This window comes from Ferrovibrio sp. GW821-FHT12E11, from assembly GCF_058806975.1.
This window is the reverse complement of sequence record NZ_JBXAQG010000001.1, coordinates 387,124-443,269: the sequence shown is the minus strand read 5'-3', so window position 1 is coordinate 443,269 and position 56,146 is coordinate 387,124. Positions and strand designations below refer to the sequence as shown.

Genomic DNA, 56,146 nt, shown 5'->3' with positions numbered 1-56,146 from the left:
CTTCCGCGGTATCGGCCGGCCGCACCACCGCCAGGGCGCGGCCGCGATATTTCTTCAGCCAATCGACAACATAAGCCGCCTGATCGGCATCTGCGGTCAGCACATGGGCCGGACCGACGATACCTTTCAGTTGAGCCAGAAATGCCGCGTCGCTCATGTCTTGCGAGCCTGCCATTCGGCCACGGTCATGCGCGGAATCTCGAAGCGGTCACGGGTGCGGGTGTACCAGCCGGCGCCGTGCATGCGGCCGACCAGATCGAGAGCATCGGGATCGACATGCAGCTTGTCGTCGATGGCGCCATCGGCGATATGCAGATGCACGATCTCGCCCGTCACCAGGCTGCGGTTATAGGGGAGCGCCTGCGTGGCAAAGAGCCGGCATTCGAAGCTGACCGGTGACTCTGCGATGCCCGGCACGGCGATCTGTTTGGAGTCGCGCTGCGTGAAGCCGGCAGCCTCGAATTCGCTGACGCCTTCGGGAAAATCGATGGCACTGGCCACCATGGCTTCCGCGATGGCATGGCTGACCAGGTTCACCACGAATTCGCCGCGTTCAATGATGTTGCGCGCCGTATCCTTGTGCGGCTTGCCGTCGTCGCGCTTGCTGCCCTCGATACCGATCACCAGCAGCGGCGGTGCATTGCTGAAGACATTAAAGAAACTGAACGGTGCGGCATTGGTGCCGCCGTCGGCATTCAGCGTGGATACCAGCGCGATCGGGCGCGGCATCACCGTACTGACCAGCAGCTTGTAGATGCGGTCGGGCGAGAGATCGGCGGCGGCGATGTCCATGCCGGCTTACCAGCCCAGACGCACGCGGCCGAGCGCCATGGTGGTGGCGGCCTGAGTGGGCTCGATCACCGGAATGCCGAGCGCATCCTGCAGCGGGTCGCGGAACACCGCCATGCCGGCGCAGCCCATCACGATGGTATTGGCCTGGCGTTCATCGCGCAGGCGCTTGCCGGTATCGATCATGCGTTTCAGCGTGCGTTCGCGATCCGAAAGTTCGGCCACGGTCAGGCCGATGGCCATCTCGCCGGCCAGACGATCGGTGATGCCCATGGCGCCCCAAAGCCGCAGATGGCGCGAGATCGAACCATCGAGAATGGCGATGACGCCGAATTTATGGCCCATGGTCATGGCGGTGAGCGCGCCGCTTTCGGCGATGCCCAGCACTGGCTTGCTGACCGTTTCGCGCACCACATGCATGCCGGGATCGCTGAAACAGGCGATGACGAAGGCGCTGGCTTCGGCTTCCAGCGACTTGGCCAGGCGCGCCAGCGGCAGCGCCACGGACTCCACATCATGCTGGGTCTGGATGCCGGCGGGGCCTTCCTTCAGCGTCAGGCTGCGGATGGCCGGACCGCCGCTGATGCGGAGTGGTTCCAGCGCGGCATCGATGCCGGCGGTGACCGCTTCGTTCGAGTTGGGATTGATCACAATGATGGTGGGCGTCATCGCAGGTCCTCGCAGAAGTCATCGTCAGTCTATGCCAGCCCGGGGCTCCTGTGGGTGGCATGGTCCTTGCGTATTTGTCGCGCGCCCTTAACGCAATGTTATGGGCAGGGCTGATTTTAGGGCATCATGCGATGGCCATAAGAAAATCAGGTCACGGGAGGTCGGTATGTCGTTGAATCTTCGTCAGATCGAGGTGTTTCGCGCGGTGATGAGCACCGGATCGATCAGTGGGGCCTCCAAAGTACTGCATGTGTCGCAGCCCGCTGTCAGCCGTCTGCTGTCCTATACCGAGACCCGGGTCGGTTTTCCGCTGTTCGAACGCATCAAGGGACGGCTCTATGCAACCCCTGAGGCGAAACGCCTGTTCCGCGAGGTTGATCATGTCTACCTCGGCGTGCAGCGGGTGAACGAAGTCGCGCATTCGCTGGCCGAGCGGCGCCAGGGCGTGCTGCATGTCGTCTCCAGCCCAAGTATCGGCCATGTGCTGATTCCACAGGCAATCGCCACGCTCTGCGCGCAATACACCGATGCGAAAGTGACCTTCAATTTCCTCAATTACGCGCCGCTGCAGGATCGCCTGCTGAACCACCAGGCTGATATCGGCGTGATCAGCACGCCGATCGAGCATCCCAATCTGGAGACCAAGCCGCTGGGCCAGAGCCCGGTCTGCTGCGTCTGCCCGGAAGATCATCCGCTGACGCAGAAGGCCATGCTGACTCTGGCCGACCTGCAGGATTATCCGCTGGTCGCCTATGACCGCGAGACGCCGTATGGCCGCATGGTGGCGCAGATGTATCATCGCGCCGGTTTGCCGCTGAAAACCACCATCGAGGTCGGGTCGCCGCAAAGCGCCTGCGCGCTGGTGCAGGCGGGGGCGGGCATCGCGCTGATCGACGAATTCTCGCTGCACAACTGGCCAAACGGCCATCTGGTGATGCGCCCGGTGGTCGACGCGCCGGTGATGATGGCGAACCTGGCCTTCCTGCGCTTCGAGCCGATGTCGCAGCTTGCGCAATCCTTTGTCAAAATCCTGCGCAAGCTGATGGCCGTGAACGGATTTTCGCTGCAGGACGAACTGCCGGAACGAGCCGTCCGGCACTGACGCGGGGTGCGCTTCTGGGCCCATAACATCGTGTTAAGGGCGGATGACAAACCGGCATGAGACATTCTGGTGCTGCATTGCGAGAATTTCGCTTCCGGAGCGCTGAATCGTCTATCCAGCTTTTGAGTGGGGCGCATGAGTGATTTCGATCTGGTGGTGCGCAATGGCCGCGTCGCCACCGCGAGCGATGTATTCGAAGCTGATATTGGCGTGCGCGACGGCGTGATTGCCGCCGTGGGAAAAGGGCTCGGGCCCGGCAAGCGCGAGATCGACGCCGCCGGTCGCTGGGTGTTGCCCGGTGGCATCGACAGTCACTGCCATGTGGAGCAGCTGTCGGGCATGGGCGTCATGTGCGCCGACGATTTCTATTCCGCCACGGTCTCGGCCGCCTTTGGCGGCACCACCACCATCATTCCCTTCGCCGCCCAGCACCGCGAGATGAAAATCCCCGAGGTGGTGGCCGATTACGGCCGGCTGGCGCGCGAGAAGGCGGTGATCGATTACGGCTTCCATCTGATCCTGGCCAATCCCGACGATACGGCGCTGCAGACCGACCTGCCGCAGGCGATCCGCGACGGCATCACCTCGCTCAAGGTCTATATGACCTATGACAAGCTGCGGCTGGACGATCACCAGCTGCTGGATGTGCTGTCGGTGGCGGCGCGCGAGCAGGCACTGGTGATGGTGCATGCCGAGAATCACGACATGATCCGCTGGCTGGCCCATCGCCTGCTGGAGCAGGGCCACACGGCGCCGAAATTCCATGCCGTCGCCCATGACCCGATTGCCGAGAGCGAGGCGACCAACCGCGCCATCGCGCTGTCGCGCCTGTTGGGCGTACCGCTGCTGATCGTGCATGTCTCCGCCCAGGAGGCGATCAATACCATCCGGCGCGCCAAGACGCGCGGCGCGGCCGTCTATGCCGAAACCTGCCCGCAATATCTGTTCCTGACCGCCGAGGACCTGGATCGTCAGGGCCTGGATGGCGCCATGTTCTGCTGCTCGCCGCCGCCGCGCGACAAGGAATCGCAGGAAGCGGTCTGGGCCGGCATGAAGGACGGGACGCTGCTGACCTATTCTTCGGATCACGCGCCCTATCGTTTTGACAAGAGCGGCAAGCTACCCAAGGGCGATGCCACCACCTTCAAGGAAATGGCCAATGGTGTGCCCGGCATCGAGCTGCGCCTGCCGCTGCTGTTCTCGGAAGGCGTCATGGCCGGCCGCATCACCATTCAGGAATTCGTGGCGCTGACTGCCACCAACCATGCCGCCATGTATGGCCTCACGGGCCGCAAGGGCGTGATCGCTGTCGGCGCCGATGCGGATATCGGCATCTGGAACCCGGAACGCGAAATCACCGTGACGGCATCAATGCTGCACGACAATGTCGGCTACACGCCCTATGAGGGCCGTCAGTTGAAGGGCTGGCCCGAGATCGTGATCAGCCGCGGCCGCGTGGTGGTCGAGAACAACACACTGAATGCCGAGCGCGGCTCCGGCCAGTTCCTGAAGCGCAAGCCCTCCGACATGTTGGCCAACCCGACCGGCATCTCGGCGGCTGTCGCGCGCCAGATGCTGCGCAGCCTGGTGGGCATGCCATGAGCGGCCTGAAACGCCCTTACGGCATTGCCGTCGCCCAGCTCGGGCCGATCAATCTGGCCGACAGTCGGGCGGCCGTGGTCAAGCGCCTGATCGCGCTGCTGCGCGAAGCCCATGGCCGCGGCGCGAAATTCGTGGTCTTCCCCGAACTGGCGCTCACGACGTTCTTCCCGCGCTACTGGATGAGCGAAGACGAAGCGGTCGAGCGTTTCTTCGAACGCAGCATGCCTGGCCCGGAAACCAAACCGCTGTTCGATCTGGCCGCTGAATTCAAGATCGGTTTCTACCTCGGCTATGCCGAGATCACGCCGGACGGCCGCCGCTTCAACACCGCGATCCTGACCGACGAGAACGCCAAGATCGTCGGGCGCTACCGCAAGATCCATCTGCCCGGGCATTCGCATCATATCGAGACCGCGCCGTTCCAGCATCTGGAGAAGAAGTTCTTCGAGGTCGGCAACGAGGGCTTCAAGGTCTGGGAAACGCTGGGCGCCCGCATCGGCATGTGCATCTGCAACGACCGCCGCTGGGCCGAGACTTATCGCGTGATGGGCCTGCAGAGCGCCGAGATCGTGGCGCTGGGTTACAACACCCCGAGCTGGAACATCCACTGGTCCGAGCCGCCGCATCTGCGCATGTTCCATCACCTGCTCTCCTTGCAGGGCAATGCCTACCAGAACGGCATCTGGGTGGCGGCAGCGGCCAAATGCGGCAAGGAAGACGGTTTCCACATGATCGGCGGTTCGGCCATCGTGTCGCCCACCGGCGAGATCACGGCGCTCGCGCAGAGCGAGGAAGACGAGCTGATCTTCACCAATGCGGATCTCAGCATCGGCGAGACCTTCCGCGAGCATGTGTTCAACTTCGCCAAACACCGCCGGCCCGAGCATTACAGCCTGATCATCGAGCGCACCGGCGCCGGCGCGCCGCTCGGCACGGCACCGGACTGAAACTTGCAAGGACCAGTTCACGCTTTCCATCCATCATCCAACAAGGGGGTTGTCATGACGTATCGCATATTGAACCGGGGGCTCGTCGCCGCCGTTGCCGTGGCCTTTGCCACCCTGAGCCTCCCGGCTCTGGCCCAGACGCTGAAGACCGGCATCGATGCCACCTTCGCCCCGCATGCCATGGCCAAGCTGGGCGGCGGCCTGCAGGGCTTCAACATCGATCTCGGCGAAGAGCTGGCCAAGAAGCTGGGCAAGAAGATCGATATCGAGGGTACGGAATTCTCCGCTCTGATCCCCGGCCTGAATGCCAAGAAGTATGACTTCGTGATCGCGCCGGTGACGGTGACGCCCGAGCGTTCTAAGAACATGCTATTCAGCGACGGCTACCTCAACACCGATTATGGCTTCGTGCAGAAGAAGAGCACGCCCGACATCAAGACGGTGGAAGACCTCAAGGGCAAGACCATCACCGTCAACAAGGGTTCGGCCTACGAAAACTGGGCGCGCGACAATGCCGAGAAGCTTGGCTTCAAGTATGACGTCTTCGGTACCAATGCCGATGCCGTGCAGGCGGTGCTGGCCGGTCGCGCCGATGCCAACATGTCGGGCAACACCTCCAGCGCCTGGTCGGCCAAGCAGAATCCCGACCTAAAGGCCACGCTGGTGATCTCCACCGGCCTGGTCTGGGCGATGGCCTTCCGCCTGGATGACAAGGCGCTGCGCAACGAGCTCTCCATGGCCATCAAGTGCATGAAGCAGGATGGCAGCCTGGCCAAGATCGTCGAGAAGTGGCTGGGCGAGAAGCCGAAGCCGGGTTCGGCTGCCGCCACCATCACGGCCGGCTTCGGTGTGCCGGGCATGGAAGGCTACGATCCGACGGAAACCCCGCTGAAGTGCTCGTAAGCATTTGCTGGCAAGGTAAATGAGTCCGTCACCGATCCTGGAGCTCGTAGGCCTGCACAAGGCTTACGGCTCCCTCGATGTCCTGCGTGGGATCGATCTGCGGATCTGGCCCGGTGAGATGGTTTGCGTCATCGGGCCGTCCGGTTCGGGCAAGAGCAGCATGCTGCGCTGCTGCAACCGGCTGGAAGAGTCGACGGGCGGGCAGGTGGTGGTCGATGGCATCGACATCACCCGCGCCGATGTCGATATCAACCAGGTGCGCCAGCATATCGGCATGGTGTTCCAGAGCTTCAATCTCTATCCGCATCTGACAGCGCTGGGCAATGTCGCGCTGGCGCTGCGCAAGGTACAGGGCAAGTCGAAGGCCGAGGCCGAGACGCTGGCCATGGCAGCCCTGGAGCGTGTCGGCCTGGCCGACAAGGCCAGGGTGCATCCGGCGCAGCTTTCGGGCGGCCAGCAGCAGCGCGTCGGCATTGCACGCGCCATCGTTCTGCAGCCCAAGCTGATCCTGTTCGACGAGCCGACCAGCGCGCTCGACCCGGAAACCGTGGGCGAGGTTCTGAAAGTGATGCGCCAGCTGCGCGAAGCCGGCATGACCATGTTGGTGGTCACTCACGAAATGGGTTTTGCCCGCGCGGCGGCCGATCGCGTCATCTTCATGGATGGCGGCGTGATCGTGGAGCAGGGGGCGCCGGCCGAGGTTTTCGGCGCGCCGCAGCACGAGCGTACCAAGGCTTTCCTGTCGCGCTATAACGGCGCCGCCGAATGAGCCTTCGGCCATGACCGATCTCGAACGGTTCATCCATACCTTCTTCAATCTGGAGGTGGCGGCGAAATACTGGCCCGACCTGCTGAAAGGTCTGGGTGTCACCGCCGGTGTCGGCGTGCTGGTTGCCATCAGCGGCCTGGCCTTCGGCGTGGTACTGGCGGTGCTGCGCGCTCTGCAGATCCGGCCGCTGTCGCTGCTGATCATCGCCTTTGCCGATATCATGCGGGCCCTGCCGCCGCTGGTGCTGATGATCATCTTCTTCTTTGCCTTTCCGCTGATCGGCATGCCGATGAACGCCTTTGCCACGGTCTGGCTGGCGCTGTCGCTGGTGCTGGCCGCCTATGCCGAGGAAAGCGTCTGGGGCGGCATCCTGGCGTTGCCGCGCGGCCAGTCGGAAGCGGCGCGCTCCACCGGTCTCACCTGGTGGCACACCATGACGGCGGTGATCCTGCCGCAGGCCTTCCGCATCGCCGTGCCGCCGCTGACCAACCGCGTGATCGCGATCAGCAAGAATGTGGCGCTCGGCTCGGTGGTGGCGCTGAACGAGGTACTGAACGAGGCGCAGTCGGCCAGCAGCAATTCGGGCAATCCCACGCCGCTGACCATGGCGGCGGCGGCCTATCTGCTGCTGTTCATTCCGATCCTCTATGCGGCGCGGCGGCTGGAAACCCGCTGGCAGTGGAAAGTCTGAGGCACGCACCATGGACGCACTGCTGCGCAACTTCTTCAATATCGACGTCTTCATCCAGGTCTTTCCCTATCTGCTGCAGGGCCTGTTCACCACGCTGTGGCTGTCGGCGCTGGTGATTCCGCTCGGCCTGATCGGCGGTCTGGCGGTGGCGCTGATCGGCACCCAGAGCGAAAGCCGGCTGGTGCGGTTCCTGGTGGCCGCCTATGTCGATGTGTTCCGCGCGCTGCCGCCGCTGGTGCTGCTGATCTTCATCTATTTCGGCACGCCCTTCCTCGGCCTCGACATCCCCAAGCTGCTGGCGGTGGCGCTCGGCTTCCTGCTCAACAATTCGAGCTATTACGGCGAGGTCTTCCGCGCCGGCCTGCTCAGCGTGCCGCAGGGCCAGATGGAAGCGGCGCGCTCCACCGGCCTGAGCCGGATGCAGGCGCTGGCCTATGTGATCGTGCCGCAGGCGACCCGCAACGTGCTGCCCGATCTGGTCGGCAACAGCATCGAGGTGGTGAAGCTGACCACCATCGCCAGCGTGGTGGCGCTGCCCGAATTGCTGCGGGTGGCGCGCGATGCCCAGGCCCTGCTGTTCAATCCGTCGCCGGTGGTGCTGGCGGCGCTGATCTACCTGGCGATCCTGTGGCCGCTGGTGCGCTGGCTCAGCCGGCTGGAGCACAAGAATATGGTGGCGCGCTGAAGCCTGCGGCTCTTGCCGGTGCGCCGGTTCCCGGCTAAGCAGGCAGCCAACGTCTTGCCTACCATTCCGGGAGAAACCGCATGACCAAGCTTCGGATCACGGCCGGTGATTTCGTCTTCGGCGCCAAGTTCGAGGAAGAAGCCGCGCCCAAGACCTGCGCGAAATTCCGCAGCCTGCTGCCCTATAACGAGAAGATCATCCATGTCCGCTGGAGCGGCGAGGGCTGCTGGATCCCGCTGGGCGATCTCGACCTCGGCCTCGGCTACGAAAACCACACCAGCTATCCGGCGCCGGGCCAGATCATCCTGTATCCGGGCGGGATCAGCGAGACCGAGATTCTGCTGGCCTATGGCGGCGTGCATTTCGCCTCCAAGATGGGCCAGCTGGCTGGCAACCATTTCATCACCATCACCGAGGGGCTGGAGAACCTGATGCCGCTCGGCAAGTCGGTGCTGTGGAAGGGCGCCCAGTCGATCCGCTTCGAACTGGCCTGAACCAGCCGGCACGGATTTCACAGGCAGGGCCGCGGAATACCGCGGCCCTTTCGCTTTCTGCCTTGGTTTATCGCCACTTGGCAGGTTGCCGTTTTCCAACCTGCCGAAACGGTATGCATCTTGCTTAGTATTGGGGCGGGCGCGCCGTGGAAGGCGCGCGGTGGGATGGATTTGTGGCTGGCATACGCATTCTTCTGATCGACGAGGACCCGGAACGCGCGGTGGTTCTGGCCGAGGCCCTGCAGGGCCAGGGCTATGATCTCGTGGCGCAGCTGGCTCCGCGCGACCTGAGCGCAAAACGGGTGCAGGAGATTGCGCCCGACGTGATCATCGTCGACATGGAATCGCCCAGCCGCGACACCATCGAAAGCATGCGTCAGATCAACGCCGACCAGCCGCGGCCGATCGTGATGTTCGTCGACCAGTCGGACGAGACCATGATCAATCAGGCTATGCAGGCCGGGGTTTCGGCCTACATCATCGACGGCCTGAACGTGAACCGGGTGAAGCCCATCCTTGATGTGGCGATTGCCCGCTTCCGTGAATTCCAGGCGCTGCGCGACGAGCTGAAAAAAACCAAGGCGACGCTCAACGAGCGCAAGACCATCGAACGGGCCAAGGGCATGCTGATGAAGGAGCGCGGCCTGAGCGAAGAGGACGCCTATGCGGCCCTGCGCAAGCTGGCCATGGACCGCCAGCAAAGGCTGGCCGACGTGGCCGAAACCCTGCTGGCTTTCGCCGATCTCCTGAAAAGCAAATAGGGCAGTCCGGCTGCCCTTTTGCGCAGCACTGCAGGGCAGTCGCCCGATTTATGTGCAGTGCAGCAATCGCAGCCCGACTCGGCCATTCGCTCTATGTCGCTGAAAAGCTGACAAAATCCGCGCAGACCGGGACTGGCATGCTTCATGCTTTGTTAAACGTGACTTCCGGCTGCAATGGCGCAGTCGGTCCATAGTTCCGACCTCCCAGCCAAGGCCTCCCCAGGCAAACGCTGATCGGTCGCGAAACGGACAATGGCGTCCGGCAATGCGGTCCCGCAAGGGGCCTCGATTGTCGGGCGCTTTTTTTATGGCCGCGGACAGGGCGCGGGACACAAAAGGAGGGGTTCTACATGGTTGCGAAGTCCAAAGGTTTTAATCGTCGTCAGCTGTTCAAGGGCGCCACGGGTGCTGCGGCATTGATGGCAGCGGCCCGTATTCAGTTCCCCGGCGGCGCGTTTGCGCAGGCCGCCGGTCCGGAAGTGAAGGGCACCAAGCTCGGCTATATCGCGCTGACGGACTCGTCGCCGCTGATCATCGCCAAGGAGAAGGGCATCTTCGCCAAGTATGGCCTGCCCGACATGGTGATCGACAAGCAGGCTTCCTGGGGCGCGACGCGCGACAATATCGAGCTGGGCGAGGCCGGCGGCGGCATCACCGGCGCGCATATCCTGACGCCGATGCCCTATCTGATGGCCGCGGGCAAGATCACCAAGTCCAAGATTCCGATGGCGATGCTGGCGCGCCTGAACACCAACGGCCAGGCGATCTCGGTGTCGAAGGCCTATGCCGACCTCAAGGTGACCTCCGACGCCAAGGCGCTCGGCGTCGCCTTCCGCAAGGCCAAAGCCGAAGGCAAGGACATCAAGTGTGCGATGACCTTCCCGGGCGGCACCCATGACATGTGGATCCGTTACTGGCTTGCCGCCAACGGCATCGATCCGGAGAAGGATGTCTCGACCATCACCGTGCCACCTCCGCAGATGGTGGCGAATATGAAGGTCAATACCATGGAAGCCTTCTGCGTCGGCGAGCCCTGGCCGTCGCAGCTGGTCAATCAGGATATCGGCTATACCGCGCTCACCACCGGCGAACTGTGGAAGGACCATCCGGAGAAGTCGCTCAGTCTGCGCGCCGACTGGGTGGAGAAGAACCCGAAGGCGGCCAAGGCCATCCTGATGGCGACACTGGAAGCCCAGCAGTGGTGCGACAAGACCGAGAACAAGGCCGAGCTGTGCAAGATCGTCGGTGGTCGCGACTGGTTCAAGGTGCCGGTGGAAGACATCCTCGATCGCCAGACCGGCAAGATCGATTACGGCAACGGCCGCAAGGTCACCGTGGGTCCGGAAAGCCCGCTGGTGATGAAGTTCTGGCGCGACTTCGCGTCCTATCCGTTCCAGAGCCATGAGCTTTGGTTCATCACCGAGAATATCCGCTGGGGCTACCTGCCCGGCGATACGGATGCCAAGGCGCTGATCGGCCAGGTCAACCGCGAAGACCTGTGGCGCGATGCGGCCAAGACACTGGGTGTGGCCGCGGCCGACATTCCGGCCTCGACCTCGCGCGGCAAGGAAACCTTCTTCGACGGCAAGGTCTTCGATCCGGCCGATCCGGCTGGGTATCTGAAGAGCCTCGCCATCACCCGCGTCTGAACTCCAGGGTGATCTGATGTCTGCTCACGACAAGGAGCTGTCCATGGCCATCAAGACCGATGTGCTGAGCAAGGCGGAACTGGGGGGCGGCGAGAGTATTCTCGCCGCCCTGTATCCGCGTGTGCTGAGCGGCCTGCATTTCATCGCCACACGCGTTCTGCCGCCGCTGCTGTTCCTTGCGCTGCTTGGCGTCATCTGGGAAGTCGCCTGTTCCGGCCCGAAGGCCACGCTGCCGCCGCCGTCCAAAGTGGTGGCCGATACCTGGGAGCTGATCATTGATCCCTTCTTCGACAAGGGCGGCCTCAACAAGGGCATGTTCTGGCATCTGGCTTCCAGCCTGAAGCGCGTCGCCATCGGCTTCTCGCTGGCGGCGGTCGCCGGTATTGCGCTGGGCGTGCTGATCGGCCAGTCGACGCTGGCTTTCCGCGGCCTCGATCCGATCTTCCAGGTTCTGCGTACCGTGCCGCCGCTGGCTTGGTTGCCGCTGTCGCTGGCGGCCTTCCGCCATGCGGATCCTTCGGCCATCTTCGTCATCACCATCACGGCGATCTGGCCGATCATCCTCAATACCGCGGTCGGCATCCGCAATATTCCGCAGGATTACCGCAATGTGTCGCGGGTGCTGCGGCTCAACGGTCTTGAATTCTTCTACAAGATCATGCTGCCGGCCACCGTGCCGTTCATGTTCACCGGCCTGAAGATCGGCATCGGCCTGAGCTGGCTCGCCATCGTGGCCGCGGAAATGCTGATCGGCGGCGTCGGGATCGGCTTCTTCATCTGGGATGCCTGGAACAGCTCGCTGATCAGCGAGATCATCCTCGCGCTCATCTATGTCGGTCTGGTCGGCTTCATGCTCGACCGCCTGATCGGCTTCATCGGCAGCCGCATCGGCGGCTACACCTCGGCGCAGTAGGAGCTGCAGGTATGGCACGCCATCCGAGGAAGAAGGCTGTGAGGGCCGCCAGTACGGCGGCCCCGACCGCCATGCGGATCGGTTTCATCGCGCTGACCGATTGCGCGCCGCTGATCGTTGCCAAAGAGAAGGGCTTTTTCGAGCGCCATGGCCTGGATGTCACCCTACAGCGCGAGCCCTCCTGGGCCAATATGCGCGACAAGGTGGCGCTGGGGGCACTCGACGCCGCCCATATGCTGGCGCCGATGCCGCTGGCCGCCACATTGGGCGCCGGTGGCTGGAAGAAGCCGCAGATCACGTCGTTTGCGCTGAACCTGAACGGCAATGCCGTGACGATCTCGGCCAAATTGTGGAATCGCCTGCTGGAGGCCGAGCCAGCCCTGCTGCACGACCGGCATGAGGCCGGCAATGTGCTGCGCCGTCTGATCGCCGCGGACCGCAAGGCCGGCCGCGACAAGCTCACCTTCGCCACCGTGTTCAATTATTCTTCGCATCAGATCCAGCTGCGGTACTGGCTGGCTTCGGCCGGCATCGATCCGGATCGCGATGTGCAGCTGGTGGTGGTGCCGCCGCCGCAGATGACGGATCGCCTGGCGGCCGGCGAGATCGATGGCTTCTGCGTTGGCGATCCGTGGAATTCCCTGGCGGTGCTCCGCGGCGTCGGCCGCATCCTGATCTCGGGCTATGAAATCTGGAACAATCGTATCGAAAAGGTGATCGGCTGCAATCGCGAGTGGGTGGAACGGAATCCGCTCACGCACAAGCTGATGCTGATGGCCCTGATCGAAGCGGCCGAATGGCTCGACCGGCCGGAGAACCGTCTGGAAGGCGTCGAGATCATGGCGCGCCCCGAGTATATCGGTCCGGAAGCGGCGGAAGCGATCCGGCTCGGCATGCTGGGCGTAGTGCGTTACGGCCTCGATGTCAGCCCCGAGCATATGCCCGATTTCATCGTCTTCGGCCGTTATGCGGCGAACTTCCCCTGGCGCAGCCAGGCCGAATGGTACCTGAGCGAGATGCAGCGCTGGAAGCTGATCGATCCCGGCACCGATATCGCCGCCGTGGCCGATGCGGTTTATCGCACCGATCTCTATCGCGAAGCTGCCGCCGCTCTGGATCGCCCGTTCCCGCTGATCGATCGCAAGCCGGAAGGCCTGCATGCCGGTCCCTGGACTCTGGCCCAGGCCAGCGCGCCGATCGAGATGGGCGCCGATCTCTTCTTTGACGGCTCGTATGTGTCTTCGGCGCGCCCGCCGGCGCCGGCCGTCGCTCGTGAACCCCAGACCACCACCGTCGCCAAGCGACGCCCCAGCGCGAATCAATAGGAGTGCCAGCATGACTGCCTATCTCAGCATCGAAGACGTCGGCATGACCTTCAAGGGCGCCAATGGCCCCTTCATCGCGCTGCGCGATATCAAGCTGGAGATCAACAGTGGTGAATATGTCGCCCTGATCGGCCATTCCGGCTGCGGCAAGTCGACCCTGCTCAACATCGTTGCCGGCCTGCAGCGCGCCACCACCGGTGGCGTATTGCTGGAGGCGAAGGAAGTGACCGATCCCGGCCCCGACCGTGCCGTGGTGTTCCAGAATCACTCGCTGCTGCCCTGGCTGACCGTGTACGACAATGTACGTCTGGCCGTGGACAAGGTGCACAGCAAGACCAAGTCGAAGACCGAGCGCGACGAATGGACCCGGCATAACCTGGCGCTGGTCGGCATGGATCACGCGCTGGACAAGCGCCCGCAGGAAATTTCCGGCGGCATGAAACAGCGCGTGGGGATTGCGCGCGCGCTCGCCATGGAGCCCAAGGTTCTGCTGCTGGACGAACCCTTCGGCGCACTGGACGCGCTCACCCGCGCGACCCTGCAGGATACGGTGATGGACCTGCAGGCCAAGCTGAAGAACACCGTTATCATGATTACCCATGATGTGGACGAGGCCGTGCTGCTGTCCGACCGCGTGGTGATGATGACCAACGGGCCGGCCGCCACCATCGGTGAAATCCTCGAGGTCAAGCTGGCGCGGCCGCGCAACCGCCTGGCGCTCGCGACCGATCCGGAATATGCGCGCTGCCGCCAGCAGATCATGGAATTCCTGTATGCGCGCCATCGCGCCCCGGCCGTGCACGCCGCCTGAACAGTTAGAGAGGACGTCGATATGTCTATGCGACGGAGTATGAGCCATGGCTGAGAAAGAGAAACTGGTCATCGTCGGCAACGGCATGGCGCCTGGCCGCATGCTGGAGAAACTGTTCGAGGCCGCTCCGGGCCGTTACGATGTGACAATCTTCAATGCTGAGCCGCGGGTCAATTACGACCGCATCATGCTGTCGCCGGTGCTGTCGGGCGAGAAGACCTATGAGCAGATCGTCATCCATGGCGATGGCTGGTACATCAACAACGGCATTACCCTGCACAAGGGCACCCGCGTAACCGGTATTGACTGCGCAGCGAAGACCATTTCCACAGATAATGGCCTGACCGAGCCTTACGACAAGCTGGTGATTGCCACCGGATCGGTGCCCTTCATCATTCCGGTGCCCGGCCACAAGCTGCCCGGCGTGTTGTCCTACCGCGATCTCGATGACGTCGATGCCATGATCCTGGCCGCCAAAGCGCGTGGCAACGCCGTGGTGATCGGCGGCGGCCTGCTCGGCCTGGAGGCGGCGGCCGGCCTGGCGGAGCAGGGCATGCAGGTGACGGTGCTGCATCTGATGCCGACCCTGATGGAGCGCCAGCTCGATCCGGCGGCCGGCTATCTGCTGAAAAAGGCCATCGAGGAACGCGGCATCAAGGTGCTGACCGGCGCCGATACCAAGGCGATCCTGGGCGAGAAGAAGGTCGAGGGCGTCGAGCTGAAGGACGGCACGGTGATCCCGGCCGACCTGGTGGTGATGGCCGTCGGCATCAAGCCCAATGCCACGGTGGGCAAGGAGGCGGGCCTGACTGTCAACCGCGGCATTGTGGTCGACGACCAGATGCGCACGTCCGACCCGGATATTTTCGCGCTGGGCGAATGCGCCGAACATCGTGGCGCCACCTATGGCCTGGTCGCGCCGCTTTACGATATGGCCGGCGTGCTGGCCAAAACACTGATCGGCGAGCCGGCCGCCTATAACGGCTCGGTCACCGCCACCAAGCTGAAGGTCACCGGCATCAACCTCTACTCGGCCGGCGATTTCGCCGAGGCCAAGGATCGCGAGGAGATCGTGCTGCGCGATGCCAGTCGCGGCGTCTACAAGCGGCTGGTGATCAAGGACCAGCAGATCATTGGCGCTGTGCTCTATGGCGATACCGAGGATGGCGCCTGGTTCTTCCAGCTGCTGCGCGAGCAGAAGGATATCAGCGATCTGCGTGAAACCCTGATCTTCGGTCAGGGTTACGCCGGAGGGTCCCCCCTGGACCCTATGGCGGCCGTTGCAGCCTTGCCGGATGAGGCAGAGATCTGCGGTTGCAACGGCGTGTGCAAAGGCAAGATCGTTTCCGCCATCACCAGCAATGGCCTGACCAGCCTGGAGGAGGTGCGCGCCACCACCAAGGCTTCGGCCTCCTGCGGCTCCTGTACCGGCCTGGTGGAAAAGCTGATCGGCTTCACGCTCGGCGACGGCTACAAGCCGGCCGAAGTGAAAGGCATGTGCGGCTGCACCGACCTCAGCCATGACGATGTGCGCCGGTTGATCGTCGCCAAGGAACTGAAATCGATCCCGGCGGTGATGCAGGAGCTGGAGTGGAAGACCTCCTGCGGCTGCAGCAAATGCCGTCCCGCGTTGAACTTCTACCTGATCGCCACCTGGCCCGGCGAATATGTGGATGACAACCAGTCGCGCTTCATCAACGAACGCGCGCACGCCAATATCCAGAAGGATGGCACATACTCCGTCGTTCCGCGCATGTGGGGCGGTGTCACCAGCGCCAAGGAGCTGCGCGCCATCGCCGATGTAGCCGACAAGTTCAATATCCCGACCGTGAAAGTGACGGGCGGCCAGCGTATCGACCTGCTGGGCGTGAAAAAAGAAGACCTGCCCGGTGTCTGGGCCGATCTCAATGCGGCCGGCATGGTCTCGGGTCATGCCTATGCCAAGGGGCTGCGCACGGTGAAGACCTGCGTCGGCACAGAATGGTGTCGCTTCGGCACCCAGGATTCCACCGGCCTGGGCATCAGGCTGGAGAAATACACCTGGGGCAGCTGGACGCCGCATAAGGTCAAACTCGGCGTCTCGGGCTGCCCGCGCAATTGCGCCGAGGCGACCGTGAAGGATATCGGCATTATCTGTGTCGATTCCGGTTACGAACTGCATATCGCCGGTGCTGCCGGCCTCGAGGTCAAGCAGACCATCCTGTTCCACAAGGTGGAAACCGAGGCCGAGGTTCTGGAATTCACCGGCGCCATCATGCAGCTCTATCGCGAGCAGGCGCATTACCTCGACCGCATTCATAAATGGCTGCATCGCGTTGGTCTCGACACGGTGAAGCAGCAGCTCATCGAGGATGTTGAGCGTCGCAAGGCGCTGTCGGCCCGTTTCGAGTATTCGCAGGTCTTCGCCCAGATCGATCCCTGGGCCCAGCGGGTGGAGGGCGCCTTTGCCCATGAGTACAAGCCGCTGGCCGATCTGCGCGTGGCGCAGGCGGCCGAGTAAGGCGCGTAGGAGAGACCGGTGATGAAAATGAGCAACGACTGGCTCGATATCGGTACGCTGGATGATATCCCGCAGCGCGGCGCCCGTGTGGTGAAGACCTCGCGTGGCGACATTGCGGTGTTCCGCACCATGGATGACAAGATTTTCGCCCTCGACGACAAATGTCCGCATAAGGGCGGCCCGCTGTCGCAGGGCATAGTGCAGGGCGATGCCGTGAGCTGCCCGCTGCATAACTGGCTGATCGACCTCCGGACCGGCGAGGCCCAGGGCGCCGACGAAGGCTGCACGCGCAGCATCGCCGTACAGCTGAAAGACGGGCGTATTCTGCTGTCCTGGCCGGGAATCGATTCTGGCATGGCAGTACAGGCGGCCTGACATCATGACGGGCGTCACCGAGACTCGCACGACTTGCCCCTATTGCGGGGTTGGCTGCGGCCTGACGGTGACGCGGGATGAAGCCGGCAACGTGGCGGTGAAAGGCGACGCTGACCATCCGGCCAATTTCGGCCGCACCTGCTCCAAGGGCTCGGCGCTGGGCGAAACACTCGGCCTGGACGAGCGGCTGCTGCATCCGGTCGTGGAGGGCGCTCGCACGACTTGGAATACGGCCCTGGATCGCGTGGCCTCCGTGTTTGCCGATACCATTGCGCAGCATGGCCCGGACTCGGTGGCCTTTTATGTCTCGGGCCAGTTGCTCACCGAGGATTATTACGTCGCCAACAAGCTGATGAAGGGTTTTATCGGCTCGGGCAATATCGACACCAATTCCCGGCTCTGCATGGCTTCGGCCGTGGCGGGGCACAAGCGCGCCTTCGGCACCGATACGGTGCCGGGCAGCTATGAGGATTTCGAGCAGGCCGATCTGGTCGTGCTGGTCGGCTCGAATCTCGCTTGGTGCCATCCGGTGCTGTTCCAGCGTCTGGCCGCCGCCAAGACGGCGCGCCCGGACATGACCGTTGTCGTCATCGATCCGCGCCGCACCATGACGGCACGGTCCGGTGACCTGCATCTGGCGCTCAATCCCGGTTCCGATGTCGCGCTGTTCAACGGGCTGCTGGTGCATCTGATGGATGCCGGCAAGGCGGATGCTGCTTTTGTCGATGCGCATACCTCCGGCATCGCCGCGGCACTGGCCGCGTCGCGCGGCCTGTCGCTGGCCGAGGTGGCCGAAGTCACCGGCCTGAGCCAGGTCGAGCTGCGACGGTTCTACGATCTGTTTGCCCGCACCGAGCGCGTCGTCACCGGCTTCTCGCAGGGTGTCAACCAGTCGAGCAGCGGCAGCGACAAGGTCAACAGCATCCTCAATTGCCACCTCTTCACCGGCCGCATCGGCAAGCCGGGTACCGGCCCGTTCTCGATCACCGGCCAGCCCAATGCCATGGGCGGTCGTGAGGTCGGCGGCCTGGCCAACCAGTTGGCCTGCCATATGGAGCTGAGCGATGCCGGTCATCGCCGCATTGTTCAAGGTTTCTGGAAGTCACCGCGCATCGCCGACAAGTCGGGCCTGAAGGCCGTCGACCTGTTTCGTGCCGTGAAGGATGGCGCGGTGAAGGCCATCTGGATCGCCGGCACCAATCCGGTGGACAGCCTGCCCGATGCCGACGATGTGCAGGCGGCGCTGAAAGCCTGCCCCTTCGTTGTGGTATCCGATGTCATGGCGGTGACCGATACGGCGCGCCATGCCCATGTGCTGCTGCCGGCCGCCGCCTGGGGTGAAAAAGATGGTACGGTAACCAACTCCGAACGCCGTATCTCGCGCCAGCGCCCCTTCCTGCCGATGCCAGGCGAAGCAAGGCCGGACTGGTGGATTTTCACCGAGGTGGCAAAGCGCATGGGCTGGAGCGACAGCTTTGCCTATGAGCGTCCGGCCGATGTGTTCCGCGAATATGCGCAACTCAGCGGTGTCGAGAATGATGGCGGCCGTGACTTCGACATTTCCGCTCTGGGTGAGATCACCGCCACCGAATATGAGAGCCTGTCGCCCTTTCAATGGCCCTATGTCGCCGGCACGGACCGCAGCGAGCGCCGTTTCTTTGCCGATGGGCGCTTTTACACGCCTGATCGCCGCGCGCGCTTTATCGCCACGCCATTCAAGGCACCCATGGAGCAGGTCTCGGATGAATGGCCGCTGGTGCTGAATACCGGCCGGATACGTGACCAGTGGCACACCATGACCCGCACGGCGCTGTCGCCGCGGCTGATGGGCCATATCGCCGAGCCTTTTGTGGAAGTGCATCCCGACGATGCCACGCGTTTTGGCGTTGCCGCCGCCGGTCTGGCGGTGATCGAGAACTCCCGCGGACGCATGCTGGCCCGCGTACTGGTGACACCGGACCAGAAGCGCGGCACGATCTTCGCGCCGTTGCACTGGACCGACCAGCTGAGCGCGCAGGCCCGGGTCGATACGCTGGTCAATCCGGCGACCGATCCGGTTTCCGGCCAGCCCGAACTGAAATTCACCGCCGTATCGCTGCGGTCTTATGAGGCGGCCTGGTACGGCTTTGCCGTCATGGCGCACAAGCCGGCAGAGATCGAAGCCGGTTACTGGACTCTGGCGCGTGCAAAGGATGGCTGGCGGCTGGAACTCGCCGATGAGGCCCTGCCGCAGGACTGGACGGTCTTTGCCCGCATGCTGTTCGGCATTGCCGAAGATGCCACGGTCGAAGTTCTGGCCTATCACGATGCGGCTTCGCGCCAGCATCGCTTTGCTGCCTTTCGCGATCAGCAGCTGATCGGCGCATTGTTTGTCGGCCCGGAGCCGGTGGCGGTGTCGCGCGCCTGGGCGGCGGAACAGCTGGGGCTGGTGGTTGCCAATCCGGCCGCGCGATTGCGTCTGCTAGCCGGCCGTGCCGGTGCGGATCAGCCCGATCGCGGCGCTATCGTCTGTGCCTGTTTCGACATCGGCAGCAACCAGATTGCCGGCGCAGCCAGCGCCGGCTGTCAGACCGTTGAAGCCGTTGGTGTCGCGACCCAGGCCGGCACCAATTGCGGCTCCTGCCGTAGTGAAATCCGGAGGATCATCGATGCAGCCCGTATCCAGAAAGCCGGCTGAAGCCGTGCAGGCGCAGCGCATCGGGCAACTGGCGAAACTGCCGGTATTCCTCGATCTGCACGGCAAGTCCGCTATCGTCGCCGGCGGTACGGCGGCGGCGGCCTGGAAGGCCGAGCTGCTGGGGGCGGCGGGCGCCAGCGTGACAGTTTATGCCAATGACTTCAGTGCCGAGATTCTGGCCCTGGATGTCTTGCGGATCGAACGCGGCTGGCAGCCGGATGACCTCCGCAATGTAACCCTGGCCGTTATCGACGCCGCGGATGATGTTGAAGGTGCGGCTTTCCATGCGGCGGCCCGGACCGCCGGTGCGATCTGCTCAGTGATAGACAAGCCGGCTCATTGCGACGTGCAGTTCGGCGCCATCGTCAACCGTTCGCCCGTGGTGATCGGCATTTCCACCGATGGCGCCGCGCCGGTGCTGGCGCAGGCGATCCGTCGCCGCATCGAGACGGTACTGCCCGCCACGCTCAGCCGCTGGGCCATGGCTGCGAAGAGCATTCGCCGTCATCTGGCCGAACGCCTGCCTACGGTGGCGCAGCGCCGCAGCTTCTGGGAGCGGTTTGCAGAACGCGCCTTCCTCGAACCCACGGTGCCATCTGACAGTGAACTGCTGCAGGGCCGGGCTGCCACTGTGACCGGGCATGTCACGCTGGTGGGCGCTGGTCCCGGCGATGCCGAGCTGTTGACCCTGAAGGCCATGCGCGCTCTGCAGTCGGCCGATGTGATCCTGTTCGACGATCTGGTTTCTGACGATGTGCTGGAACTGGCCCGGCGCGAAGCCCGGCGCATGATGGTGGGCAAGCGCGGCGGCCGGCCGAGCTGCAAACAGGAAGAGATCAATGCCCTGATGATCAAGCTGGCGGCGCAGGGCAAGCGCGTGGTGCGGCTGAAGGCCGGTGATCCGATGGTCTTCGGTCGTGCCGGCGAGGAGATTGCGGCGCTGGATGCCGCGGGTATCCCAGTCACGGTGGTGCCGGGCATCACGGCGGCGCTGGCGGCAGCCTCCAGCCTCGGCGTGTCGCTCACTCATCGCGATGCCGCGCATTCGGTGCGCTTCGTTACCGGCCATTCACGGCGCGGCGGCCTGCCTGATGATCTGGACTGGCGTGGACTGGCCGATGCCGAGACATCGCTGATGGTCTACATGGCCGGTCGCACCGGTGGTGACTTTGCCGCGCGGCTGATCGGGCAGGGGTTGCCGGCCGGTACGCCGGTGGTTGTCGTGTCTGCCGTTTCGCGGCCCGAGGAGCAGCGCTGGCATGGTTCGCTGGCGCAGCTGGGCGAGGGCCTGCAGCAGATGGGGATCGACAGCCCTGTGCTGGTGGGAATTGGCCAGGTGTTTGCCGCAGCGCAGCGAAAGGCTGTCGCCGCGCCGACCGAACGGATCACCCGTATCGCCTAGAGGATCGGTCCTTCGACGAAGACCCGTCCCTTGGGGTCTTCCACCTCGATCACATACAGATCGGGGTCGCGGCGGATCGCCTTTTCGATGGCGGCTTCGGCTTCGGCATCGCTCAGACGGTCGGCGCCGCCCAGCTTCAGCCAGCCGGCCCGCCCCTCGGCATCCCGGGCCTGGCCCAGCACCATGGCCTCCTGAGCACTGAAGGCGATTTTGAGCAGCACGGTGCCGGCATCCGGGTCGCCCTTGCGGCGGATCGCCACCGGAATCGCTTCCAGGTCGTATCGTCGCAGCACCGCCTGGACCAGCAGCCGGGTTTTCAGCCTTGCTTCGCTCATGGCCGCACCCTGCCCCGGAATGGCGCCCGCCACAAGGCAGGGTCACAAGGCGGCGGAGGCATGCTGGCGGGGGGCGCGGGCCGCTGGTAGACTGTGAGTCGGTTCCGGAGAGCCAGATGAACCAGTTGAAACCGGAGATCGATCTCGACATCGCGGGCAAACGCACCCGCGCAGGAACCCTGCGCCAGCGCATTGCCGATGAGATTCTGTCCGGCGCCCTGCCGCCCGGTGCCCGCCTGGAAGAACAGGATCTGGCCGACCGTTTCGGCGTGTCGCGCACTCCGGTGCGCGAAGCCCTGAAAGCCCTGGTCGAAACCGGTCTGGTCGAAATCCGCCCCCATCGCGGCGCCCTGGTCGCCATTCCCAGTCGCCAGCATATGCATGACCTGTTCGAGGTGATGCGCGAGCTGGAGGCGATCAGCGCACGCTATGCCGCCCAGCGCATGACCGCGGGCGAGCGCAAGAAGCTGGAAGAACTGCACGAGCGGTCGCGCTTCATGGTGCGCGACGGTGAGATCGACGCCTATGCGGCGATGAATGTCGCATTCCACACCCTGATCTACGAAGGCACGCATAATACGGCGCTGGTGGAGAATACGATGACGGTGCGTCAGCGCCTGTCGCCGTTCCGCCGGGCCCAGTTTCGTCTCGTCGGCCGTCTGGCCAGTTCGTTCGCCGAACATGATGCCGTGGTGCGGGCGATCCTGCAGGGCGATGCCGGTGCGGCCGAACAGGCTATGGCGCATCACATCGGCACGGTCGACGTCGCCTCGGAAGAATTCACGAAATAATCGCCGTTACTTGACCGGCATGCTGCGTGTTGCCTCGTCCTGGGCGCGGATGCGTTCGCGGTGCAGCACGTAGAGGCCGCTGCCGACGACAATGACGATTCCGCCCCAGGCCAGCAGATTGGGGATATCGCCCCAAACCACGAAACCCGAGACCAGAGCGAAGATCAGCCCGGTGTAGCGGAAGGGCCCGACGGTGGCGAGGTCGCCATGACGGAAGGCGTCGACGATCAGCAGATAACCGATAATCAAGAAGACGCCGGCGCTGGCCAGCAAGAGGTATTCGCGCCAGGTGATACTGGCCCAGCCTTCAAAAACCGAGAGTATCAGTGCGCCGCCCAGTACGAAGATCGAATTGGTCAATGCGATGACCAATGAGGGAATGTTCTGGTCGATCCGACGCGTGGTCAGGTCACGCGTCACGATGAAAATAGTGGAGGCCATTGCCACCAGCGCATAGGCGTTAAAGCCTTCAGCGCGGGGCTGAACGATCAGCATAATACCGCCGAAGCCGACAACCACTGCGGTCCAGCGCCGCCAGCCAACCGGGACCTGCAGAAACATCGCTGCTACGGCGGTCATCAGCAGCGGCGTGCTCATGTTGATCGCCGTGATATTGCCGATCGGCATGTGGAACAGCGCCACCAGGTAAAGAATCGTGGCGATCACATCCAGGCTGCTGCGCGCCATGACTGCGGGGTTGATGGCGCGGCGCAACTGGGCCACCTGGCCGGTGGCGAAGACCAGCGCCAGCAGAAGCAGGGTGGCTATGATATTGCGCAGTGTGATCAGCTGGCCGGTCGGTGTGGTGGTGCTGGCCAGTTTGATCAGGGTGTCGTTGGTGACGAAGGCGCCCATGCCCAGAATCATCGAGGCCACGCCGCGACGGGTGCCGTAGCCGAACAGGCGGGCATAGAAAGGTATGGCAGCGGGAGATGGCGGGACGGGACGCATTGTTGTGATTTTGATTCTGTAAAACGGCACACTACCTATATTGCCTGCGGCCGGATACCCGCCGGCCTGCAAGGCAGTCCTGTGCGGAATGCAGGGCTGCGTACTATATTACTGACAGCCGATCCGCCGACCCTGGAGATTGCCATGTGGTTCACTGCACCGCGTCATAAGATTGAATTGCCTGCGCGCGACAAGGCCTTGCCCGGCCGCAGCAGCGTCATGCCGGTCCCGGCCAAGCATTTCGTCAACGGCCATGCGATCAAAGGCCCGTTCCCCGAGGGGATCGAACTGGCGACGTTCGGGCTGGGCTGCTTCTGGGGTGCGGAGCGCAAATTCTGGCAGGCGGGACCGGGCGTCTACAGCACGGCGGTGGGCTATGCCGCCGGTTATACGCCGAATCCGACTTATGAAGAGGTCTGCAGCGGCCTGACCGGCCATAACGAGGTGGTGCAGGTGGCCTTCGACCCGAAGGTGATCTCCTATGCCGCCCTGCTGAAGATTTTCTGGGAAAGCCACGATCCGACCCAGGGCATGCGTCAGGGCAACGACACCGGTACCCAGTATCGCTCCGGGATTTATGTCCATTCGGCCGAACAGCGGCGGGTAGCGGAAGCCTCGCGCGCGGCTTATCAGGTGGCGCTGACCAAGGCTCGGCGGGGCAAGATCACCACCGAAATCCTTGATGCGCCGCCATTTTATTATGCCGAGGATTACCATCAGCAGTATCTGGCCAAGAATCCCAATGGTTACTGTGGGTTAGGTGGAACCGGGGTCTCCTGTCCCATCGGCCTCGAGGTTGTGCAGTAAGTTTTTCTTACTTTTGGCGTCCATGCCGTATAAAAACACGGCATGGACGACTTTGATCGGAAAATACTAGAGCATATTCAGGTATTCGGGCGTAGTTCGTACGGAGAGATCGGGGCGGTTATCGGCCTGTCGGTTTCGGCGGTGAACGAGCGGCTGAAAAAGCTGGAAAAGCAGGGCGCCATCGCTGGTTGGACAGCGCGCCTGGACCCGGTAGCCGTCGGCTGCGAAGTTCTCGCCTTCGTCTATGTCCTGATTGAACGGCCGGAGCATGAGCCGGCTTTTCTGGCCCTGGTGCGGGAAGAACCCACCATCCAGGAATGCCATCATGTGGCTAGTGACTGGTCCTACCTGCTGAAGGTGCGCACGGCGAGCCTAGCCTCGCTGGAGGACCTGGTGGCCCGCCGCATCAAGGCGTTGCCGGGCATTCCCCGCAGCCAGAGCATCATTGTGCTGTCCACGGCCAAGGAAACCGCGGCCATTGCGATCCCGGTACCCCGGACGTGACGGCGGATTCAGAGCTTTTTCTGCGCGGCATCCTGCTCGGGCTGGCGGTCGCCATGCCGGTGGGACCGATTGGCGTGTTGTGCATCCAGCGTAGTCTGGCCGGCGGATTCTGGGCCGGATTCAGCGGCGGAATCGGCACTGCCGTGGCCGATGCCGTGTATGCCGCGCTGGCGGCAGCCGGCTTTGCCGCCCTGGCCGGCCGTATCGGGCCGGTACAGGGTGTTCTGCATTGGGCGGGGGCAGCCTTTATGCTCTGGCTCGGCTGGAAAACCATCACCAGTCCGGTGACCGATGCGGCCGCCGACCTGCCGCAGGCTGGCCGGCCCCTGCGGCTTTTCGCTGTCACATTAGTGCTGACCATGAGTAATCCGACAACCATTCTGTCCTTTGCCGCCCTGTTTGCCGGACTGGGGCTGGCAGCCGATCCGACGCTGGATGCAGCGGCCATGGCGGTTGCCGGGGTTTTCATCGGTTCGCTGCTTTGGTGGGCTGTTTTGAGCGGTGGCGTGGCGGCATTACGACAGCGGATCGGTCGCACGGCGCGGGTCTGGATCAATCGTATTGCCGGTAGTGCGCTGATCCTGTTCGCACTCGCACTCGTGCTCTAGCCAAGCCTTGTCAGCCCCGGGCTGAATCGGCAAGCTGCGTCCCCAGTTTGGCGCAACGAGGCGCCATTTAAAGGAGATATCCGTGATGATGATGCGATGGAAAACGTTGGGCGCGGCGCTGCTGCTGACGACTGGCGTGTTGGCCGCGCCGATGCTGTCGGCCCAGGAACTCAAAATCGGCATTTCGACCGAGCCGAGCGCGATGGACCCGCACTATCACAATCTCGGTCCGAACAACCAACTCGCTTTCACCATTTTCGACACCCTGATCCTGCAGGACGAGACCCAGAAGCTGGTGCCCGGTCTGGCCGAAAGCTGGACGGCGCTCAACGACACCACCTGGGAATTCAAGCTGCGCAAGGGCGTGAAGTTCCATGACGGTTCGCCGTTTACCGCGGCCGACGTCGTCTTCTCCATGGCGCGCCCGGCCAAGGTGCCGAACAGCCCGTCGCCGTTCACGCTGTTCACCCGCTCGTTCAGCGAAGTGAAGGTGGTCGACGACTTCACCGTGCAGTTCATCACCAAGGCGCCCGCGCCGCTGCTGCCGACCGATGTCAGCCGCGTCGCCATCATGTCGTCCAAAGCCGCCAAGGCCGATGTGGCCGAGGGCATGACCACCGAAGCGCTCGGCAAGGGCGAAGGCCTGGTCGGCACCGGCGCCTACAAGTTCGTCGAGTGGACCCGCGGCAACCGCATCGTCTTTGCTGCTAACAAGGATTACTGGGGCGACAAGCCGAAGTGGGAACGGGTGATCTATCGCCCGATGTCGAATGACGCCGCCCGTGTGGCAGCCCTGCTTGCCGGCGATGTCGACATGATCGAGAATCCGCCGCCGGCCGACCTGAAGAAGCTGCGCGAGAATCCGAATGTGAAGATTAGCCAGGCCGTTTCGAACCGCCTGATCTACATCCATCTCGACAGCTTCAGCACGCCGGCCACGCTGGGCATCACCGACGTGACCGACAAGAATCCGCTGAAGGACGTGCGGGTCCGCAAGGCGCTGTCAATGGCGATCAACCGCGACGCCATCACCAGCCGCATCATGGAAGGCCTGGGCCAGCCGACTGGCGACTTCCTGCCGTCGCCGATGTTCGGTACCCGCAAGGATGCCAAGCCGGAAGCCTTCAATTCCGACGCGGCCAAGAAGCTGCTCGCCGATGCCGGCTATCCGAACGGCTTCAGCATCACGCTGGGCACGCCGAACAACCGCTATATCAATGATGCCGAAGTGGCACAGGCGGTGGCGTCGCAGTGGACCCGTATCGGTGTGAAGACCAAGGTGGATGCCACCACGGCCACCGTGTTCTTCAAGAACCGCGACGAGTTCAAGTATTCCGCCTATCTGGCTGGCTGGGGCGCCGGCACCGGCGAAATGTCGGATCCGCTGCGCTCGCTGGTCGCCACGCCGATCCGCGAAAAGGGCTTCGGCGGCACCAACAAGGGCCGGTATTCGAACCCGCAGCTCGATGCAATCATCGAACAGGCGCTCGGCACCGTCGACAATGGCAAGCGCGAAATGCTGCTGCAGCAGGGCTCGAAGATGGCGATGGACGACCAGGCGCTGATCCCGCTGCATATCGAGATCACGCCCTGGGCGACCCGCAAGGGCCTCAGCTACAAGGCGCGGGCCGACCAGTACACGGTCGCCAACGGCGTCGCCCGCGACTGACCGCGGCATAGCCGGAAACAAAGACGCCGCGGGAGCGATTCCGCGGCGTTTTTTTATGAGAGGAACTGTTCGTTGAGGATGCGCTCTTCCAGGCTGTGGCCGGCATCGAACAGCAGGGTCAGGCTGAGATCCGGCGCCTCGCGGATTTCCACGCTCACCACATCGCGCACTTCGTTGAAATCGGCGGTCGCCGAGACCGGACGCTTGGCGGTTTCCAGCACTTCGATTTTCACGATGGCATTGCGGCCGAGCAGGGCGCCGCGCCAGCGGCGCGGCCGGAAGGCGCTGATTGGCGTCAGTGCCAGCACCCCGGCCGAAAGCGGCAGCACCGGGCCGTGGGCGGACAGGTTATAGGCGGTGGAGCCGGCTGGCGTCGCCACCAGGGTGCCGTCGCAGACCAGTTCCTCCACGCGCACGCGGCCATCGATCAGGATGCGCAGCTTGGCGGTCTGGCGCGTCTGCCGCAGCAGCGCCACCTCGTTGATCGCCAGCGCTTCATGGCTTTTGCCCGAGGCGGTGGTGGCACGCATGCGCAGCGGATGCACAGTGGCGGCCTGGGCTTCGTTCAGCCGCTCGACGAGGCTGTCTTCGCTGTATTCGTTCATCAGGAAGCCCAGCGTGCCCTGATTCATGCCATAGATCGGCGTCTGGCCGGTCATATACTGGTGCAGGGTCTGCAGCATGTAGCCGTCGCCACCGAGCGCCACGATCACATCGGCCTTTTCCGGCGCCACATCGCCATAGCGTGCGGCCAGCCGTGCGCGCGCGGCCTCGGCGGCATCGCCTCTGGCGGCAACAAAGGCGATCTTGTTAAACTGCGTCATGGGATACGTGCCCGCCAGCCTTGGTTGGAGCGACTTCAGACCTGCAACTGCGGTCAGTATAACCAGCCGGGCAGGGGGCGGACAGCCCTCGGCGCGGCCGTCGAAGGCGGGATTGCCAGCTACAGGGGTGTGGGATGCTGATGCGTCGGTTCAGACAGGTTTTCATCATCCAGGCCCTGGCCGTGCTGTTGCTGGCCGGTATGGCTGACGCGGCGGAAAAGGATCGCCATGCGGGTTACTATTATCCGCCGCTCACATCCCGCGAGGTCTACAAGGCGCGCGCCGTGGTAATGCCCGAGGCATCGGGCGATGTGCGCCTGGGTTTTGTCACCGGGCTGGCCTACCAGCAGAATGCCCGGCCCTATCCGCCCACCTTTGTCATGTTCGCCAAGGGCGAGGACTTCGAGCGCCTGATTATCGTCGCCATCGGGAACGGGTTCCGCGGCCTGTATCAGGCGCGGGCGGTGCTGGCGCAGATGACCAGCATTGCGCGAGGCGCGCCGGTGTTTCGCGACAACGGCCTGCAGGATATGCTGACCTTCCTCGACCTGGCCCGTATGCTGGGCTTTGAGGAATTGACCATTTCCGATGGGCAGACTTTCGCTCATCGCATCGATCTGAAATAGAGGATTGCGGCCATGACGGTATCGGTTTGGAAGCGGCTGGCGGTTGCGACAGTGCTGTCGCTGGGCGTCGCCATGGCGGCGCATTCGGCCGGGGCGCAGGAGCTGCGGATTGGCCTGTCGACCGAGCCCAATTCCATGGACCCGCATTATTTCAACCTGACGGCCAATAACCAGATTGCCTATTCGGTTTTCAGTACTCTGATCCAGCAGGACGAGACGCAAAAGCTCACGCCTGGTCTTGCCGAAAGCTGGACGGCGCTGAACGATACCATCTGGGAATTCAAGCTGCGCAAGGGCGTGAAGTTCCATGACGGTTCGGCTTTCACGGCAGCCGATGTCGTCTTCTCGATGGCGCGCACGGGGAAGGTGCCGAACAGCCCGTCGCCCTTCACGGTCTTTGCCCGCGCTTTTTCCGATGTGAAGGTGGTCGACGATCACACGATTCATTTCATCACCAAGGGGCCGACACCGCTGCTGCCCAACGACCTGAGCCGCGTCGCCATCATGTCGTCCAAGTCGGCCAAAGCCGATCTCGCCGAGGGGCTTGCCACCGAAGCGCTTAACCGCGGCGAGGGCCTGGCCGGCACAGGACCGTACAAGTTCGTCGAATGGACACGCGGCAACCGGCTGGTGCTGGCGGCCAATCCGGATTACTGGGGCGGCCAGCCGAAATGGGAGCGGGTCATCTACCGTCCGATGTCGAACGATGCCGCACGCGTTGCCGCGCTGCTCGCCGGCGACGTGGACATGATCGAGAATCCGCCGCCGGCCGACATGAAGAAGCTGCGCGAGAATCCCAACCTGAAGATCAGCGACGTGGTGTCGAACCGCCTGATCTATATTTCGCTGGATGTGGGCGAGCCGACCGCGGGCATCCCTGATACCGACGGCAAGAATCCGCTGCGTGACGTGCGCGTGCGCAAGGCGCTGTCGCTGGCGATCAACCGCGAGGCGATTGCCAGCCGCATCATGGAAGGCTTGGGCAAGCCGGTGGGCGATTTCCTGCCCAGCCCGATGTTCGGCACCCGCCCGGATGCCAGGCCCGATCCATATGACGCCGACCGCGCCAAGAAGCTGTTGGCCGAGGCGGGTTACCCGAACGGTTTCACCATCACCATCGGTTCGCCGAACAACCGCTATATCAACGATGCCGAAGTGGCGCAGGCGATTGCCTCGCAATGGACCCGCATCGGCGTCAAGGCCAAGGTGGATGCCGTGAATGCCACGGTGTTTTTCAAGAACCGTGACGAATTCAAATATTCGGCCGGCCTAGTCGGCTGGGCTGCCGGTACTGGCGAAATGTCGAACCCGCTGCGTTCCATTGTCGCCACCGTCAACCGCGAGAAAGGGTTCGGCACGGCGAACAAGAGCCGCTACTCCAACCCGGCGCTGGATGCGATCATCGAACAGGCCATCGGCACGGTGGATAACGCCAAACGCGAGGCGCTGCTGCAGCAGGGTTCGAAGATGGCGCTGGATGACCAGGCGCTGATCCCGCTGCATATCGAGGTGACGTCCTGGGGATTGCGCAAGGGTTTCAGCTACAAGGCCCGCGCCGACCAGTACACCCTGGCCGATGGAGTGTCGAAAGACTGAGGCTCAGCCGGCCGCTTAATCAGCCGCCGGTCTGGTCAGCCTCCGGTCACGCTCATATGGCGCGGTACGGCGGCGGCGGCCTGGCGGCGATCGATGATGAAGTCATGGCCCTTGGGCTTGCGGGCGATGGCTTCCCGGATGGCGGCTTCCAGGGGCAGGTCGCTTTCCGACATCCGTAGCGGTGCGCGCAGATCGGCGGCATCGTTCTGGCCCAGGCACATATATAACGTACCTGTGCAGGTGAGGCGCACGCGGTTGCAGCTCTCGCAGAAATTATGCGTCATCGGCGTGATGAAGCCGAGCCGTCGGCCGGTTTCTTTCACGGTGTAATAACGAGCCGGACCACCGGTCTGGTAATCGGTATCTTCGAGAGTCCATTTGCGCTGGATCTGGCCGCGGGCCATCGACAGCGGCAGATACTGGTCCAGCCGTGCGGCTTCGCCGATCTCGCCCATCGGCATCACTTCAATCAGCACAAGGTCGAAACCTTCATCGCCGCACCAGGCGATCAGGTCGTTGAATTCCATGTCATTGACGTCGCGCAGGGCGACGGCATTAATCTTCACTTGCAGCCCGGCTGCCTTGGCGGCCTGCAGGCCGGCCATCACCTTGTCGAGCTTGCCCCAGCGGGTGAGCTCGGTAAACTTTTCGGCATGCAGCGTATCGAGCGAGACGTTGATGCGGCGCACACCGGCCGACGCCAGGCCATCGGCGTATTTTTCCAACTGACTGCCATTGGTGGTGAGCGTCAGTTCGTCAAGCGCGCCGGTTTTCAGGTGGCGACCAAGATTGTCGATCAGGGTCATGATGCCGCGGCGCACCAGAGGTTCGCCGCCGGTCAGGCGCAGCTTGCGCACCCCCATGCGCACAAAGGCCGAGCAGAGCCGGTCGAGTTCTTCCAGGCTCAGGACGTCGGCTTTCGGCAGGAAGGTCATGTCTTCCGCCATGCAGTAGACACAACGGAAGTCGCAGCGGTCGGTGACCGACACGCGCAAATATGAAATCGAACGGCCGAAGGGGTCCTGCATGGTGGCGCTTAAGATAGTGGCGGGGCAGGGTCCGGGCAACCCCGGCCAATCCCGGGCTTTGCGGCGGTTTACGCCAGCGGCAGCCGGACCTCGACCACATCATGCCCGTGGCTGCCGGCACTTTTGAAGCCCAGTTCGGTGGCCAGCGCCCGCATCGCCTGGTTCTCGCGCAGGATGTCGCCGATGATCTCGCGGGTCCCGCGCTGCCGGCAATAGTCGATAATCTTTCGCATCAGGATTTCGCCCAGACCCTGCCCCTTCATGTCGGTCCGCACCAGCACGGCAAATTCGGCGCGCAGATTGTCGGGGTCGGTGATCGCGCGCACCACACCCAGGGTCTCGGCCTGTCCGTCACTCTTGAGGCGGGTGGCGATGAAGGCCATCTCGCGCTCGTAGTCGATCTGGGTGAAGCGTGCCATTTCCGAATGCGGCAGGCTGCGCATTGGCGAGAAAAAGCGCAGGCGGTAATCCTCGGCCGAAACCTGGCTGACGAATTCGGCGTGGGCGGGCTCATCCTCGGGGCGGATCGGCCGCAGGAGGACCTTTTCGCCGTCTCGCAGTTCAATGGTTTCTTCCAGGCCGCTGGGATAGGGGCGGATCGCCAGACGGTCATGACCCGTCACTGTGCTGTGCCGCACCACCATGCGGGCATCCAGCGCCATCATGCCCTGGTCGTCGGCGTAAAGCGGATTGATATCGAGTTCGGCGATCTCGGCGTGGTCGGCGATCATCTGGGCAACGCGGATGATCAGGGCAGCCAGGGCATCGCGGTCGACCGGTGGAAAGTCGCGATACCCGGCCATCAGGCGACTGACTTTGGTACGGTCGATCAAATCCTGGGCCAGATGCATGTTCAGTGGCGGCAGGGCCACGGCGCGGTCGCCGATCACTTCGACCCCCAAACCGCCCTGGCCGAACATGATGGCAGGTCCGAAAATCGGATCGGTGAGGGCGCCAACGATCAGTTCGTGGGCGCGCGGACGTCGGATCATGGCCTGAACCGTGAAGCCGTCGAGGCGCGCCTGCGGCCGATGCTGGCGGACGCGTTCGAGCATGGCGACGGCGGCGGCCAGCAGTTCTGCTTCGCTGCTGAGATTGAGGGCCACACCGCCGACATCGGATTTATGCGTGATATCCGGCGATAGAATCTTCAGCGCGACCGGATAGCCGATGTGCTGCGCCGCTGCAACCGCATCGGCGGGGGTTGCAGCGGCCGCGGTCGGCACGGTCGGAATGCCATAGGCGGTGAGAATGCGCTTGGCCTCGATCTCGTTGAGCATGCTGCGCTGCTCTGCCAGCGCCGTCTGGATCACGGTGCGGACGGCGGCATGATCGGGCTGGAAATCCTGCGGCATCTCTGCCGGTGTTTCCATGAGGTTTTTCATGTTGCGCCGATAGTCCACCATATGGGTGAAGGCGCGGATCGCGGCGTCGGGCGTGTCATAAGAGACCAGTCCCGCTTCGGCAAAGGCCTTGCGTGCCGGCAGCACGGAATCGCCGCCCGACCAGCAGGTGAGGATGTTCTTCGTGGTGCCGCGTGCGGTTGCGATCACCGCTTCAGCCGGCGCCAGCGGCGGCGCAATCGCGGTCGGGGCGTGCATGACCAGAACGGCATCGACGCCGGGATCTGTCATCACCGCATGCAGTGCTGCGGCATACCGCTGGGGCTGTGCATCGCCGATAATATCCACCGGGTTGGCATGCGACCATGTGGTCGGCAACACCCGGTCGAGCGCCGCCACGGTGATGGGGTTCAGTTCCGCCAGCAGGCCGCCATGTTCGATCAGGGCGTCGACCGCCATCACACCCGGACCGCCGCCATTGGTCACGATGGCCAGACGCTCGCCCGGCAGGCGGCGGCTGCGCGCCAGGGTTTCGACGGTCTCGAACAGTTCTTCGATGCCGTCCACCCGCAGGATACCGGCGCGTCGCAATGCGGCTGTGTAAACATCGTCGCCACCGGCCAGCGCCCCGGTATGCGAGGCTGCAGCCTGCGCAGCGCGTGCGTTGCGTCCCGATTTTACGGCGACGATCGGTTTGGTGCGGGCGGCTGCGCGGGCAGCCGACATGAATTTGCGCGCGTTCTTGACGGACTCGATATACAGCAGGATGGCACGCGTCTGCGGATCGCTGGCGAGATAATCGATGATGTCGCCAAAATCCACGTCGGCGCTGTCGCCTACCGAAAGGAAATGGCTGAAGCCGATGCCATGCTGCTTGGCCCAGTCGAGCACGATGGTGCATAGCGCACCGGACTGGCTGACAAAGGCGAGTTGTCCGGCCTCGGCATTGGTATGGGCGAAGCTGGCATTCAGGCGCAGGCCGGGCACCAGCAGGCCGATGCCATTCGGTCCCAGGATGCGCAGTAGATGCGGCTTGGCGGCATCCAGCATCGCCTGCTGCAGCGTGCGGCCATCGGCCGTGGTCTCGGCCGAGAGGCCGGCGGTGAGCACGACTGCGGCGCGGCAGCCCATGGCCGCCAGCGCCTCGATCTGCGGCGGGACCTGTGCGGGCGGCACGGCGATGACGGCCAGATCCGGTGCGCTGGGCAGGGCGGTCACGCTGCCATAACAGGGCCGTCCCTGCAGGTTGCGGTATTTCGGATTAACCGGCCAGACCGCGCCGGCAAAGCCGCCCTGCACCAGATTGTCGAGCACGACGGTCCCGACCTTGCCCGGGCGGTCCGAGGCGCCGATGACGGCGACCGAGCGCGGTGCGAACATTTTGTCGAGATTGCGAATCGTCATGCGGCAGCACTATAGCGGATCGGTGACGGTGGCGTGACGCACCATATGAATCGCCGGCGGAATGGCAGCCAGCACCAGGGCAACGGCCAGCCAGTCCGGCAACGGTCCCCAGAGGATCATGGCTGCGCAACCGCCAATTAGCAGCACGCTCAGCGCGAGTGCAGATGCTGTTATGCGTTGTGGGCAATGCTGCCAGGCCGCGACAGTCAGAGTAACGGTGCTTGCCAGATTGGCCAGCAGCATCGCGCCGGCCACGCCTTCCAGTCCGGCCAGACGTGCAGCCGGCCAGACTGTGGCAAGGAATATTCCGAGCGCCAGCAGGTTGTTGCTGACCGACCAGCCGGTGCGACCGGTTCGCAGGATGCCGCTGGTGAGTGGCGATTTCACGGTAATGACCACGCGCGACAGCAGCAGCAGCGCATAGAGCCCTGCCATCTGCGGCATGGGATCATGGGCCAGCAGTCCCGACAGTAGCGGTTGTGCAACCAATGCAGCGAGAGCAAGCAGTGCCGCCGCCGCAAGGGCAAGGCTGGTCACCCGACTGACGATCTGTGCGGCTTCGGGACGGCGTAGGGCGTGGTGCATAAGGCCGCCCCAGGCCATGAAAAAGGGCAGGGCCAGCAGGCCTTCGAACAGCAGGGTGATGCGATTGACCACTAGGAACAGGCCAGCCGCTTCGATGGAGATCATGGCGGCGAGCAGAAAACGGCAGAGCGTATCGAGGCTGTAACGCAGCATCAGTCCCAGCATCAACGGCACGCCATACCGCAGCAGCTGCGTCATTTCGTCACCACGGATTTTCAGAGACAGGCGGCGTCCCACCATGGACAACGCGAACAGGCTGGATAATCCCAGCGACACGGCCTGTGCGATCAGCAGGCCGGACAATCCGTAATCCAGTCCGGCGACCAGCCAGGTGCTGAGCAGCAGCAGCAGCACCAGTTGGGCGATGGCAATGGCGCCGGTGAGCCAGATATGGCGGCTGGCGCGTAATTCGGTCAGCAGCATGGATTGTACCGCGCCGAACAGCGGCGGTGGCAGCAACAGCCAAGCCATCGGCAACGGCGCCGCGTCGAAATAGGCCATGACCGACGCGCTGGAAAACAGCAAAACCAGCAGCAGGCCGATCAGAAGACTGGCGGTGATGGTGAGCAGCAGCGCGTTGCCGAGCAGGACGGGGCGCTGCTCGGGCGGGTGCTGTGCATAATAGTAGAGATAGGCGAATTTCATACCCAGCATGGCCAGCGTGCCGGCTTGCACCTGCGCCGCCTCGATCAGGCTGTAGAGGCCCAGCTCCGATGGCGACAGGTACGCGGTGATCAGCGGCAGCAGCAGCAGATTGCCGAGGGTGAGCATGCCAAGCGACAGGAAATAGCCGGAATAATCGCGCAGCAGGGCGGCGGTGAAGGCGGCCGGGCCGGCCAGCCGTTCCGGTGCGCGGGCGCTGGACGGGGCTGCGCTGGCGGGCATGGACTCGGGAACGCTCAGGACATTCTCCCGGGACGGGCCTGACCGCAGTCGGGGGCTTACGAATCCCTTAACGGTCATGGCATAAACATCGGCATATTATCATGCAGCCCGATCATATTATCCGGAAAATCAATGAAGCGCTGGCCGCGGCCAAGGCGTTCCAGGCCGGCCGTCGTTTCGACGACGCACGCCATGCCTGCAGTCTGGTGCTGAAAGTCGATCCGCAGAATCGGCGGGCGAAGATTCGCCTCGGCCTGATCGCGAATGCCGAAGGCCATTACGAGCTGGCCGCTGGGTATTTCGGTGAAGCCGTGGCGCAGATGCCGCAGGATGCCTATGCCGTGCGTCTGCTGGCCATGGCTTGGCGCCAGGCCGGCCGGCCGGAGCAGGCCGAGGATGTGCTGGATCGTCTGATGCCGGCACTGCCCGAAGATGCCGAGCTGTTGCTGGAAAAGGCGCGCTGCCGCATCGACCGCGATGCGGCGACTGAAGCCGTGCCCTATCTCGAGCGCGCCGTTGCCCTGGCGCCCGATCATGCGGCAGCCAACAGCTTTCTGGGCATCGCGCGGCGCAGCGCCGGCGATCGTCCGGGCGCGCTGAGCGCTTTTCAGGCCGCACTCGCGCTCGACCCGCGCGATGTGGCGGCGCTGAACGGCATCGGCAACGATCTGCTGGAGCGCGAACAGTTCGATCAGGCCGTGGCCTATTACCGCAAGGCGCTGGAGTTGCAGCCGGGCTTCATGAAGGCGCACAAGAACCTCGCCTACACACTGAGCCTCACCGACGATACGGTCGCCGCGCGCGCCTGTTTCGAGGATTTGCTGGCGCGCTATCCGACCTATGCCGAGGCGCGGATGGATTTTGGCCTGTTCCTGCTGTCCAGCCGGGACTACGACCGCGGCTGGCGCGAATTCGAGGGGCGCTGGGATTTCAATGGCTATCGCGAACCCGACTGGGGTGCCGGTCTGCCACGCTGGGACGGCGCGCCGCTGGCCGGGAAGCATCTGCTGCTATGGGGCGAGCAGGGCATCGGCGACCATATCCTCTATGGCACGATGCTGCCGGCTGCGATCAAACGGGCCGCAGGACTGGTGACCATTGCTGTCGAGAAGCGGCTGGTGCCGGTTTTCGCGCGGGCGCTGGCATCGGACCGGGTGCGTGTGATCGAACGCGACGGGACCATGCAGGCCGATCTGCAATGCCCGTTCGGCAGCATGGGACAGTGGTTGCAGGGTGAAGAACGCAATGGCGGTCATTATCTGAACGTGGACGAGGCGCGCGCGGCAACATTGCGGGCGCGCTATGCAGCATTGGGCAAGCCGGGCGACCGGTTGATGGGCCTGTCCTGGCGCAGCATCAACTGGCATATCGGCGCCTATAAGAGCCTCGACCTGAAGACACTGCTGCCGATCCTGAAGCGGCCCGGCATCGTTTGGGTCAGTCTGCAATATGGCGATGTGGCAAGAGAGATCGCCAAGCTGGCGGCGCGTCAGGGCATCGTGGTGCACCAGGACCCGGAGATCGACGCAACCAACGACCTCGAGGGTCTGGCAACGCAGATCGCGGCGCTGGATGGCGTGGTCAGCACCAGCAACTCGACCGTTCATTTCGCTGGTGGGCTGGGCAAGCCCTGCTGGGTGCTGCTGCCTTACGGGCGTGGTCGTATGTGGTACTGGCCGCGCCATGGCGAAACCACGCCATGGTATGATTCCCTGCATCTGATGCGTCAGCACTCGCCCGGCGACTGGTCGGGTGTGCTCGATGCGGTGAACGGGGCGCTCGATGGCCACGGCTGAAGCGAAATCCGAAGCCGCCCGTCTGCTGATGGCCGGGGTCGCTGCCCATGGCCGCAACGACCTGGCGCAAGCCCGGCAGAACTACGAGGCTGCCTTACAGGTGATGCCCGATCAGGCCGATGCGCTGCATCTGCTTGGCGTGATCGCCGACCAGGAAGGCCGCCCGGCCGATGCCGTTGGCCTGATCCGCCGCGCCATCGTGTTATCGCCGCAGGCTGCCGAATTCCACGGCAACCTCGGCACGGCGCTGCTCGGCACCGGCGACCGGCCGGCCGCGATGGCGGCCTATCGTCAGGCCCTGGCCCTCGACCCGGCCTATGCGCAGGGTCATATCAATCTGGGCAACCTGCTGCAGGATGACGGCGATGCTGCGGCTGCATTGCCGCATTACCAGTCCGCCGTGGCGCTGGCGCCGGCCGATCCGGCGGCGCGGCGCGGTCTGGGTACGGCGTTGCTAGCATTGAAGCGCGACCAGGACGCATTGGAACAGTTTGCCACGGCCATCCAGGCCAGCCCCGACGCCGCCGATCTGCGTGATCTGGTGGCGCGTGCGCTCGGCAATCTTGGCCGCTATCCCGATGCGATCATGCATCACCGCAAGGCCATGGCGCGTGCGCCTGCCGATCTGCGCTATCGCGAATCCTATGCCAGCACGCTGCTGAAAAAAGACACGCCCGGAGCGCGCAGCGAAGCCGAGCGCGAGTTGATGGCCGTACTGGCGCAGGAGCCGGACCGGCTGGAAGCGCTCATCACGCTCGGCGCCGTACTGATGAAGCAGCAGCGTCCCCATGATGCGCGGCCCTATCTGGAGCGTGCCCTAGCGCAGCGACCGGACCGTCTCGATGCTTTGGTGAACTATTCGGCCGCGCTGTCCTTCGCCGGCCGTTTCCCCGAGGCGCTGGCAACGGCAGAACAGGCTAATCTGCTTTCGCCCGACGATTGCATCGTGCTGGCCCATCGCGGCACCGTGCATGAATATGCCGGCGACTATGAGCGTGCCCTGGCCGATTATGGTGCGGCGCTGCAGGCCACGCGCCGCCGCACGCCGGAGATGCTGGCCGAGGTGGAACTCAAGCTTGCGGTGCTGCAACTATCGCTTGGCCGGTTTGTCGAGGGCTGGCCGCGCTATCGCGCACGGACCGATGTGCGGCTGCCGGATCCGCGTGGCGCCGCCTTCCGGGCGATGCTGCCGGCCTGGGATGGCGAAGTTCGTGCCGGCCAACGCATCCTGGTCTGGGGAGAACAGGGCATCGGCGACCAGATCATCTATGCCGCGATGCTGCCCGCGTTACAGGCGCGCGGGGCTGCCTTCATCTTTGTCTGCGATCCACGGCTGGTGCCATTGTTCCGCCGGTCCTTTCCGCAGATGGCGGTGGAAGCGGCGCGGGAAGGCGAGCTGGAGCGATTCAGGGGGCAGGCCGATGTACAGATCGGCCTGGGCGAACTCGGCCTGTGGCTGCGGCCCAGCCTGGCAGATTTCCCGGCACCGGCGGCTTATCTGCGTGCCGATGCCGATGCGGTTGCCGAACTGCGCCATCGGTATCGCAGCCATGGACGGAAACTCACCGTCGGCCTGATCTGGCGCAGCGGCAATGTACGCATGGGCGGCTACAAGAGTGTGCCGTTGCGCGACTGGGCGCCGGTACTGCGGCGCCCGGACATTCTCTTCGTTGACATGCAGTATGGCGATACGGCGGAGGAGCGCCGTCAGGTGCAGGAGACGCTCGGCGTCGATATCCTGCATGATGACAGCGTGGATGCCATGAACGATATCGACCGCTTCGCCGCCCAGTGCGCCGCCGTCGATCTGGTGATCGGGGTGAGCAGCAGCGGCCAGCATGTGGCGGCCGCGCTGGGCCAGCCCTGCTGGATCGTGCTGCCCGGCGGCCTCGGTCGGCTGTGGTACTGGTTTCTCGACCGCAGCGACAGTCCCTGGTATCCGCAGGTCCGTCTGTTCCGCCAGCCGCCGGGCCATAGCGAAGACTGGGCTGCGACCATCGCGCAGGTCGGCGCAGCGCTCGATGAGCGGTTGCGGGGAGGCGCGGCATGAGTATCTCGTGGCAGGTGTTGCTGCAGCAGGCTGCAACCGATCATGCCGCCGGCGATCTGGTGCGCGCCGAGACGGCTTATCTGTCGGTACTGCAGCAGATGCCGATGCAGGCCGATGCCCTGCATCTGCTCGGGGTGCTGCGGGACCAGCAAGGCCAGCATGAGGCTGCTGTCGACCTGATCCGGCAGGCTCTGCAGCAGGCGCCTGATGCTGCCATGTTCCACGGTAACCTTGGCAACGCGCTGCTGGCCCTGCACCGAGCGGCTGAAGCGGAAGTGGCCTATCGCGATGCCATCCGCCTCGATGCGACCTATATCGAAGGGCATTACAATCTTGCCAATCTGCTGCGCGACCGTGGCGAGATTTCTGCCGCGCGCGAAGCTTTTGAAACCGCGCTGAGGTTGCAGCCTGACCATCTGCCGGCGCGTAACAACCTGGCGATGCTGCTGTGGGAAGATCTCGGCGACAGCGCGGGTGCGGCGGCGCAGTTCAACCGGCTGCTGGCGCTTGCGCCGGACTGGCCGGCGGCGCGCATGAATCATGGGCTGTTTCTGCTCGGCAATGGCCGCTATGCCGAAGGCTGGCGCGAGTATGAATGGCGCTGGCGCAATCCGGCCTATACGGAACGGGACTGGAGTCTCGGTCTGCCGCGTTGGAACGGCCAGCGCCTGGATGGCCCTCTGCTGCTGTGGGGCGAGCAGGGCGTTGGCGACCAGATTCTATATGGCACCATGCTGGCCGATGCGGCGCGGCGCTGTGGCCAGCGGGTCATCGTCGCTGTGGATCCGCGTCTGGTTGCATTGTTCACGCGCAGTCTGACCGGCGCGCAAGTCAGCGTTGTTGCACGCGGCGCGCCCGTTGATGCCGTCGCGCAGGCGCCATTCGGCAGCATGGGACAGTGGCTGCGATTGCAGGAAACCGATTTCGCCGCATTGCCGGCACGCGGATATCTGCAGGCCGATGGCCTGCGGCAGCAGCAGTTGCGTGCGGTCTATCATGATATGGCCGGTGCTGATCGCGTGATTGCAGGCATCTCGTGGCGCAGCGGCAATACCAGTATCGGCGGCCATAAGAGCATTCCACTGCCGGATCTGCTGCCGGTGCTGCAACGGCGCGACATCTTCTGGGTCAGTCTGCAGTATGGCGATGTGGCCAGTGATCTGGCCTGGCTGGGCGAGCGCGGCGTGACGCTGCATCACGATCCGGCCCTTGATGGCCTGCGTGATATGGACGGCTTTGCCGCCCAGGTCGCAGCACTGGATCATGTGGTGACGGTCAGCAATACCGCCGTTCACGTGGCCGGAGCCCTTGGAATCGCCTGCCATCTGCTGCTGGCCAGAGGGCGGGGACGGCTGTGGTATTGGCCGGCAGAAGGGGCTGACAGCCGGTGGTACCCGACTGTTACACTCTGCCGACAGATCAGTCCGGGCAGCTGGTACGGGCCGATCCAAGTCGTGACGCGGGCTTTTGAGGACTGCAAAAGGTAGATTTTATTGTAGTAAAACAGTCATTTGCCACCCGCTAAGGCAGTATAATCCGCCTGCGGAGCAGAGGCTTCCCTAACGGAAGCGGTATGGTGAATAATTGGTAAAGATTTGGTAATGCTCTATTTTTCCAGCCCGTCACCCATTTTTTCTGTTGACGAGATGGCCGCCGGTCTGGTTTAAAAGCCACGGTCCTTAAAAAAGGGCATGCCTAACTACTTCCTAGAAAGGGAAACACAATGGCTAATTCGGTCAATACCAACGTTGGCGCGCTCGTTGCTCTGTCCTCGCTGCGCGGCCTCAACGCTGACCTCGACAAGACTTCCAAGCGGGTTCAGACCGGTTTCAAAGTTGCCGACGCGTCCGATGACGCCGCCGTCTTCGCGGTGGCGCAGGGCATCCGCGGCAACATCAAGGCTTATGCCTCGGTGCAGTCCTCGCTGGCTGCCGGCGAAGGCCTTGGCCAGGTGACCGCTGCCGCGCTGAGCGGCATCTCGAACCTCGTTGGCGACATCAAGGCGAAGTTCGCCAACCTCGCCGACGGCTCGCTGACCACTGACCAGCGCACCGTTTACCAGAACGACGTGACCAAGCTGATCGGTCAGATCACCAACTACATCAATCAGGCGACCTACAACGGCAAGAACCTGCTGAACAGCGACACCACCTCGGCGGTCACCTTCGTGGCCGACGTGACGGGCACCACGCTGACCCTGCAGAATTCGAGCAACCTGTCGACCGCGACGAGCGAAGCGGGCGGCCTGTCGGTCACTCTGGCTGCTTACACCTCGGCTGGCGGCTACTCGGCCGCTGTCTCGGGCCTGGGCACCTTCGAATCGCTGGTCAACTCCATCTCGGCGCAGATCGCCGCGCAGTCGCGCTCGATCACGCTGCAGAAGGGCTTCGTTGACGACCTGGTCGACGCCACCAAGAAGGGCCTTGGTGCCCTGGTTGACGCCGACGTTGCCGCTGAGAGCGCCACCCTGCAGTCCCTGCAGGTTCGCCAGCAGCTCAACATCCAGGCGCTGTCGATCGCCAACCAGCAGCCGAACACCCTGCTCAGCCTGTTCCGTTAATCGGCAGTCTGATCTCTTTCGGAAAAGGGGGCCTTATGGCCCCCTTTTTTTATCTTTTCGGTTTTCGGCCAAGGCCTGCCGGCGGCATTCCTTGACGGGGCTGCGGAAGCGGGATAGCCCTCTCTCAGGGCCCATCAACAGTGGAGGGAGGGGACGCAGACCCCTCCGGATCTCGTGCCGCTTATCATCACGCTCAAGGCCGGTGAGAAGTTCATTTTGAACAGGGCGGTGCTGAGCCTGTCGAAATCAGCCAGCATCATTATCGAAAATAAAGCATCCTTCCTCCGCGAAAAGCACATTATGCGGCTGGAGGATGTCGATTCACTGGCCAAGAAAATCTATTATCTCTGCCAGCTGGCTTATCTGTGGGAAGAGAAGTTCGACGAGTATTACCCCCAGATTAAAGAGGCCAGTTTGGAGTTTGTTAAGGCGGCGCCGAGTACTCATGCGGTGATCGCCTCCCTCGGAGCGGCCCTGGTCCAGAAGGATTACTTCAATCTTCTGAAGCTGGCCCGCCGCCTGATCGAGGTGGAGAGGAGATTGCTTGATGCCGGGACCAAACCCCTACCAGACAGCGCAAAACACCCTTGAGACGCCGCGGCAGCTCGAGTACCGCCTGTTTTCGGCGGTGACGCGAGCGCTGATGGACGTCCGCCCGCTGATGGGCACCGGCAGCCCCGCCGAAGTCGCCAAGATTGCCTATGCCATCGGCTGGAACCGCGATGTCTGGAATCATCTGATGCCGGAAGTGCTGGACGAAGCCAACCGGATGAGCAAGGACCTCAAGGTCTCGCTGATCAACATCTGCATCTTCGTCAACAAGCATACCGACAAGATCACCCAGGGAATCTCCAAGGATGTCGATGCGTTGATCCAGATCAACCGCAATATTATGGACGGCCTCAAGTAGGCTGATATCCGGCTGCAGATGGGCGGTCTCTCCCCCGACTGGCGGCAGCGTCTTGCCGCTGCGATGCAGCACCATCAGTCCGGGCAGCTTGCCCAGGCCATCGCGCTTTACCAGCAACTTGCGACCGAGCAGCCCGACCATGCCGATGCCCTGCATCTGCTGGGCATGGCGCTCGATCAGGCGGGCCTTCCGGCGCAGGGCAGGCCTGCGATCGAGCTGGCAATCCGGCTGTCGCCCGACACGCCCGCCTATCATGTCTCGCTTGGCAATGCCTGTCGGGCTCTGGGCGATGGCGATGGCGCCGCCGCGGCTTATGCGCAGGCGCTGCGGCTGATGCCGGCCATGGCCGATGCCCATAACGGGCTCGGCCTGCTGGCCCAGCAGCGACAGGACTGGCCGGCGGCGCGCCAGCATTTCCAGGCCGCGCTGACCGTTGCCCCCGGCGATACCGATGCACAGCTCAATCTGGCTGTGACGGCATGGTCTGCGGGCGAGACCGAGGCCGCGCTGACGGCGCTCTCGGCCCTGCTGGCGGCACATCCCGCCTACATGCCCCATGTGGTGCAGCTGGCGCGCAAGGCGCTGACCGGGCGATCTGCCGCATCCGCCACGCGCCTGATCGATCTGCTGGCGGCCTCCGGCCTGCCGGCGGCTGAACTGCATGTGCTGCGCGGCAATCTGGCGGCGGGAACCGGCGATGTGACGCAGGCGGAGCAACACTACCGCGCTGCCCTCGATGCGATGCCCGACAACCGCGATGCGCTGCGGCTGCTCAGCCATCTGCTGCTGGAGCGTCAGGATTATGCTGCGGCCTTGCCGCTGCTTGAGCGCGCCCATGCGCTGCAGCCGGGCGACTTTGCTGTTTTCTCCGGGCTGGGCGCGGCGCTGATGCGTACCGGCGCTTACGAGCGCGCCATTGCCGTGTTGCAGCAGGTGGTCGCGCATGATCCCGCACTGACCGGTGCATGGAGCGACCTTGTGATCGCCTGCGTGAAATTGTCCCGGTATCCGGAGGCGATTGCAGCCCTGCGCCAGCTGATTGCGCTCGATCCCGGCAACGCAGCCAATTATGCAAATCTCGCCAGCTACGAGGCGCATATCGGCAACATGCAGCAGGCCGAGGATGCCCTGGCCATCGCGCTGTCTCATGATCCCGATGCCGCTGCCACGCTGGGCACGCTGGCCAATATCCGCGACCTGCGCGGCGATGCGGCAGAAGCCGAAGCGATCTATCGCCGTCTGATCGCGCGCGATCCGGCGGATGCCGTCACGCAGACCAACCTGGCGCTGCTGCTGCTGCGGCAGGGCCGCTATGCCGAGGGCTGGGCGCATTATGCCTGGCGTTCGAAAGCGCGCGACTGGAGCAGCGCCGATGGCAGCCGGGGCCTGCCGCGCTGGGATGGTCATATGCCGCCGCCCGGTCCGTTGCTGACCTGGCGCGAGCAGGGCATCGGCGACGAAATTCTCTATGCCTCCGTGCTGCCAGAACTGGCCGCGCGTGGAGTGCCGATCGTGCAGGCCACCGATCCGCGTCTGGTGCCGCTGTTCGCCCGTTCATTTCCCGATATTCGCGTCGTGGCGGATGACGGCAGACTGGATGTCGCCGCCCTTGGTCTCGCCTGCCAGCGGCCACTGGCGGATCTGGCCGCCCTGTGCCGGCCGGACATGGCCAGTTTCGCAGCGCATCCGAACGCCTATCTGAAAGCGGCTCCCGAACGGCGCACGCTGCTGCGCGACCGGTATCAGGCGACCGGGAAAAAGCTGCTGATCGGTGTGGCGTGGAGCAGCCGCAATCCGCGCACCGGTCGCAACAAGTCGCTGTCGCTGCTCGACATGCAGCCGCTGCTCCAGGAGCCCGATGCAACCTATGTGTCGCTACAGTATGGCGCGGCGGCCGGCGACATCGCCGAGTTGCAGGCGCAGGCGGGTCTGCAGGTGCTGCAGGATGCTGAAATCGATCCGCTGGCCGATATCGATGCCCAGGCCGCGCAGATTGCTGCCCTCGACCTCGTGGTCACGGTCAGCACGGCCACCGCCCATCTGGCGGCGGCGCTGGGGGTTCCGACCCTGATCCTGCTGCGGCAGGACTGGGGCCAGCTCTGGTACTGGGGCGAGGCCGGGGTCCGGACGCCGTGGTATCCCGCCGTCCAGCTCTGCCGCGTACCGCGCGGTGCCACCGCTGCCGATCTGGTGGCCCGGGGCCGGGTGATGATGCAGGGCATGCTGGCCCCGTTTCGCAGCCGCGGAATGCCATAGGTCGGAAAGGGGCTTGTCTGCTAGAATTGCCCCCAGCTGCTTGCCACTGGACGCCGCATTTACGTTCGATAAACCAAAATATGCGAGGAAGGCGTTGGCTAAGAACAACGCCGATTCGCAAAACAGAGGGGAATACCCATGGCGATGAACGAAGAAGAGCAGAGCAAGGTGACGCGCGAGTCCTTCGTCGCAACCTGGGAAGCCCTGGTGAATGGCGGTATCAGCCGCGAAGTCGTGGCGGCCATTGCCATGAGCATGGCGCTGGCAGAACTCACCTCGCTGTTCGGCAAGGCCGTAACGGCGCATGGTCTGGAGAAGCTGCCCGATACGATCCGTGCCGGTGCCTTTGACAGCAAATAAGCCGCAGACCTCGCGGAGAAACAAAAAAACCGGCCAATGGCCGGTTTTTTCATGTCTGCTGGGCAGTGAGTTTAAACCGAGATGTCGACCTGAGCGCCGACGCCGGATGCAGTAGGCGCCTTGGGGCGTGCGCCAGCCGCCGAAGCAGCCGTGATCGCCTTGACGTTTTCCAGTCCGGCGCTGACAGCGCTCAAGACGGCAAGCTGACTGTCACGGGCGGCCTTCAGGCCAACCATGTACAGCTCTCCTTTAACACCGCTGATTTCCATTCTGGAAACCTCCAAAATTCGTTAAGGCGAAGTTTACCCTGTCTTCAGTGGGCCGCCAAGCATTTCCGCAGGCTGTAGCTGGGCCGCGCTGTGGACAAACCTGGCGAAGCGGGAGAACTGTTCAGCCTGTAATGCTGTTTATTTTCAATATGTTGGGTCGATTTTCTTGGGCCGGCCGGTTCGCTGGACGCTTGACAGGGCGGGGCCGGGGCTTATGACTGGCGCAACATTTTTCAGCGCTGACCGGCGTTTACCATCTTTCAGGAGCTTCCGATCATGAGCCGCGCTTTCTTGTTCCCGGGCCAGGGCAGCCAGGCCGTCGGCATGGGCAAGGATCTGAACGATGCATTCGCCACGGCGCGGGAGCTGTTCCAGGAGGTCGACGACGCCCTGTCGCAGAAGCTGTCCAGCCTGATGTTCGCCGGCCCGGAAGCGGACCTGACCCTGACCGAGAATGCGCAGCCGGCGCTGATGGCGGTCAGCCTGGCGGTGGTGCGCGTGGCCGAGAAGGATTTCGGTATCGACCTGGCGGCCAAGGGCGCTTTCGCTGCCGGCCATTCGCTGGGCGAATATTCCGCGCTCTGCGCCATGGGTGCGCTCAGCGTTGCCGACACGGCCCGCCTGCTCAAGCTGCGTGGCCAGTCGATGCAGAAGGCGGTGCCGGTCGGCACGGGCGCCATGGCGGCGCTGCTGGGTGCCGAACTGGAGCAGGCCCAAGAGGTGGTGACCGAGGCCGCCCAGGGCGAGATCGTCGGCTGCGCCAATGACAATGGCGGCGGCCAGGTGGTGATCTCGGGGCAGAAGAGTGCTGTCGAACGTGCCATCGAAATCTCGAAGACCAAGGGTATCAAGCGCGCCATGCTGCTGCCGGTCAGCGCGCCGTTCCATTGCGCGATGATGCAGCCGGCTGCCGATGCGATGGCCGAGGCGCTGGCCGGTGCGACAGTCAATGCACCGAAACTGCCGGTCGTTTCGAACGTTACGGCCAAGGGCGTGTCCAATCCCGACGACATCAAAAAGCTGCTGGTGCAGCAGGTGACCGGGCTGGTGCGCTGGCGTGAAAGCATGCAGTGGCTGAAGGCCCAGGGCGTGGCGCAGGCCTTCGAACTGGGCTCGGGTAAGGTTCTGGCTGGCCTGATGAAGCGGATCGACAAGGACATCGAGACGGTCAGTGTCGGCCTGCCGGCTGAGCTGGAAGCCTGGGCCAAGAGTCTCTGATACTGGGCCTGTGATCATTATCAAGGAGAAAGCGTGATGTTCGATCTGACCGGCAAATTCGCTCTGGTCACCGGCGCCACCGGCGGCATCGGCAGTGCGGTCGCCACGGCCCTGCATGCGCAAGGCGCCACGGTGGCCCTGTCGGGCACGCGCGAAGCCGTGCTGCAGGAGCTTGCCGCCAAGCTGGGCAGCCGTGTGCATGTCGTGCCCTGCAACCTGGCCGATGCGGAGGCCGTGAACGGCCTGATCGCCAAGACTGAGGCCGCGATGGGCCAGGTGGATATCCTGGTCAACAATGCCGGCATTACCCGTGATACGCTGGCCATGCGTATGAAGGACGAGGACTGGCAGACCGTTCTCGACGTCAATCTGAGCGCCGCCTTCCGGCTGGCGCGCGCCTCGTTCAAGGGCATGATGAAGCGCCGCTGGGGCCGCATTGTCAGCATCACCTCTATTGTGGGCGCCACCGGCAATCCGGGCCAGGCCAATTACGCAGCTGCGAAGGCCGGCCTGACCGGTATGAGCAAGGCGCTGGCCCAGGAAGTGGCCTCGCGCAATATCACCGTGAACTGCGTCGCACCCGGTTTTATCCAGACCGCGATGACCGATGTGCTGACCGATCAGCAGAAGGAAATGATTTCCCAGAAGATTCCGGCCGGCCGACTCGGCCAGGGCCCGGAAATCGCTGCTGCGGTGGTTTATCTGGCCTCGGACGAAGCCGCTTATGTCACCGGTCAGACCTTGCATGTGAACGGCGGTATGGCCATGATTTCCTAAGGAAATCTGGCGTCGAATCAGCCGTTTTGGATGGTCTGGAACGGCTTGGAAGCGTGGGGTTTCTATGCTAAGGGAGGCCCCCATCTGCCCGTCGCCGTGCAAACGGCCGACGCCGGCAGTCACAACCACAGGGATTTAAGAAATGAGCGACATTGCTGAGCGCGTGAAGAAGATCGTCGTCGAACATCTGGGCGTCGAAGAAGAGAAGGTGGTCGAGGGTGCGAGCTTCATCGACGACCTGGGCGCCGACAGCCTGGACACGGTCGAGCTGGTGATGGCGTTCGAAGAAGAATTCGGCGTCGAGATTCCGGACGATGCGGCCGAGAAGATTCTCTCCGTCAAGGACGCCATCGACTTCATCAAGGAGCGTTCGGCGTCGTAATCCGCCAGCGCTGCTGCCCTAGCGTTTTCGCTTCCGTTTTCGTCAGAAAGGTTCCGCCATGCGTCGTGTCGTCGTCACCGGCCTCGGCCTGGTCACGCCGCTCGCCTGCGGCGTCGAGGCGACCTGGACTCGGTTGATCAACGGTGAATCCGGCCTCGGCCCGATCACCCGTTTCGATGCATCCGAGATGCCGGCGCGTGTCGCCGCTCAGGTACCGCTGAAGGCCGACTTCCCGGACAGGGCAGACGCCTTCGATCCTGACGAATGGATGGAAGCCAAGGAACGCAAGCGCGTCGACGATTTCATCGTCTACGGCATGGGTGCGGCAAAGCAGGCGGTGAAGGATTCCGGTTGGGTCCCCGCCGATGAGGAGCAGCGCTGCCGCACCGGCGTGCTGATCGGCTCCGGCATCGGCGGCCTCAACGGCATCGAAGAGGCGGCGATCACCCTGCGTGACAAGGGTCATCGCCGCATCAGCCCGTTCTTCGTGCCCGGCCGTCTGATCAATCTGGTCTCCGGCCATGTTTCGATCGAATACGGCTTCAAGGGTCCGAACCACGCGGTGGTGACGGCCTGTTCGACGGGTGCGCATGCGATCGGCGATGCGGCCCGTCTCATCATGTGGGACGATGCCGATGTGATGGTGGCCGGCGGTGCCGAAGCCACTATCGGCCCGCTCGGCGTGGCCGGCTTTGCGGCCGCCCGTGCGCTCTCGACCGATTTCAATGACAATCCGAAAGCGGCTTCGCGTCCCTGGGACAAGGGTCGTGACGGTTTCGTCATGGGCGAAGGCGCCGGCGTGGTGGTGCTCGAGGAACTCGAGCATGCCAAGCGTCGCGGTGCCAAGATTTACGCCGAAGTGGTCGGTTACGGCCTCTCGGGCGACGCGCATCACATCACCGCACCGCATGAAAGCGGCGATGGCGCGTTCCGCTGCATGCAGATGGCGCTGAAGCGCGCCGGGATGCAGCCTTCCGATATCGACTACGTCAACGCTCATGGCACGTCCACGCCGCTGGGCGACGAGATCGAACTGGGCGCGATCAAGCGCCTGTTCGGCGATGCGGTTGCCAACCTGTCGATGTCGTCGACCAAGTCGTCGATTGGTCACCTGCTCGGCGCCGCCGGTGCCGTGGAGGCGATCTTCTCGACGCTGGCGATCAAGACCGGAATCGTGCCGCCGACGCTCAACCTGGATAATCCCAGCGACGTCGCCGTCGGCATGGATCTGGTGCCGCACAAGGCGAAAAAGCGCGAGGTGCGTGCGGCCCTGTCGAATTCCTTCGGCTTCGGCGGCACCAACGCGTCGCTGATCCTCAAGAAGTACGACGCCTAAAGCCTTCCGATGAAGCGGATGCTGCGCGCGCTGCTGGCAACCCTGCTGGCGGTCGCCATCGGCCTGTCCGCCGCCTGGCTGTGGTATGCCGCTTGGCTCGACAGGGCCGGACCGCTGGCGCGCGAGACCATCGTCCTGATTCCGCGCGGCACCCGCGTCTCCGGCATTGCCGAACGTCTGGCCGAAGCCGGCGTGGTCAGTCAGGCGCGTCTGCTTGAAGTGGCGGCCTGGCACACCGGCCTAGCAGCGAGCCTGAAGGCTGGCGAGTATCAGTTCGCCGCCGGCGACAGCCCGCGCAGCGTGCTGGAGCGGATTGCGGCCGGCAAGGTGCTCGCCCGCCGGCTGACCATTCCCGAAGGGCAGATGACGGTGGAGATTCGCCGCATCATCGAAGCGGGCGAGGCGCTGGCCGGCACCTGGCCTGCCGATCCGGTGCCCGAAGGCAGCCTGCTGCCCGAGACCTACCAGTATATTTACGGTGACAGCCGCAACGATCTGGTGGCGCGCATGCGCAAGGCGCGTGAGGAACTGATGGCCGAACTATGGCCCAAACGCGCAGCCGGCCTGCCGTTGGCCACACCGGAGCAGGCCGTGATCCTGGCGTCTATCGTCGAAGCCGAGACGCCGGTGCCGGCTGAACGGCCGCGGGTGGCCGGCGTGTACCTGAACCGCCTGAAGCGCGGCATGAAGCTGCAGGCGGATCCGACGGTGGCCTACGGGATCACGAAGGGCGAGCGCGAGCTGGAACGCCCGCTGACGCTGAACGATCTGGCGCAAGCCACGCCGTGGAACACCTATACCATCGACGGCCTGCCGCCGACCCCGATCAATCATCCTGGCCGCGCCAGCCTGGCGGCAACCCTGCAGCCGGAAAACCACGGTTTCCTGTATTTCGTGGCCGATGGCAAAGGCGGCCATGTCTTTGCCGCCACCTATGAGCAGCATCTGCGCAATGTGGCGGCCTATCGCGCGACGCAGCGGCGTTGATTATTCCTTGGCCGGCGCCGCCCGCATCATGCGGTCGACCAGCGCATAGGGCAGCAGGCCGAGCAACCGCACGAAGGCGACCATCGGCCAGGGGAAGGCGATGCGGCCCTGATTGGCGGCCAGGCCGCGGATAATGATTTTCGCCGCCTTATCGGTATCCATCAGGAAGGGCATCGGGAATTTGTTGCGGGCGGTCATGCGGCTGACCACGAAGCCCGGGCAGATGGCCGAGACTTTCACCCCGCGCGGCGCCAGCATGCCACGCAGTTCTTCGGCATAGGCGCGCGCGAAATGCTTGGTGGCGGAATAGGGCGCGGCACCCGGCATGCTGACGAAGCCGGCAATCGAGGACACGATGGCGATCTGTCCCTGGCGCTGCTGCACCATGATCGGCACGGCGGGATTCACCGTATTCAGTACGCCGTCGATATTCACCGCGGTGAGCGCGCGGACATGGCCATCGAACTGGTCCCAGGATTTGAAGCTGCCGCCGACACCGGCGTTGGCGATCACGAGGTCCAGTCGCGCCCGGGCTGCGATCCCGGCAATGAAATCCTGCATGGCCGCGCGATCAGTGACGGCCACGGCGCGGGCCTCGACCATGGCGCCCTTGGCGCGGCAGGCCTCGGCCACGGCCTGCAACCGCGCTTCGTCGCGGCCGGTCAGCGCCAGCAGCACGCCGGGGCGGGCGTAATGTTCGGCCAGCGCCTGGCCGATTCCACTCGATCCACCGGTAATGACAATGCCGGAAAGCGGTTGTTCTGCCATGGCTTAGCCTCGACCCTCCGGCTGATTCCCCCTATAGTGCGCGCACCGTAGCATTTTCGGGGGAATCGTGTCGCTTGTCAGTATGACCGGCTTTGCCCGCGTCGATGGACGCGCCGGCAGCAAGGCCTGGATCTGGGAACTCAAATCGGTCAACGGCCGCGGGTTGGAGCTACGCTTCCGCCTGCCGCCGGGCTTCGATTCCATTGAACCGGAGATTCGCACCCTCGCGCAGACCAGGCTGGTCCGCGGCAATGTCACGCTCAATCTGCAGCTCGCGGAAAACGCCGATGCGGCCCCGCCGGCCTATCGCCTGAACGAGGCGTTGCTGGAACAGCTGCTGGCCGTCGGCAGCAAGCTGGAGGCGCGCGGGATCGGTGCGCCGCGGCTGGATGGTCTGCTGGCGGTGCGCGGTGTGGTCGAACCGGTCGCTGGTGCCGTTGAAGACGAAGCGGCACGCGCGGCCACCGAAGCCGCGATGAAAAAGACCTTTGCGGCCGCCCTTGATCAGCTGGTGAGCAGCCGGGCTGCCGAAGGCGCCAAGCTTGGCGGCATCCTGGGCAGCATGCTGGACGAGATCACGGCTCTGGTCGGGCAGGCGGCCGGCATCGAGGCGGTGCGTCCCGATGCCCTGCGCCGCCGCCTGCGCCAACAGCTGGACGATATTCTGGCCCAGAAGCCGCCGGTGTCGGAAGAGCGTCTGGCCCAGGAACTGGCGATGCAGATCACGCGGCTCGATGTGCGCGAGGAGCTCGATCGCCTGAAGGCGCATGTGGAGACCACGCGCAGCCTGCTCGGCGGCGCCGACCGCGGCGTTGGCCGCAAGCTGGATTTTCTGGCGCAGGAGTTCAACCGCGAAGCCAATACCCTGTGTTCGAAAGCCTTCGATGCCGGGCTGACCGCGGTTGGCCTCGAACTCAAACTGGTGATCGACCGTCTTCGCGAGCAGGCCCAGAATGTCGAGTAAGTCCTCCAAAGCCCCGGCGATCTCGGTGGCGCGCCGCGGCCTGATGCTGGTGCTGTCCTCGCCGTCGGGCGCCGGCAAGACCACGATCTCGCGTCGCCTGCTGGAAACCGACGACGACCTGCATCTCTCGATCTCGGTCACCACGCGCGCACGCCGGCCGGGTGAAGTGGACGGTACGCATTACCACTTCATCAGTTCGGAAGATTTCGGCCTGATGGTGAACCGCCAGGAACTGCTCGAGCATGCCAAGGTGTTCGATTACTACTACGGCACGCCGAAGGAGCAGGTGGAAAAGCGCCTCTCCGCCGGACAGGATATCCTGTTCGATATCGACTGGCAGGGCACGCAGCAGCTACGCCAGCGGGCGCGCGACGACCTGGTCAGCGTCTTCATCCTGCCGCCTTCGACCCGCGATCTGGAAAAGCGCCTGCACACCCGGGCGCAGGATTCCGCCGAGGTGGTGGCCAAGCGCATGTCCAAGGCCGCGGATGAGATCAGCCACTGGGCCGAATACGACTACATCGTGATCAATGACGATGTGGAGCGCTGCCTGGCCGAGGTGCATGCGATCCTGCGGGCCGAACGGCTGAAACGCCATCGCGGCGTCGGCCTGGTCGATTTCGTCAAGCAGCTGCGCGAAGGCCGCTGATTTACAGCAGCCTAGCCAGCGCGCAGAATTCTTCGACCGACAGCGTTTCGGCGCGCCGCGTCGGATCGATGCCGGCGGCGTTCAGCTTGGCATCGGCATCCGGCCAGAGCGGTTTCAGCGCCGCGCGCAACATCTTGCGACGCTGGTTGAACGCGACGGCGGTCACGCGCTCCAGCTTGGCCGGTTCGGCCTCGGCCAGCGGCTGTTTGCGCGGCTGCAACTCCACCAGCGTCGAGGTCACCTTGGGTGCGGGCACGAAGGCTTTCGGCCCGATATCGAACAGCATGCGGACCTCGCAGCGCCATTGCGCGGCCACACTGAGTCGGCCATAGGTTTTGCCACCGGGCCTGGCCGCCATCCGTTCGGCCACTTCCTTCTGCACCAGCACGGTGATGCGGGAAAAATTCTGCGCCTGCGCCACCCAGCTCAAGATCAGCGGCGTGGCGATGTTGTAAGGCAGGTTGGCGACAACCTGCCAGGGCGGCGGCGCCAGGTCGGCAAAGGCGGTCTCCAGCGCGTCACCCGGATGCAGCTGCAGGCGGCTGCCCGCAGCCTGCGCCAGATCGGCCAGTGCGGCGAGGCAACGCTCGTCGCGCTCGATGGCGACCAGGTTCGGCGCGCCTTCCAGCAGCAACGCGCGCGTCAGGCCGCCGGGGCCGGGACCGATCTCGATCACTGTTGCGCCGGCCGCCCAGGGCATGGCGGCGCGGGCGATCTTGCGGGTGAGATTGAGGTCGAGCAGAAAATTCTGCCCAAGCGATTTGCGTGCGGCCAGCTCATGCTGCGCGATCACCTCGCGCAGTGGCGGCAGGGCCTCAATGGCTGCTGACATTGCGCCCCGGATGCGTCCTGTGGCGGGCCATGGCCGCGGCCATGCGGATGGCGGCGATCAGGCTGTCGGGCCGGGCGATACCTTTGCCGGCGATGTCGAACGCCGTGCCATGGTCGGGCGAGGTGCGGATCACCGGCAGGCCGAGCGTGACATTGACGCCCTGGTCGAAATCCAGGGTCTTGATCGGGATCAGAGCCTGATCGTGATACATGCACAACGCCACGTCATAGGTCGCACGCGCCGCCGCATGGAACATGGTGTCGGGCGGCAGGGGGCCGCGCGCATCGATGCCTTCGGCGCGCAGTTGCGCCACGGCCGGTGCGACGATGGCGGCGTCTTCGCTGCCCATGCTGCCGCTTTCGCCGGCATGGGGATTGAGGCCGGCAACGGCCAGTCGCGGCCGGGCAATGCCGAATTTCGTCTGCAGGTCCTGCGCCACGATACGCCCGGTCTCGACGATCAGCGCGGGCGTCAGCATGGCAATGGCCTCGCGCAGGGCCACATGGATGCTGACCGGCACGACACGCAGCCGTTCCGAGGCCAGCATCATCACCGGCTTGGGTGCATCGCAGAGCGCGGCGAGGAATTCGGTATGACCCGGATGGCTGAAGCCGGCATCGTAAAGCGCCGCCTTGTGGATCGGGTTGGTGATCATGGCGGCGACCGTACCGTTGCGGCACAGCGTGGTTGCCAGTTCGATGGCATGCAGCACGGCAGGCGCATTGCGGCGATCCGGGATTCCGGGTTGCGGCAGGGCCGGCAAGGGCGCGGGCAGCACCGGCAGGGCATGGCGGAAAACATCGGCGGCTTCCGCGACGTCCTCGATCGCCCGGACCGGCACGTGCCAGCCCTGCTGCGCGACAATGGCCTGCAGGCGGGCAGGATCGTCGAGCAGGAAGAAGGGTGGCAGGTGATCGGTATCGCGCCGCAGCCAGGCCTGCAGGGCGATCTCGCCGCCGATACCGGCCGGTTCGCCCATCGTCACGACAAGCGGCAGGGCCGGCCCGGCGGCGGTGCCGCCGTTATCTGAATTCGATGGTGGCATCGCGGCGCAGTTCGCGGATGTAGCGCTGGGCCATCAGCTCGGCGCGCCGCACCAGCAGGCTCTGACGCACATCGAGGCGATTGATACCGCTGGCCTCTTCACGGGCGCAGAGCGTGAACAGATGCACGGCGCGCGAAGCCCGCACCGGCTCGGAGGTTTCGTTCACCTTCAGCGGCGTGACAGCCTGGCGGAAATTCTCGGGCAGATCGCCCAGTCGCAGGGTGCCCAGGCTGCCCGAGCCGGTCGCCTGCAGGTCGGCGGCCACCTTCTCGACATCGTCGCAGCTGCGGATATTGCCGCGGGCGGCGCCGGCCTTGGCGACGGCCGCCTGGACATCGGCAGCCGGAGCATTCTGTACAAGGGGTAGCAGGAGCTGTTTCAGCGTCACCCGGGTGTCTTCCACGCCGGGCATAGCGATGCGGCGGCGGTCGCGCAGGGCGATGATTTCCCAGCCGCCGATGGTGCGGACCGGCTCGGAGAGATCGCCCTTGTTCAGTTTGGCGATGGCGGCTTCCACCTCCTCGGCGAGGGTGCCGCGCTGGACCCAGCCCACATCGCCGCCGCTGGCGGCTGTCGTGCCGCGGCTGAACTGGCGGGCCAGGGCAGGGAAGCTGCTGCCGCCCTTGATCTGCTCGATGATGCGCAGTGCAAGTTGGCGCTGGGGCTCTTCTTGGTCCGGGCTGTCGACCGGCACGAGAATTTCCGAAATCAGGTCTTCGGTCTGGCCGACATTGGCGCGCAGCTTGGCGACCGCTTCGTCGATTTCCTGTTCGGTGATGGTGACTTGGGCGCCGACGCGGGCGCGCACCATGCGGCTCCAGGTCAGTTCGTTGCGGATCTGGCTGATCGCCGCCGCCGGATCGACGCCGGCGCGTTCGGCGAATTCCTCGAAGCGGCCCGCCGGAATATTCATCTGCCGCTCGATGGCGGCAATGGCGTTGTCGATCTCCTGCTGCACCGGGCTGATGCCGCGTTTCTTGGCTTCCTGCAGCTGCAGCCGCTCGTCGATCAGGGACCGCAGGGCCTGGTCGCGCACGGCCCGGCGGATTTCCGGGTTATCCGGCAGGCGCGTGGTGGCCATGATGATGCGCGCGCGTTCGTTCACGTCGCGCAGGGAAACGACTTCGTCGTTCACCAGGGCAACGATGCGTTGCTGGTCCTGCGCATGCAGGGGAGCCGCAAAGGCGGCGCTCAGGAGCAGAATGAGTGCGAAGATGCGATGCATGGTTGGCTCAGCTGAAAGTCGCAATCCTGAAACGCAGGCCGATGGTGGTTGCCGGCTGGATATCGCGATTGACCGTGAATGTCCGCTCGGCGAACAGGATGATGTCGAAGCACTCGTCAGTATAGCGCAAACCGCCGAAATTCAGCAAAGAGCCTTCGGTCTTAAGGTCGCGGGTATGCCGGAATTCGGTCGACCAGTATTTCGTCAGCTGCATGCGGACGGCGGCGCTGACGGCCTCCTGGTTGCCGGTATTCTGCAGATAATCGGTATTGGTGACGTCGGCGTAGGAGAGCGAGACGTAGTTGGTGCTGGTGCCGATGGTGGTGCCGAGTTCATGCCGGCGCACCGAAAGTTCGCTGTTCTGGGCCAGGCGGACGCGATCCACCAGGGTGATATAGCGGCCGGGCGAAACCGTCAGCCGGCCGACATAATCGGAGAACTCGTCGCGCAGGCCGGAGGTTTCCGTGAAAGTGTCGTCGGCCTTGGCGCGCAGCGACTGTCCGGCGAGGAATTCGACATAGCCGCCGCGGTCGCTGTAAGCCGCCGTGCGCAACCCGTAATTCAGTTTGGGGCCACCATCCCAGCGGTCATAGCCGCTGAACCGGCTGAGCGAGAAGAGATTGGTTTCGTCGAATTCGAAGCTGAGCGAATCCTCGTTCGGGATGCCCTTCTTATTGCCGCCATAGGGCGTGACGACAGCCATCGCGATGGGTTCGATCAACTGGCGCATGCTGCCTTCGTC

The 56,146-nt window shown here is 64.0% G+C and carries 54 protein-coding genes (2 of these 54 running past the window's edge); 39 read left to right on the top strand and 15 right to left on the bottom strand.

The features are described from left to right. The 3 genes in view from AC1ROT_RS02225 to AC1ROT_RS02215 are tightly spaced (at most 6 nt apart) and all read right to left on the bottom strand, a layout consistent with a single transcriptional unit that may run on beyond the window. Positions 1–157 carry the 5' portion of an FAD-binding oxidoreductase gene (locus tag AC1ROT_RS02225; RefSeq protein ID WP_492997073.1) on the bottom strand. 1,262 nt of this gene lie to the left of the window's left edge, so 157 of the gene's 1,419 nt are visible here — the first part of the coding sequence; it begins with the start codon at positions 155–157; its stop codon lies off the left edge, out of view. Continuing rightward, positions 154–792: a flavin reductase family protein gene (locus AC1ROT_RS02220; protein ID WP_492997072.1), complete on the bottom strand. Its 639-nt coding sequence runs from the start codon at positions 790–792 to the stop codon at positions 154–156. The genes AC1ROT_RS02225 and AC1ROT_RS02220 overlap by 4 nt, the downstream gene beginning before the upstream one ends. A gap of 6 nt (positions 793–798) precedes the next feature. Then, entirely contained in the window at positions 799–1,458 is a 660-nt protein-coding gene (locus AC1ROT_RS02215; RefSeq protein WP_492997071.1) for an aspartate/glutamate racemase family protein, read from the bottom strand. 166 nt (positions 1,459–1,624) lie between these two features. On the opposite strand from AC1ROT_RS02215, the gene AC1ROT_RS02210 reads away from it, so the two are divergent. The 17 genes from AC1ROT_RS02210 to cysG all read left to right on the top strand — a co-directional run bounded on the left by AC1ROT_RS02210 (position 1,625) and on the right by cysG (position 21,064). Beyond that, entirely contained in the window at positions 1,625–2,560 is a 936-nt protein-coding gene (locus AC1ROT_RS02210) for a LysR substrate-binding domain-containing protein (RefSeq protein WP_492970363.1), read from the top strand. 135 nt (positions 2,561–2,695) lie between these two features. Further along, positions 2,696–4,162: a dihydropyrimidinase gene (gene hydA / locus AC1ROT_RS02205; RefSeq protein WP_492970364.1), complete on the top strand. Its 1,467-nt coding sequence runs from the start codon at positions 2,696–2,698 to the stop codon at positions 4,160–4,162. Continuing rightward, positions 4,159–5,109, top strand: a complete 951-nt coding sequence (locus AC1ROT_RS02200; protein WP_492997070.1) for an N-carbamoyl-D-amino-acid hydrolase — start codon at positions 4,159–4,161, stop codon at positions 5,107–5,109. The genes hydA and AC1ROT_RS02200 overlap by 4 nt, the downstream gene beginning before the upstream one ends. A 54-nt stretch (positions 5,110–5,163) precedes the next feature. After that, entirely contained in the window at positions 5,164–6,012 is an 849-nt protein-coding gene (locus AC1ROT_RS02195) for a transporter substrate-binding domain-containing protein (RefSeq protein WP_492970366.1), read from the top strand. Positions 6,013–6,031: 19 nt separating this feature from the next. After that, positions 6,032–6,781 carry an amino acid ABC transporter ATP-binding protein gene (locus AC1ROT_RS02190; protein WP_492997069.1) on the top strand — a complete coding sequence of 250 codons (750 nt, stop codon included), beginning with the start codon at positions 6,032–6,034 and terminating at the stop codon, positions 6,779–6,781. A 10-nt stretch (positions 6,782–6,791) separates the two neighbouring features. After that, positions 6,792–7,472, top strand: a complete 681-nt coding sequence (locus tag AC1ROT_RS02185; RefSeq protein WP_492997068.1) for an amino acid ABC transporter permease — start codon at positions 6,792–6,794, stop codon at positions 7,470–7,472. Between the two features lie 10 nt (positions 7,473–7,482). Then, positions 7,483–8,157 (top strand): amino acid ABC transporter permease, encoded by a 675-nt coding sequence (locus AC1ROT_RS02180; RefSeq protein ID WP_492970369.1) that lies wholly within the window; start codon positions 7,483–7,485, stop codon positions 8,155–8,157. A gap of 80 nt (positions 8,158–8,237) precedes the next feature. Then, positions 8,238–8,651, top strand: a complete 414-nt coding sequence (locus AC1ROT_RS02175; protein WP_492970370.1) for a DUF3830 family protein — start codon at positions 8,238–8,240, stop codon at positions 8,649–8,651. Positions 8,652–8,824: 173 nt separating this feature from the next. Beyond that, positions 8,825–9,412 carry an ANTAR domain-containing response regulator gene (locus tag AC1ROT_RS02170; protein ID WP_492997067.1) on the top strand — a complete coding sequence of 196 codons (588 nt, stop codon included), beginning with the start codon at positions 8,825–8,827 and terminating at the stop codon, positions 9,410–9,412. Positions 9,413–9,762: 350 nt separating this feature from the next. Next, on the top strand, positions 9,763–11,061 hold the full coding sequence (locus tag AC1ROT_RS02165) for a CmpA/NrtA family ABC transporter substrate-binding protein (RefSeq protein ID WP_492970373.1): 1,299 nt from the start codon (positions 9,763–9,765) through the stop codon (positions 11,059–11,061). 16 nt (positions 11,062–11,077) lie between these two features. Beyond that, entirely contained in the window at positions 11,078–11,974 is an 897-nt protein-coding gene (ntrB, locus tag AC1ROT_RS02160; RefSeq protein WP_492970374.1) for a nitrate ABC transporter permease, read from the top strand. Positions 11,975–11,985: 11 nt separating this feature from the next. Beyond that, positions 11,986–13,299: a CmpA/NrtA family ABC transporter substrate-binding protein gene (locus tag AC1ROT_RS02155; protein WP_492997066.1), complete on the top strand. Its 1,314-nt coding sequence runs from the start codon at positions 11,986–11,988 to the stop codon at positions 13,297–13,299. Positions 13,300–13,309: 10 nt separating this feature from the next. After that, positions 13,310–14,110 (top strand): ABC transporter ATP-binding protein, encoded by an 801-nt coding sequence (locus AC1ROT_RS02150; RefSeq protein WP_492970376.1) that lies wholly within the window; start codon positions 13,310–13,312, stop codon positions 14,108–14,110. 46 nt (positions 14,111–14,156) lie between these two features. Next, positions 14,157–16,610, top strand: a complete 2,454-nt coding sequence (gene nirB, locus AC1ROT_RS02145; RefSeq protein WP_492997065.1) for a nitrite reductase large subunit NirB — start codon at positions 14,157–14,159, stop codon at positions 16,608–16,610. 21 nt (positions 16,611–16,631) lie between these two features. After that, a complete protein-coding gene (gene nirD, locus AC1ROT_RS02140; protein ID WP_492970378.1) occupies positions 16,632–16,985 on the top strand; it encodes a nitrite reductase small subunit NirD in 354 nt (117 codons plus the stop codon). A 4-nt stretch (positions 16,986–16,989) separates the two neighbouring features. Then, positions 16,990–19,662 carry a nitrate reductase gene (locus AC1ROT_RS02135; protein WP_492997064.1) on the top strand — a complete coding sequence of 891 codons (2,673 nt, stop codon included), beginning with the start codon at positions 16,990–16,992 and terminating at the stop codon, positions 19,660–19,662. Next, positions 19,634–21,064 (top strand): siroheme synthase CysG, encoded by a 1,431-nt coding sequence (cysG, locus tag AC1ROT_RS02130; RefSeq protein WP_492997063.1) that lies wholly within the window; start codon positions 19,634–19,636, stop codon positions 21,062–21,064. Before AC1ROT_RS02135 ends, cysG begins: the two co-directional genes overlap by 29 nt. Here the strand turns inward: cysG and AC1ROT_RS02125 are convergent. Beyond that, positions 21,061–21,399, bottom strand: a complete 339-nt coding sequence (locus AC1ROT_RS02125; protein ID WP_492970381.1) for a DUF1491 family protein — start codon at positions 21,397–21,399, stop codon at positions 21,061–21,063. The two genes, cysG and AC1ROT_RS02125, sit on opposite strands and share 4 nt — an antisense overlap. A 116-nt stretch (positions 21,400–21,515) precedes the next feature. Here AC1ROT_RS02125 and AC1ROT_RS02120 point away from each other — a divergent pair, with 116 nt between their 5' ends. Further along, a complete protein-coding gene (locus AC1ROT_RS02120; RefSeq protein WP_492970382.1) occupies positions 21,516–22,190 on the top strand; it encodes a GntR family transcriptional regulator in 675 nt (224 codons plus the stop codon). Between the two features lie 6 nt (positions 22,191–22,196). On the opposite strand, the gene AC1ROT_RS02115 is transcribed toward AC1ROT_RS02120, so the two are convergent. Beyond that, positions 22,197–23,141, bottom strand: a complete 945-nt coding sequence (locus AC1ROT_RS02115) for a DMT family transporter (RefSeq protein ID WP_492970383.1) — start codon at positions 23,139–23,141, stop codon at positions 22,197–22,199. Between the two features lie 144 nt (positions 23,142–23,285). Here AC1ROT_RS02115 and msrA point away from each other — a divergent pair, with 144 nt between their 5' ends. The 4 genes from msrA (at position 23,286) to AC1ROT_RS02095 (ending at position 26,729) form a co-directional block, all read left to right on the top strand. Continuing rightward, positions 23,286–23,948, top strand: a complete 663-nt coding sequence (msrA, locus tag AC1ROT_RS02110) for a peptide-methionine (S)-S-oxide reductase MsrA (protein ID WP_492997062.1) — start codon at positions 23,286–23,288, stop codon at positions 23,946–23,948. 42 nt (positions 23,949–23,990) lie between these two features. Then, positions 23,991–24,452 carry an Lrp/AsnC family transcriptional regulator gene (locus AC1ROT_RS02105; protein ID WP_492970385.1) on the top strand — a complete coding sequence of 154 codons (462 nt, stop codon included), beginning with the start codon at positions 23,991–23,993 and terminating at the stop codon, positions 24,450–24,452. Next, entirely contained in the window at positions 24,449–25,060 is a 612-nt protein-coding gene (locus AC1ROT_RS02100) for a LysE family translocator (RefSeq protein ID WP_492997061.1), read from the top strand. The genes AC1ROT_RS02105 and AC1ROT_RS02100 overlap by 4 nt, the downstream gene beginning before the upstream one ends. An 85-nt stretch (positions 25,061–25,145) precedes the next feature. Further along, on the top strand, positions 25,146–26,729 hold the full coding sequence (locus tag AC1ROT_RS02095; RefSeq protein ID WP_492970765.1) for an ABC transporter substrate-binding protein: 1,584 nt from the start codon (positions 25,146–25,148) through the stop codon (positions 26,727–26,729). 53 nt (positions 26,730–26,782) lie between these two features. Here AC1ROT_RS02095 and AC1ROT_RS02090 read toward each other — a convergent pair whose 3' ends face one another. Next, entirely contained in the window at positions 26,783–27,553 is a 771-nt protein-coding gene (locus AC1ROT_RS02090; protein WP_492997060.1) for an NAD kinase, read from the bottom strand. A 140-nt stretch (positions 27,554–27,693) separates the two neighbouring features. On the opposite strand from AC1ROT_RS02090, the gene AC1ROT_RS02085 reads away from it, so the two are divergent. Both AC1ROT_RS02085 and AC1ROT_RS02080 read left to right on the top strand, forming a co-directional pair. Then, the gene (locus AC1ROT_RS02085; protein WP_492970388.1) at positions 27,694–28,179 is read left to right on the top strand and encodes a molybdopterin-guanine dinucleotide biosynthesis protein A; all 486 of its coding nucleotides are present in this window, start codon (positions 27,694–27,696) and stop codon (positions 28,177–28,179) included. Between the two features lie 12 nt (positions 28,180–28,191). Further along, on the top strand, positions 28,192–29,775 hold the full coding sequence (locus tag AC1ROT_RS02080; protein ID WP_492997059.1) for an ABC transporter substrate-binding protein: 1,584 nt from the start codon (positions 28,192–28,194) through the stop codon (positions 29,773–29,775). Between the two features lie 35 nt (positions 29,776–29,810). Here AC1ROT_RS02080 and moaA read toward each other — a convergent pair whose 3' ends face one another. From moaA to AC1ROT_RS02065, 3 genes are all read right to left on the bottom strand, one after another. Next, positions 29,811–30,803 (bottom strand): GTP 3',8-cyclase MoaA, encoded by a 993-nt coding sequence (gene moaA / locus AC1ROT_RS02075; RefSeq protein WP_492997058.1) that lies wholly within the window; start codon positions 30,801–30,803, stop codon positions 29,811–29,813. Between the two features lie 68 nt (positions 30,804–30,871). Further along, positions 30,872–33,550 carry a bifunctional acetate--CoA ligase family protein/GNAT family N-acetyltransferase gene (locus tag AC1ROT_RS02070; RefSeq protein ID WP_492997057.1) on the bottom strand — a complete coding sequence of 893 codons (2,679 nt, stop codon included), beginning with the start codon at positions 33,548–33,550 and terminating at the stop codon, positions 30,872–30,874. 9 nt (positions 33,551–33,559) lie between these two features. Next, positions 33,560–35,020: a lipopolysaccharide biosynthesis protein gene (locus tag AC1ROT_RS02065; RefSeq protein WP_492997056.1), complete on the bottom strand. Its 1,461-nt coding sequence runs from the start codon at positions 35,018–35,020 to the stop codon at positions 33,560–33,562. Between the two features lie 101 nt (positions 35,021–35,121). Here AC1ROT_RS02065 and AC1ROT_RS02060 point away from each other — a divergent pair, with 101 nt between their 5' ends. The 8 genes from AC1ROT_RS02060 (at position 35,122) to AC1ROT_RS02025 (ending at position 44,952) form a co-directional block, all read left to right on the top strand. Beyond that, positions 35,122–36,816: a tetratricopeptide repeat protein gene (locus tag AC1ROT_RS02060; RefSeq protein ID WP_492997055.1), complete on the top strand. Its 1,695-nt coding sequence runs from the start codon at positions 35,122–35,124 to the stop codon at positions 36,814–36,816. Beyond that, complete coding sequence (locus AC1ROT_RS02055) at positions 36,803–38,866, top strand: tetratricopeptide repeat protein (RefSeq protein WP_492997054.1); 2,064 nt, start codon at positions 36,803–36,805, stop codon at positions 38,864–38,866. The genes AC1ROT_RS02060 and AC1ROT_RS02055 overlap by 14 nt, the downstream gene beginning before the upstream one ends. Next, on the top strand, positions 38,863–40,353 hold the full coding sequence (locus AC1ROT_RS02050) for a tetratricopeptide repeat protein (protein WP_492997053.1): 1,491 nt from the start codon (positions 38,863–38,865) through the stop codon (positions 40,351–40,353). Before AC1ROT_RS02055 ends, AC1ROT_RS02050 begins: the two co-directional genes overlap by 4 nt. A 236-nt stretch (positions 40,354–40,589) precedes the next feature. Next, positions 40,590–41,426 carry a flagellin gene (locus tag AC1ROT_RS02045; protein WP_492970396.1) on the top strand — a complete coding sequence of 279 codons (837 nt, stop codon included), beginning with the start codon at positions 40,590–40,592 and terminating at the stop codon, positions 41,424–41,426. A gap of 174 nt (positions 41,427–41,600) precedes the next feature. Continuing rightward, positions 41,601–42,017 (top strand): flagellar biosynthesis repressor FlbT, encoded by a 417-nt coding sequence (locus AC1ROT_RS02040; protein ID WP_492970397.1) that lies wholly within the window; start codon positions 41,601–41,603, stop codon positions 42,015–42,017. After that, entirely contained in the window at positions 41,974–42,336 is a 363-nt protein-coding gene (gene flaF, locus AC1ROT_RS02035; RefSeq protein ID WP_492970398.1) for a flagellar biosynthesis regulator FlaF, read from the top strand. The genes AC1ROT_RS02040 and flaF overlap by 44 nt, the downstream gene beginning before the upstream one ends. Before the next feature lie 18 nt (positions 42,337–42,354). Next, positions 42,355–44,592 carry a tetratricopeptide repeat protein gene (locus AC1ROT_RS02030; protein WP_492997052.1) on the top strand — a complete coding sequence of 746 codons (2,238 nt, stop codon included), beginning with the start codon at positions 42,355–42,357 and terminating at the stop codon, positions 44,590–44,592. Between the two features lie 138 nt (positions 44,593–44,730). Further along, positions 44,731–44,952 carry a hypothetical protein gene (locus AC1ROT_RS02025; protein ID WP_492970400.1) on the top strand — a complete coding sequence of 74 codons (222 nt, stop codon included), beginning with the start codon at positions 44,731–44,733 and terminating at the stop codon, positions 44,950–44,952. Positions 44,953–45,023: 71 nt separating this feature from the next. Here AC1ROT_RS02025 and AC1ROT_RS02020 read toward each other — a convergent pair whose 3' ends face one another. After that, entirely contained in the window at positions 45,024–45,188 is a 165-nt protein-coding gene (locus tag AC1ROT_RS02020; RefSeq protein ID WP_492970401.1) for a hypothetical protein, read from the bottom strand. 309 nt (positions 45,189–45,497) lie between these two features. Here AC1ROT_RS02020 and fabD point away from each other — a divergent pair, with 309 nt between their 5' ends. The 5 genes from fabD (at position 45,498) to mltG (ending at position 49,921) form a co-directional block, all read left to right on the top strand. Continuing rightward, on the top strand, positions 45,498–46,439 hold the full coding sequence (gene fabD / locus AC1ROT_RS02015) for an ACP S-malonyltransferase (RefSeq protein WP_492997051.1): 942 nt from the start codon (positions 45,498–45,500) through the stop codon (positions 46,437–46,439). A gap of 36 nt (positions 46,440–46,475) precedes the next feature. Continuing rightward, positions 46,476–47,216 carry a 3-oxoacyl-[acyl-carrier-protein] reductase gene (gene fabG / locus AC1ROT_RS02010; RefSeq protein WP_492970403.1) on the top strand — a complete coding sequence of 247 codons (741 nt, stop codon included), beginning with the start codon at positions 46,476–46,478 and terminating at the stop codon, positions 47,214–47,216. Between the two features lie 142 nt (positions 47,217–47,358). Further along, positions 47,359–47,598, top strand: a complete 240-nt coding sequence (locus tag AC1ROT_RS02005; RefSeq protein ID WP_492970404.1) for an acyl carrier protein — start codon at positions 47,359–47,361, stop codon at positions 47,596–47,598. A gap of 58 nt (positions 47,599–47,656) precedes the next feature. Then, positions 47,657–48,934, top strand: a complete 1,278-nt coding sequence (fabF, locus tag AC1ROT_RS02000; protein ID WP_492997050.1) for a beta-ketoacyl-ACP synthase II — start codon at positions 47,657–47,659, stop codon at positions 48,932–48,934. A 9-nt stretch (positions 48,935–48,943) separates the two neighbouring features. After that, positions 48,944–49,921 carry an endolytic transglycosylase MltG gene (gene mltG, locus AC1ROT_RS01995; protein WP_492997049.1) on the top strand — a complete coding sequence of 326 codons (978 nt, stop codon included), beginning with the start codon at positions 48,944–48,946 and terminating at the stop codon, positions 49,919–49,921. Here mltG and AC1ROT_RS01990 read toward each other — a convergent pair whose 3' ends face one another. After that, the gene (locus tag AC1ROT_RS01990) at positions 49,922–50,689 is read right to left on the bottom strand and encodes an SDR family NAD(P)-dependent oxidoreductase (protein ID WP_492970407.1); all 768 of its coding nucleotides are present in this window, start codon (positions 50,687–50,689) and stop codon (positions 49,922–49,924) included. 67 nt (positions 50,690–50,756) lie between these two features. Here AC1ROT_RS01990 and AC1ROT_RS01985 point away from each other — a divergent pair, with 67 nt between their 5' ends. Together AC1ROT_RS01985 and gmk are read left to right on the top strand one after the other, a co-directional pair. Then, the gene (locus tag AC1ROT_RS01985; RefSeq protein WP_492970408.1) at positions 50,757–51,653 is read left to right on the top strand and encodes a YicC/YloC family endoribonuclease; all 897 of its coding nucleotides are present in this window, start codon (positions 50,757–50,759) and stop codon (positions 51,651–51,653) included. Beyond that, positions 51,643–52,302: a guanylate kinase gene (gene gmk / locus AC1ROT_RS01980; protein ID WP_492970409.1), complete on the top strand. Its 660-nt coding sequence runs from the start codon at positions 51,643–51,645 to the stop codon at positions 52,300–52,302. Before AC1ROT_RS01985 ends, gmk begins: the two co-directional genes overlap by 11 nt. Before the next feature lies 1 nt (position 52,303). Here the strand turns inward: gmk and rsmA are convergent, their stop codons facing one another. The 4 genes in view from rsmA to AC1ROT_RS01960 are tightly spaced (at most 7 nt apart) and all read right to left on the bottom strand, a layout consistent with a single transcriptional unit that may run on beyond the window. Beyond that, positions 52,304–53,134, bottom strand: coding sequence for a 16S rRNA (adenine(1518)-N(6)/adenine(1519)-N(6))-dimethyltransferase RsmA (gene rsmA / locus AC1ROT_RS01975; RefSeq protein ID WP_492997048.1), 831 nt, complete (start codon positions 53,132–53,134; stop codon positions 52,304–52,306). Further along, complete coding sequence (gene pdxA / locus AC1ROT_RS01970) at positions 53,118–54,179, bottom strand: 4-hydroxythreonine-4-phosphate dehydrogenase PdxA (protein ID WP_492997047.1); 1,062 nt, start codon at positions 54,177–54,179, stop codon at positions 53,118–53,120. The genes rsmA and pdxA overlap by 17 nt, the downstream gene beginning before the upstream one ends. After that, entirely contained in the window at positions 54,157–55,404 is a 1,248-nt protein-coding gene (locus AC1ROT_RS01965) for a peptidylprolyl isomerase (protein WP_492997046.1), read from the bottom strand. Before AC1ROT_RS01965 ends, pdxA begins: the two co-directional genes overlap by 23 nt. A gap of 7 nt (positions 55,405–55,411) precedes the next feature. After that, positions 55,412–56,146, bottom strand: partial view of an LPS-assembly protein LptD gene (locus AC1ROT_RS01960; RefSeq protein WP_492970413.1) — the final stretch only. It continues 1,470 nt past the right edge of the window; only the last 735 of its 2,205 coding nucleotides appear in the window; the start codon falls outside the window, past its right edge; the stop codon is at positions 55,412–55,414.

Coding starts and splice junctions, on each gene's coding strand:
- AC1ROT_RS02180 (WP_492970369.1), top strand. CDS start 7,483: ATGGACGCACTGCTGCGCAACTTCTTCAATATCGACGTCTTCATCCAG.
- AC1ROT_RS02090 (WP_492997060.1), bottom strand. CDS start 27,553: ATGACGCAGTTTAACAAGATCGCCTTTGTTGCCGCCAGAGGCGATGCC.
- AC1ROT_RS02005 (WP_492970404.1), top strand. CDS start 47,359: ATGAGCGACATTGCTGAGCGCGTGAAGAAGATCGTCGTCGAACATCTG.
- AC1ROT_RS01965 (WP_492997046.1), bottom strand. CDS start 55,404: ATGCATCGCATCTTCGCACTCATTCTGCTCCTGAGCGCCGCCTTTGCG.
- moaA (WP_492997058.1), bottom strand. CDS start 30,803: ATGCAGGACCCCTTCGGCCGTTCGATTTCATATTTGCGCGTGTCGGTC.
- AC1ROT_RS02195 (WP_492970366.1), top strand. CDS start 5,164: ATGACGTATCGCATATTGAACCGGGGGCTCGTCGCCGCCGTTGCCGTG.
- AC1ROT_RS02105 (WP_492970385.1), top strand. CDS start 23,991: ATGGACGACTTTGATCGGAAAATACTAGAGCATATTCAGGTATTCGGG.
- AC1ROT_RS02095 (WP_492970765.1), top strand. CDS start 25,146: ATGATGATGCGATGGAAAACGTTGGGCGCGGCGCTGCTGCTGACGACT.
- nirD (WP_492970378.1), top strand. CDS start 16,632: ATGAAAATGAGCAACGACTGGCTCGATATCGGTACGCTGGATGATATC.
- fabD (WP_492997051.1), top strand. CDS start 45,498: ATGAGCCGCGCTTTCTTGTTCCCGGGCCAGGGCAGCCAGGCCGTCGGC.
- AC1ROT_RS01990 (WP_492970407.1), bottom strand. CDS start 50,689: ATGGCAGAACAACCGCTTTCCGGCATTGTCATTACCGGTGGATCGAGT.
- AC1ROT_RS02220 (WP_492997072.1), bottom strand. CDS start 792: ATGGACATCGCCGCCGCCGATCTCTCGCCCGACCGCATCTACAAGCTG.
- AC1ROT_RS02135 (WP_492997064.1), top strand. CDS start 16,990: ATGACGGGCGTCACCGAGACTCGCACGACTTGCCCCTATTGCGGGGTT.
- nirB (WP_492997065.1), top strand. CDS start 14,157: ATGGCTGAGAAAGAGAAACTGGTCATCGTCGGCAACGGCATGGCGCCT.
- AC1ROT_RS02190 (WP_492997069.1), top strand. CDS start 6,032: ATGAGTCCGTCACCGATCCTGGAGCTCGTAGGCCTGCACAAGGCTTAC.
- AC1ROT_RS02165 (WP_492970373.1), top strand. CDS start 9,763: ATGGTTGCGAAGTCCAAAGGTTTTAATCGTCGTCAGCTGTTCAAGGGC.
- AC1ROT_RS02120 (WP_492970382.1), top strand. CDS start 21,516: ATGAACCAGTTGAAACCGGAGATCGATCTCGACATCGCGGGCAAACGC.
- pdxA (WP_492997047.1), bottom strand. CDS start 54,179: ATGCCACCATCGAATTCAGATAACGGCGGCACCGCCGCCGGGCCGGCC.
- AC1ROT_RS02070 (WP_492997057.1), bottom strand. CDS start 33,550: ATGACGATTCGCAATCTCGACAAAATGTTCGCACCGCGCTCGGTCGCC.
- AC1ROT_RS02030 (WP_492997052.1), top strand. CDS start 42,355: ATGGGCGGTCTCTCCCCCGACTGGCGGCAGCGTCTTGCCGCTGCGATG.
- AC1ROT_RS02055 (WP_492997054.1), top strand. CDS start 36,803: ATGGCCACGGCTGAAGCGAAATCCGAAGCCGCCCGTCTGCTGATGGCC.
- AC1ROT_RS02175 (WP_492970370.1), top strand. CDS start 8,238: ATGACCAAGCTTCGGATCACGGCCGGTGATTTCGTCTTCGGCGCCAAG.
- msrA (WP_492997062.1), top strand. CDS start 23,286: ATGTGGTTCACTGCACCGCGTCATAAGATTGAATTGCCTGCGCGCGAC.
- fabF (WP_492997050.1), top strand. CDS start 47,657: ATGCGTCGTGTCGTCGTCACCGGCCTCGGCCTGGTCACGCCGCTCGCC.
- AC1ROT_RS02065 (WP_492997056.1), bottom strand. CDS start 35,020: ATGCCCGCCAGCGCAGCCCCGTCCAGCGCCCGCGCACCGGAACGGCTG.
- AC1ROT_RS02210 (WP_492970363.1), top strand. CDS start 1,625: ATGTCGTTGAATCTTCGTCAGATCGAGGTGTTTCGCGCGGTGATGAGC.
- cysG (WP_492997063.1), top strand. CDS start 19,634: ATGCAGCCCGTATCCAGAAAGCCGGCTGAAGCCGTGCAGGCGCAGCGC.
- gmk (WP_492970409.1), top strand. CDS start 51,643: ATGTCGAGTAAGTCCTCCAAAGCCCCGGCGATCTCGGTGGCGCGCCGC.
- AC1ROT_RS02115 (WP_492970383.1), bottom strand. CDS start 23,141: ATGCGTCCCGTCCCGCCATCTCCCGCTGCCATACCTTTCTATGCCCGC.
- AC1ROT_RS02125 (WP_492970381.1), bottom strand. CDS start 21,399: ATGAGCGAAGCAAGGCTGAAAACCCGGCTGCTGGTCCAGGCGGTGCTG.
- mltG (WP_492997049.1), top strand. CDS start 48,944: ATGAAGCGGATGCTGCGCGCGCTGCTGGCAACCCTGCTGGCGGTCGCC.
- AC1ROT_RS02025 (WP_492970400.1), top strand. CDS start 44,731: ATGGCGATGAACGAAGAAGAGCAGAGCAAGGTGACGCGCGAGTCCTTC.
- AC1ROT_RS02215 (WP_492997071.1), bottom strand. CDS start 1,458: ATGACGCCCACCATCATTGTGATCAATCCCAACTCGAACGAAGCGGTC.
- rsmA (WP_492997048.1), bottom strand. CDS start 53,134: ATGTCAGCAGCCATTGAGGCCCTGCCGCCACTGCGCGAGGTGATCGCG.
- AC1ROT_RS02020 (WP_492970401.1), bottom strand. CDS start 45,188: ATGGTTGGCCTGAAGGCCGCCCGTGACAGTCAGCTTGCCGTCTTGAGC.
- AC1ROT_RS02085 (WP_492970388.1), top strand. CDS start 27,694: ATGCGTCGGTTCAGACAGGTTTTCATCATCCAGGCCCTGGCCGTGCTG.
- AC1ROT_RS02185 (WP_492997068.1), top strand. CDS start 6,792: ATGACCGATCTCGAACGGTTCATCCATACCTTCTTCAATCTGGAGGTG.
- AC1ROT_RS02155 (WP_492997066.1), top strand. CDS start 11,986: ATGGCACGCCATCCGAGGAAGAAGGCTGTGAGGGCCGCCAGTACGGCG.
- AC1ROT_RS02060 (WP_492997055.1), top strand. CDS start 35,122: ATGCAGCCCGATCATATTATCCGGAAAATCAATGAAGCGCTGGCCGCG.
- fabG (WP_492970403.1), top strand. CDS start 46,476: ATGTTCGATCTGACCGGCAAATTCGCTCTGGTCACCGGCGCCACCGGC.
- AC1ROT_RS02080 (WP_492997059.1), top strand. CDS start 28,192: ATGACGGTATCGGTTTGGAAGCGGCTGGCGGTTGCGACAGTGCTGTCG.
- ntrB (WP_492970374.1), top strand. CDS start 11,078: ATGTCTGCTCACGACAAGGAGCTGTCCATGGCCATCAAGACCGATGTG.
- AC1ROT_RS02150 (WP_492970376.1), top strand. CDS start 13,310: ATGACTGCCTATCTCAGCATCGAAGACGTCGGCATGACCTTCAAGGGC.
- flaF (WP_492970398.1), top strand. CDS start 41,974: ATGCCGGGACCAAACCCCTACCAGACAGCGCAAAACACCCTTGAGACG.
- hydA (WP_492970364.1), top strand. CDS start 2,696: ATGAGTGATTTCGATCTGGTGGTGCGCAATGGCCGCGTCGCCACCGCG.
- AC1ROT_RS02050 (WP_492997053.1), top strand. CDS start 38,863: ATGAGTATCTCGTGGCAGGTGTTGCTGCAGCAGGCTGCAACCGATCAT.
- AC1ROT_RS02045 (WP_492970396.1), top strand. CDS start 40,590: ATGGCTAATTCGGTCAATACCAACGTTGGCGCGCTCGTTGCTCTGTCC.
- AC1ROT_RS02200 (WP_492997070.1), top strand. CDS start 4,159: ATGAGCGGCCTGAAACGCCCTTACGGCATTGCCGTCGCCCAGCTCGGG.